Raw genomic sequence first — 57,671 nt, 5'->3', positions numbered from 1 at the left:
GGCGAGCCGACCGTCTCCGTCGCCGGCTGACCGCCCCGCCCGCACCGCCCGCGCAAGAAGCCCCTCCGCCACGGAGGGGCTTTTTTCGTACCCCTCGGCAGCGGGAAACGGGGGTACAGTGCCAGGACCAGCAGAACCGTACGGTGAGGCCCCACGTGTTGACGCAATCATCGACGCGGGTCCTCGAACCCGCCGACCTCGGCGCCGCGCTCGCCGTGCTCGACAGCGCGCCCGTCGAGAACGCCTTCGTCACCGCCCGCGTCCAGATGGCCGGGCTCGACCCCTGGCGGCTCGGCGGCGAGATGTGGGGCTGGTACCGCGACGGGATGCTCACCTCGCTCTGCTACTCCGGCGCCAACCTCGTCCCCATCTGCGCCACCCCCGAGGCCGTCCGCGCCTTCGCCGACCGGGCCCGCCGGATCGGCCGCCGCTGCTCCTCCATCGTCGGCCCCGCCGGACCCACCGCCCAGCTCTGGCGGCTCCTCGAACCCGGCTGGGGCCCCGCCCGCGACGTCCGCGCCCACCAGCCGCTCATGACCGCCGAGGCGCCCTCCGCGACCGTGAAGCCCGACCCGCTGGTCCGCCGGGTCCGCAAGGACGAGATGGAGGTGATCATGCCCGCGTGCGTGGCCATGTTCACCGAGGAGGTCGGCATCTCCCCGATGTCCGGCGACGGCGGACTGCTCTACCAGGCCCGCGTCGCCGAACTCGTCGGCTCCGGCCGCTCCTTCGCCCGCATCGAGGACCGCAAGGTCGTCTTCAAGGCCGAGATCGGCGCCGCCACCCGCCAGGCGTGCCAGATCCAGGGCGTCTGGGTGGCCCCCGAACACCGCGGCAAGGGCCTCTCCGAGACCGGCATGGCCGCCGTCCTCCAGTACGCCCTCGCCGACGTCGCGCCCGTCGTCAGCCTGTACGTCAACGACTACAACGCCCCCGCCCGGGCCGCGTACCAGCGCGTCGGCTTCCAGGAGGTCGGCGCCTTCATGAGCGTGCTGTTCTGAACGACCAGGGGTGCTTGTAGGGTGCGGCGCATGGATGAGCGCATGGATGACTCGAAGGTCGTGATCGCTCCCGTCGACCTCGCCGCCCGGGTCGACGAAGCCCTCGCCGTACAGGCCCTCGCCTTCGGTCTCGACGCCGCGGAGATCGCCGTACGCCGCCACATCGTCGTGCGCCACCTGCTCAACCCCGGCGCCCGCGCCTACGGGGCCACCACCCCCGACGGACGGCTCGTCGGCTTCGTCTACGGGATGCCCAACGACCGCACCCACTGGTGGTCCACGGTCGTCGAACCGTATCTGCGCGCCGGCGGGCACGAGGGCTGGCTCGACGACTCCTTCGTCATCACCGAACTCCACGTCCACCCCGGCTACCAGGGCCGGGGCCTCGGCCGCGGACTGATCACCACCATCACCGACCAGTCCGCGCTGCCGCGCTCCATCCTCTCCGCCATCGACACCGAGAGCCCGGCCCGCGGCCTCTACCGCTCCCTCGGCTACACCGACCTCGCCCGCCGCGTCCTGTTCCCCAGTGCGCCGCGCCCGTACGCGGTCATGGGCGCCCCGCTGCCGCTCAAGCGCCGGAACTGATTTCTCCGAGCCGGGGGCGCCCGGCTAACCTCGGGGCCATCACCCTTACCCGGCAGGAGTACGAGAACCATGGCCAACGCACCGGTCCAGCGCATGTCCCAGTTGATGGCGAAGACGCTGCGCGACGACCCGGCGGACGCCGAGGTCCTCAGCCACAAGCTCCTCGTCCGCGCGGGCTACGTCCGCCGCACCGCCGCCGGCATCTGGAGCTGGCTGCCCCTCGGCAAGAAGGTGCTCTCCAACGTCGAGCGCATCGTCCGCGAGGAGATGGACGCCATCGGCGCCCAGGAGGTCTCCCTGCCCGCCCTGCTGCCCCGCGAGCCCTACGAGGCGACCGGCCGCTGGGACGAGTACGGCGCCGAGCTGTTCCGCCTCCAGGACCGCAAGGGCGGCGACTACCTCCTCGGCCCCACCCACGAGGAGATCTTCACCCTCCTGGTGAAGGACCAGGCGTCCTCCTACAAGGACCTGCCGGTCACCCTCTACCAGATCCAGACGAAGTTCCGCGACGAGGCCCGGCCCCGCGCCGGCATCCTGCGCGGCCGCGAGTTCCTCATGAAGGACTCCTACTCCTTCGACCTCGACGACGAGGGCCTCACCACCTCCTACGGCCTGCACCGCCAGGCGTACCAGCGGATCTTCGAGCGCCTCGGCCTCGACTACCGCATCTGCGCCGCCACCGCCGGCGCCATGGGCGGCTCCAAGTCCGAGGAGTTCCTCGCCCCCGCCGAGGCCGGCGAGGACACCTTCGCCGACTGCCCCAACTGCGACTTCGCGGCCAACACCGAGGCGGTGTACTACGAGCTCAAGACGGTCGACGGCTCCGCCGTCCCGGCCGCCGAGGAGATCCCCACCCCCGACACGCCGACCATCGAGACGCTCGCCGCCTCGCTCGGCGTCCCGGCCTCGGCCACGCTCAAGAACCTCCTGGTGAAGGTCGACGGCGAGATCGTCGCCGTCGGCGTCCCCGGCGACCGCGAGGTCGACATGGACAAGGTCGAGGCGCACTTCGCCCCGGCCACCGTCGAGATGGTCACCGAGACCGACTTCACCGAGCGCGCCGACCTGGTCCGCGGCTACGTCGGCCCGCAGGGCCTGGAGAAGGTCACGTACATCGCCGACCCGCGCGTCGCCCCCGGCACCGCGTGGATCACCGGCGCCAACAAGGACGGCATGCACGCCAAGAACGTGGTGGCGGGCCGTGACTTCGAGGTCTCCGAGTACGTCGACGTGGTCGTCGTCCAGGACGGCGACCCGTGCCCCAAGTGCGGCACCGGCCTGAAGCTGGACCGCGCGATCGAGATCGGCCACATCTTCCAGCTCGGCCGCAAGTACGCCGACGCGCTCAAGCTCGACGTGCTCGGCCAGAACGGCAAGCCCGTCCGCGTCACCATGGGCTCGTACGGCGTCGGCGTCTCCCGCGCGGTCGCGGCGCTCGCCGAGCAGACCGCCGACGACAAGGGTCTGTGCTGGCCCGCCGAGGTCGCCCCCGCCGACGTCCACGTCGTCGCCGCCGGCAAGGCCCTGCAGACCGAGCTCGCCCTGGAGGTCTCCGACAAGCTGGCGGCCGCCGGCCTCCGGGTCCTCGTCGACGACCGCGCGGGCGTCTCCCCGGGCGTCAAGTTCACCGACTCCGAGCTCATCGGCGTGCCCAAGATCCTCGTCGCCGGACGCCGCGCGGCCGAGGGCGTCGTGGAGCTCAAGGACCGCCGCACGGGCGAGCGCGAGGAACTCCCGGTGGCCGAGGCCATCGCCCGCCTCTCCGCCTGATTTGGTGACCCCCGAGGGGGCGCGAGTCCCAAGGACCCGCGCCCCCTCGGCGCATTCGTGCCGCGGGACGGAACCCGCCGCCGGGCCGGCGCGGGGTCAGGACTCCCCGTCCGTCGGTGCCGACGGCTCCACCGACGCCCCCGTCAGGTCCTCCACCGCCTCCACCGCCTCCATCGCGTCCGCCCGCCCCGCCAGGTACGCGGGGGTCGGGAGCCCCGGAATGGGCTCCTGGGACGGCGGCAGAGGCGGGATCGAGCCCGACGCCGACGCCGACGTCGAGGCCGACGTCGACGAGCTCGACGTCGTGGGCGCGCCACGCTCCAGGAAGCGGAGGAGCTCGACCGGGATCGGCAGCACCAGCGTCGAGTTCTTCTCGGCCGACACGGCCATCACCGTCTGCAGCAGCCGCAGCTGCAGCGCCGACGGCGTGCTCTCCATCTGCCGCGCCGCCTCCGCCAGCTTCTTCGACGCCTGCAGCTCCGCGTCCGCGTTGATGACCCGCGCCCGCCGCTCGCGGTCGGCCTCCGCCTGCCGGGCCATGGAACGCTTCATGGTCTCGGGCAGCGAGACGTCCTTGATCTCGACGCGGTCGATCTGCACGCCCCAGCCGATCGCGGGCGAGTCCAGCATGAGTTCGAGCCCCTGGTTGAGCTTCTCCCGGTTGGACAGCAGGTCGTCGAGGTCGCTCTTGCCGATGATCGACCGCAGCGAGGTCTGCGCCATCTGCGAGACGGCGAACTTGTAGTCCTCGACCCGCACCAGCGCCTCGGCCGCGTCGACCACCTTGAAGTAGACGACCGCGTCCACCCGCACCGTCACGTTGTCCCGGGTGATGCCCTCCTGGGCCGGCACCGGCATCGTGACGATCTGCATGTTCACCTTGTGCAGCCGGTCCACCAGGGGCACGATCATCGTGAACCCGGGCGGGCGCACCTCGCCGACGAGCCTTCCGAAGCGGAACACCACTCCGCGCTCGTACTGCTTCACCACGCGCGCCGCCGCGCCCGCGTACACCGCGATCGCCACGCCGCCCGCGATGACGGCCGTCAACACTTCCTGGATCATCACGGCCCCCTGCTGTCGAGCCGATCCGGAGGGCTAAAGCGCCCTAAGGTTACAAAAAGGGTATTCCCCTACAGCCAGCCCGCGAACTCGAGCAGCAGCTCCGCGTCCGTCCGCCGCCCCGCCGTCAGCGCGCGGGTCGCGGACTCGACGGCGCGGAACAGGGTCCAGCCGCGCAGCCGCTCCCGGTCCAGCTCCAGGGAGTCGGCGAGCTTGTTGACCCGGCGGCGGGCGGACGAGGCGCCGGCCGAGGCGGCGACCAGGTCCTCGACCCGGTCCCGTACCAGCCGCGCCAGGTCGTAGGCGCGCTCGCCTACCAGCGGCTCCGGGCCGACCGCGAGCCAGGGGGCCCGGTCGGCGGCCAGGACCTTGCCCTGGCGGAAGTTGCCGTGCAGCAGGAAGTGCTCGGCGGCGGAGCCGGTCACGGAGAGCAGCTCCTCACGCGCTGCCAGGGCCTCGGTGACGAGGGCGCCGGTCTCGGCCCCGTCCTCGTACCGCCGCATGCCCTCCGCCTGCCGCTCCGTGCGCTCCGCCACCGACTCGAAGCCGTGCCCGGCCGCCGGCTCCACCCACAGCTTGCGCACGGTGCCCGCGGCCTCCAGGAGCGCCTTCGCCTCCGGCAGGGAGCGCAGGGACACCTCGGGCTGCAGCCGCTCCAGGAGCAGCCCGCCGTGCTCGGTCTCGCCGAGCAGCCGCGCCGCGCCCCAGCCGTTCCAGTGGGCGAGGGCGTCCCGCTCCAGGTCGGGGCGGGCGAACGGCGGCGCGAGCTTCAGGACGGCGCCCGGGACGAGGACGACGAGGCTGCTGCGCCCGCCGGGGGCCACCACGCGCTCGGCGACCAGACCGGCGTGCTCAAGCGTGTCCCGGGCGAGCTCCGGCAGCGTGCCGAGCCAGGCGGCCGCGGCGGCGTCCCCGTACGTCTCGCCGAGCACGCGCACCAGTCGCTGCGGCGGTTCGAAACCCATGCGTGCGTTGTCCCTTAAGTTCGGCTCAGGCCCTGCCCGTGGCCCGTTCGGCGAGCCCAGGAAAGGTTACGTCCCTGCCGCGCCAGCGGACGGCGCGGACCGCCGCCTCGCGCAGCGCCGCCGCCGCGTCCCGGCGCAGCGGGCCGTCGGCGGAACGCACCAGGTCGGAGTAGACGCCGGCCACCCGGTCCTCCAGGACGGCGGCGAGGCGGCCCGCGGCGGCCTGGTCCGGGACCGGGAAGGGCAGCTCGTACGCGGCGGCCGCGGCGACCGGCTCGCCGCCCAGGTCCCGCACGGTACGGCGCAGCGCGTCCCGGCGTGCCCGGTGGGCCTCGTACGCGTCGGCGGCCTCGGCGCGCCGGGCCCGGCCGATGCGGCCGCCGACGACCCCGTACCCGTACACGGCGGCGTGCTCGGCGGCGAGCGCGGCCTGCGCCGCGTCGAGCGCGGTCATCCCCGTCCTCCCTCGGTCGGCTCGGTCAGCAGGAAGGCGTGCGCCGCGCCGGCCGCCGCGACGGACGCGAGCAGCCGGGCGTACTCGGGCGGCGCGGTGAGCAGTGCGGCCGAATGGGTGTCGGCGGTCGCCCGTTCGGCCGCGGCCAGGTCCGTGAGCGCGGCGGCCGGGGTGGCCGGGACGCGGATCATCGTCAAAGACCGGGAAGGAGAGGGGGAGGGGGAGACCGGGCCCGTCGGGCCCGGCGCCGGAGCCGTACCGCCCTCCGCGAGCGCCTGCACGTGCGCCGCCACTGCCGCCCGCAGCGGCGCGAGCCGGGCCGTGAGCGCCGGGAACGCGCCGGTGACCGCGTCGTACCGCAGCAGCAGGTCGCGGCTGGTGGTCGCCGAGCGCCGGCGCAGCGCCGCCTCGGCCGCCGCCGCCCGCTCGGCCGCAGTCGGCTTCCCCGGTCCGGTGTCACGGGAGGCCGTACACCCGGTCAGGGCCATCGCCGTGCCCGCCGCGCCCACGGTGAGAAGCGCGCGTCTGTTCACCGTTGTCAACGCCACTCCCTTGCGTTCACGTTTTCGAAGATCACCGCAGGCGAGCGTACCCGCGTGCCCCGGCCGGTGGACGGCAACACCCTCCGGGACCGGATACCCTTTGATCTGACACGCGACGAACCCACAACAGCACACGCGGCCGAGGAGTCACCCGGATGAGCACCACCCAGAGCGAACGGCTGCGCGGTCTTCTGGAACCGCTCGTTTCCGCGAAGGATCTCGACCTCGAGGAGATCGAGGTGTCCCGGGCCGGCCGCCGCGGACTGCTGAGGGTCATCGTCGACTCGGACGAGGGCGTCGAGCTCGACGCCTGCGCCGAGCTGAGCCGCGTCATCTCCGAGAAGCTCGACGAGACGGACGTCATGGGCGAGGGCGAGTACGTCCTCGAAGTCAGCTCGCCCGGCGCCGACCGCCCCCTCACCCAGCACCGCCACTACGAGCGTGCCGTCGGCCGCCTGGTGAAGCTGCAGCTGACCGAGGGCGGCGAGCTGGTCACCCGGATCATCGCCGTGGACGAGGACGGCCTCGACACCGAGGTGCCGGGCGTGAAGGGCCGCAAGGCCACCGCCCGCCGGGTCGAGTTCGCGGAGATCGCGAAGGCGCGTGTCGAGATCGAGTTCAACCGCAAGGACAAGAAGGAAGAGGAGGCGTAGCCGTGGACATCGACGTGAAGCTCCTGAAGGGCTTGGCACAGGAGAAGGAAATCTCCTTCGAGATGCTGGTCGAGGCGATCGAGTCGGCCCTCCTCATCGCCTACCACCGTGTCCCCGGCGCCCGCCGCCACGCGCGCGTCGAGCTGGACCGGCACACCGGTCACGTGACCGTGTGGGCGAAGGAAGACCCCGCCGACCTGGAGGAGGGGCAGCAGCCGAAGGAGTTCGACGACACGCCGTCGGACTTCGGCCGGATCGCGGCGAGCACCGCCCGCCAGGTCATCCAGCAGCGGCTGCGCGACGCCGAGAACGACGTCACCTTCGGCGAGTACGCGCGCCGCGAGGGCGACATCGTGGCCGGCCAGGTGCAGCAGGGCAAGGACCCGAAGAACGTCCTGGTCAAGCTGGACGACAAGCTCGAGGCCATCCTGCCGGTGCAGGAGCAGGTGCCGGGCGAGGACTACACGCACGGTCTGCGGCTGCGCACGTACGTCGTTCGGGTGGCCAAGGGTGTCCGCGGTCCGTCCGTCACCCTGTCGCGCACCCACCCCAATCTGGTGAAGAAGCTCTTCGCCCTCGAGGTGCCGGAGATCGCCGACGGCTCGGTGGAGATCTCCGCCATCGCCCGTGAGGCCGGCCACCGCACCAAGATCGCCGTCCGTTCCACCCGTTCGGGCCTGAACGCCAAGGGCGCCTGCATCGGCCCGATGGGCAGCCGGGTGCGCAACGTGATGGCGGAGCTGATGGGCGAGAAGATCGACATCGTGGACTGGTCGGACGATCCGGCCGAGATGGTGGCGAACGCGCTCTCCCCGGCGCGCGTGTCCAAGGTCGAGGTCGTGGACCTGGCCGCCCGCTCCGCCCGGGTGACGGTGCCGGACTACCAGCTGTCGCTCGCGATCGGCAAGGAGGGCCAGAACGCCCGCCTCGCCGCGCGGCTCACCGGCTGGCGGATCGACATCCGGCCCGACACCGAGCCGGCCGAGTCCGCCGGTAGCGGCCGGGAGGGCTGAGGGCCCGGGAGACCGAGGTCCTGAGGATCCCCGCCGCAAGGCGGAGATCGTTTTTGGCCAACAACTGTTCGATTTTTGCCTCAAACGGGTGAGGTCGGAACGGGGAGGTAGACTTAATCGTGTCTGGCCGGACGCATGCCCGCGTGTGCCCTGAGCGAACCTGTGTGGGATGCCGGGAGCGAGCGGCCAAGAGCGACCTGCTGCGGGTCGTGGTGAATAAGGACGAGTGCGTTCCCGATCATCGCGGTACGCTGCCCGGCCGGGGTGCGTATGTGCACCCCGCCTTGCACTGTCTCGACCTGGCGGTCCGCCGCCGGGCGTTCCCGAGGTCCTTCCGGACCGCGGGACCGCTCGACACGGCGGCGTTGCGCCGCCACGTCGAGGAAGCGACACCGCAGTGAACAAGAAGTACGGCACGGAACCCCGTGCGGTCAGGTACCTCGCGAGTTGGAAGTAGGTCGAGATTGCGATGAGCACTCGATGAGTACGCGATGAGTACGCCCATGAAGTAGCAACGGTCCGGCGGTAACCGGACCTAAAAGGAGCGAAGTGGCTAAGGTCCGGGTATACGAACTCGCCAAGGAGTTCGGTGTGGAGAGCAAGGTCGTCATGGCCAAGCTCCAAGAACTCGGTGAATTCGTCCGTTCGGCGTCCTCGACGATCGAGGCGCCGGTCGTGCGCAAGTTGACTGATGCTTTGCAGGGTCCCGGCGGTTCCGCCGGCAAGACCGCTGCCAAGCCCGGCGCGCCCCGCAAGGCGGCGCCCGCCCCCAAGCCCGCGGCACCGGCTCCGGCCGCCGCGGCACGTCCCGCTGCCCCCAAGCCCGGCGCCCCGGCCCCCAAGCCGGCCCCCGCCGCGCCCGCGGCCCCGGTCACCCCGGCCGCGCCCGCGAGCAGCACCCCGTCCCCGGCTCCGGCCGCGTCCGGTCCCCGTCCGGGTCCGAAGCCCGCGCCCAAGCCGGCGCCGGCCGCCCCGGCTCCGACCACGCCGGAGTTCACCGCGCCTCCGTCGGCCCCGGCCGCCGGTCCGCGCCCCGGTGGCGCCACCCCCGGCCCGCGTCCGGCCGCTGCCCGTCCGGGCCAGCAGGCGCCGCGTCCGGGTCAGCAGGCCCCCCGTCCCGGCCAGCAGGCCCCGCGTCCGGGCGCTCGTCCGGCCGGTCCGCGTCCGGGCAACAACCCCTTCACGTCCGGTGGCTCCACCGGCATGGCGCGCCCGCAGGCGCCCCGCCCGCAGGGTGGCGCGCCGCGTCCCGGCGGCCCCGGTGCCCCCGGTGCCCCGCGTCCGCAGGGTCCGGGCAGCGTTCCCGGCGCCCCGCGTCCGCAGGGTCAGGGCCCGCGTCCGACCCCCGGTGGCATGCCCCGTCCGCAGGCTCCGCGTCCGGGTGGCCCCGGCGCGCCCGGCGGTAACCGTCCGAACCCGGGCATGATGCCGCAGCGTCCCGCTGCCGGCCCGCGTCCCGGCCCCGGCGGTCGTGGCCCCGGTGGCCCCGGCGGTCGTCCGGGCGGTCCCGGCGGCGGCGGCGGTCGTCCCGGCTTCGCCGGTCGTCCGGCCGGTCCCGGCGGGGGCGGCGGCGGCTTCGCCGGCCGTCCCGGCGGTCCCGGTGGCGGCGGCGGTCGTCCGGGTGGTCCCGGCGGCGGTGGCGGCGGCTTCGGCGGTCGTCCCGGCGGCTTCGGCGGCCGTCCCGGCGGTCCGGGTGGCCGTGGTGGCACGCAGGGCGCCTTCGGTCGTCCCGGCGGTCCCGCGCGTCGCGGTCGCAAGTCGAAGCGGCAGAGGCGCCAGGAGTACGAGGCCATGCAGGCCCCGTCCGTGGGCGGCGTGATGCTGCCTCGCGGCAACGGCGACACCATTCGCCTGTCGCGCGGTGCGTCCCTCACCGACTTCGCGGAGAAGATCGGCGCCAACCCGGCGTCGCTCGTCGCGGTCATGATGAACCTCGGCGAGATGGTCACGGCCACGCAGTCCGTCTCCGACGAGACGCTGCAGCTCCTCGGCGACGAGATGAACTACCAGGTTCAGATCGTCTCCCCCGAGGAGGAGGACCGTGAGCTGCTGGAGTCCTTCGACCTCGAGTTCGGCGAGAATGAGGGCGGCGAAGAGGCCCTGGTCTCCCGTCCGCCGGTCGTGACCGTCATGGGTCACGTCGACCACGGTAAGACCCGACTCCTCGACGCGATCCGCAAGACGAACGTGATCGCGGGCGAGGCCGGTGGCATCACCCAGCACATCGGTGCCTACCAGGTCGCGACCCAGGTCAACGACGAAGAGCGTCGCATCACCTTCATCGACACCCCGGGTCACGAGGCGTTCACCGCCATGCGTGCCCGTGGTGCGAAGTCGACCGACATCGCGATCCTCGTGGTCGCGGCCAACGACGGCGTCATGCCGCAGACGATCGAGGCGCTCAACCACGCCAAGGCCGCCGGCGTCCCGATCGTCGTCGCGGTCAACAAGATCGACGTCGAGGGTGCCGACCCGGTCAAGGTGCGCGGTCAGCTCACCGAGTTCGGTCTGGTGGCCGAGGAGTACGGCGGCGACACGATGTTCGTCGACATCTCCGCCAAGCAGGGTCTGCACATCGACTCCCTGCTGGAGGCCGTCGTCCTCACCGCCGACGCCTCGCTCGACCTCCGGGCCAACCCGAACCAGGACGCGCAGGGCATCGCGATCGAGTCCCACCTCGACCGCGGCCGCGGTGCGGTCTCGACCGTCCTCGTCCAGCGAGGCACGCTGCGCATCGGCGACACGATGGTCGTCGGCGACGCGTACGGCCGTGTCCGCGCGATGCTCGACGACAAGGGCAACAACGTCGAGGAGGCGACCCCGTCGACTCCGGTCCTGGTCCTGGGTCTCACCAACGTCCCGGGTGCGGGCGACAACTTCCTCGTCGTCGACGAGGACCGCACCGCCCGCCAGATCGCCGAGAAGCGCGCCGCGCGTGAGCGCAACGCCGCCTTCGCCAAGCGCGTCCGCCGGGTGTCCCTCGAGGACCTCGACAAGGTGCTCAAGGCCGGTCAGGTCCAGGAACTCAACCTCATCATCAAGGGCGACGCGTCCGGTGCGGTCGAGGCTCTCGAGTCCTCGCTGCTCCAGCTCGACGTCGGTGAAGAGGTCGACATCCGCGTCCTGCACCGTGGTGTGGGTGCGGTCACCGAGTCCGACATCGACCTGGCCATGGGCTCCGACGCCATCGTCATCGGCTACAACGTCCGTGCGGCCGGCCGTGCCGCGCAGATGGCGGAGCGCGAGGGCGTCGACGTCCGGTACTACTCGGTCATCTACCAGGCGATCGAGGAGATCGAGGCGGCGCTCAAGGGCCTCCTCAAGCCGGAGTACGAAGAGGTCGAGCTCGGTACGGCGGAGATCCGCGAGGTCTTCCGCTCGTCCAAGCTGGGCAACATCGCCGGTGTCCTCATCCGCTCGGGCGAGGTCAAGCGCAACACCAAGGCGCGCCTCATCCGCGACGGCAAGGTCATCGCGGAGAACCTCAACATCGAGGGTCTGCGCCGCTTCAAGGACGACGTCACCGAGATCCGCGAGGGCTTCGAGGGTGGTATCAACCTCGGAAACTTCAACGACATCAAGATCGACGACGTCATCGCGACGTACGAGATGCGCGAGAAGCCGCGCGTGTAACACGCGGCGCTGAGGTCGGGGCCGGTCGGCGGAAAGTATTCCGTCGATCGGCCCCGGCCGTTGCGTGTACGGTTTTGATGTTCCCCCGCCGGGCGTCGGTCCGGCGGGACGTCGAACCCGAACCGGCGGGACATCCGGCACCGCATGTACGTGGGGACTCTGTCCTTCGATCTGCTCCTCGGCGACGTTCATTCGTTGAAGGAGAAACGCTCCGTCGTCCGGCCCATCGTCGCCGAGCTCCAGCGCAAGTTCTCCGTGAGCGCGGCCGAGGTGGGCGACCAGGACCTCCATCGCAGGGCCCAGCTCGGGGTCGCGCTGGTGGCCGGGGACGCGGGGTTCGTGTCGGACGTGCTGGACCGCTGCGAGCGGCTGGTCGCGGCCCGGCCCGAGGTGGAGCTGCTCTCGGTGCGACGCAGGCTCCACACTGATGAAGACTGAATGAGCAAGGCAAAGAAGGAGACGGACCAGTGGCCGACAACGCGCGGGCGAAGAAGCTGGCGGACCTCATCCGGGAGGTGGTCGCCGAGAAGCTGCAGCGCGGCATCAAGGACCCGCGCCTGGGTACGCACGTGACCATCACGGACACCCGCGTCACCGGTGACCTGCGGGAGGCCACGGTCTTCTACACGGTCTACGGCGACGAGGAGGAGCGCGCGAGCGCCGCCGCCGGCCTGGAGAGCGCCAAGGGCATCCTGCGCTCGGCCGTGGGCAAGGCCGCGGGCACCAAGTTCACCCCGACGCTGACCTTCGTGGCGGACGCCCTCCCGGAGACCGCCAAGAACATCGAGGACCTCCTCGACCGGGCGCGCGCCTCGGACGCCGCGGTGCGCGAGGCGTCGTCGGGCGCCCGGTTCGCCGGCGAGGCCGACCCGTACAAGAAGCCGGGCGAGGACGAAGCCGCCGAATGAGCACCTCGGGAAAGACGCCCGACGGGCTTGTCATCGTCGACAAGCCGTCGGGCTTCACTTCGCACGACGTCGTGGCCAAGATGCGCGGGATCGCCAAGACCCGCCGCGTCGGCCACGCCGGCACGCTCGACCCCATGGCCACGGGCGTTCTCGTCCTCGGCGTGGAGCGGGCGACCAAGCTGCTCGGTCACCTCGCGCTGACCGAGAAGGAGTACCTGGGCACGATCCGCCTCGGGCAGACCACCATCACCGACGACGCCGAGGGCGAGATCACGGCGTCGGTCGACGCGTCGAAGGTCACCCGCGAGCAGATCGACGCGGGCGTGGCCGAGCTCACCGGCGAGATCATGCAGGTGCCGTCGAAGGTCTCCGCGATCAAGATCGACGGCAAGCGCTCGTACGCACGCGTGCGCGGCGGCGAGGAGTTCGAGATCCCGGCCCGGCCGGTCACCGTCTCCTCGTTCCGCGTGTACGACGTGCGCGAGGCGACGGCGGAGGACGGCACCGCCGTCGTGGACCTCGTGGTCTCCGTCGTCTGCTCCTCCGGGACGTACATCCGGGCGCTCGCCCGGGACCTGGGCGCCGGACTCGGCGTGGGCGGCCATCTGACCGCGCTGCGCCGCACCCGGGTCGGCCCGTACAAGCTGGACAGCGCCCGGACCCTGGACCAGCTCCAGGAGGACCTCACGGTCATGCCGGTCGCCGAGGCCGCCGAGGCGGCGTTCCCGCGCTGGGACGTCGACGCCAGGCGGGCCCGGCTGCTGCTCAACGGCGTACGCCTGGAGATGCCGGAGTACCCGAAGGGACCGGTCGCGGTCTTCGGGCCGGAGGGCAAGCTGCTCGCGCTGGTCGAGGACCAGCGGGGGAAGGCGAAGAGCCTGGCCGTCTTCGGCTGAGCCCGGTCGACTCGACGAGGGGGGGGCCCCGCGCCGGCGTGCCCGCCCCTTCGCGTTTTTTCACCCTCCCGTGTAGGCGCTCGAAGCGAATGGGGGAGTGAGAGGGGGCGCGTTCGGTTCGCGCGCTTCACTCGGCGATCATCGCCGCCCTACCGTTTCGAACCATGCGGAGCGGGGACCGGGCGGCACTGGTGCGGATCGAGGATCCGACCGGGCGACCGGTCGGCACCGGCTTCCCCGTCGACCTCCACGGCACCCTCCTCACCGGCCACGAGGTCGTCGAAGGCCACGACACCCTGCTCCTGCGCGCCCCCGACGGCCGCGCCTGGCGCACCGGCCCCGGCGACATCACCCCGCTGCCCGGCACCGGCCTCGCGCTCGTCTGCAGCCAGGGCCTCGGCTGCCGCCCGCTGCCGCTCGCCCGGCGCCGGGACCTCGAACCCGGCGCGTACGTACGGATCTCCGCGCACGGCTGGCGCGAGGCCCGGGTGCTCGGCGCGACCGCCGGGCCCGCGCTCGAACTGGCCATCGGCACCGAGGGCGCCGAAGCCCTCCGGGACGGCGGCCCGGCCGCCGGCGGCCCCGTCCTCGACCCCACCACCGGCGCGGTCCTCGCCGTCCTCGGCACCGCCCGCCACGGCAACCACCGCGCCGCCGGCCACGCCCTCCCCATCCCCCCGCACGGCCCCCTGGCCCCCCTGCTCCACCACAACGCCTCGGCCGCGCCCTGCTACGGCCAGGACCTGAACCTGGCGGGAGTGCTCGAACTCACGGCGACCACTCTCGGACAGACCGAGGACCACCCGGACGGCCGGCTGGGGGAGTTGGGCGAGGAGCTGGCAAGAGGCTGGCCGACGGGCCCCGGAACGGCCTCTCCCGGCGGGAAGGGCGGGGACGCGGGCGGGAGCACCGGGCCCGGCGCGGCCGCGGACGGGGACGGGGACACGGACCGGGCCTCCGGCGAGGGGCGGATCGGGAGCTCCCCTGGCACGTGGCCGGGGGACCCGGGCCTGGCTTCGGGCGGCGGCGGCGCGCCGGGACCGGCCGGGGCATCGCCCGGCGACCTCGGCGAGGCGCCGGTCGGGGCCCGGCCGACCACGCTCGGTCCGGTCCAGGACTTCCGGGACGGGCGGCCCGGCGGCGCGTGGCCGGGGGACCCGGGCCTGGCTTCGGGCGGCGGCGGCGCGCCCGGTCCGGCCGGGGCTTCGCCCGGTTCGGCCCAGGACTCCCGGGACGGGCGGTTGTCGGACCCGGGGGAGGCGCTCGGCGGCGGTCGGCCTGTCGCGCCGGGGCCAGACCCTGCCGGGGGTGCCCGGTCGGGTGGCCGGGCTCCCGTCGTGGCCGTCGTCGGGGTGCCCGGCAGTGGGCGGACCACCGCGCTCGCGGGGCTCGCCGCGCGCCGTGTCCGTGGCCCGGCGCCCGCGCCCGCGCTGTGGTTGCGCGGGGCCGATCTGCGGGCCGGTGACCGGTGCGTCGCCGATGCGGTGGGGCGGGCGCTGCGGCGGGCCGGGCGGATCGCCGCCGCGTCCGGGACACCGGGTGACCCGGCCGGCGTCACGGCCGAGGAGGCCGCCGCGGTCGGGCCGCTGCTCGTGCTCCTCGACGCGCCCGAGGAGATGCCGCCGTTGCTCGCCCATCGCCTCGCGGGCTGGACCAGCGCGACCGAGGAGTGGCTCACCGCCAACGGCGCGCGCATGGTCGTCGCCTGCCGGCCCGAGCACTGGGAGCAGGCGAGCCCGCTGTACGGGACCGAGCCGGCCACCGTCCTCCTCGGCGACCTCAGCGAGGCGGAGGCCGCCGAGGCCCGGCGTCGGCACGGCGTCCCCGACGACGGCATCGCCGAGGCGGACGCCCGGCACCCGCTCGCCCTCAGGCTTCTCGGCGAGCTGCGCGCCGCCACCCGCGGCGACCTGCCGGGCCGGCCGGGCCGCGACGAGATCTTCGCCGCCCACCTCGACCTGATGTGCCTGCGCGTCGCCGTCCGGATCGCCGCCGCCCGCCGCCCCGTGCTGCGCGGCACCGCCGTCCGCCGGCTCGCCGCCCGCGTCTGCGGCCAGGTCCACGAGGCCGCCCGCCGCTGCCTCGGCCCCGGCCAGGGCGAACTCGACCGGCAGTCCTTCGAGGAGCTCTTCCCCTGGTCCACCGGCTGGGCCCCGGCCGTGCTCACCGAGTCGCTCCTCGTCCCGGCCGGTCCCGGCTACCGCTTCGCCCACGAGGAGTTCGCCGACTGGCTCCAGGCCACCCACCTCGACCTCGACCGCGCCCTTCCCACCCTCGTCCACCCCCCGACCCCGCTCCCCGTTCCCCGCCACCGCATCGGCCCGGTCCTCCAGGCCCTCCACCACCTGCACCGCGACCACGGTCCGGAGGGCCTGACGCCCCGCCTCCTGTGGCTGGCGGACGCGCTCGCGGCGACCAGGGGAGGGGCCGCGCCGGGCGGCGGCCCGGAATCCGGCGGCCCGGGAACCCCCGCAGCCGACGGCGCGGAAGGGCAACCGCCCGCGGGCCGGGCCGGCGCGGTCGCCGAAGGGGCCTGGTGGGCCTCGCGGCTGTTCGTCGGGTTCCTCGACGGGACCCCGGATCCGCGGCCGTATCTGCCGGTGCTGCGACGGGTCGCCGACCACATCGGGACGGTGGGCGCGCTGCCCGGACTCGGCGTCGGGTTCTGGCGGGGACTGACCGTCGCCGAGGACGAGCGGCTCGACCTGCTGCGGCGGCTCGTCGGGGCCGACCCCCTGCCCGAGGGGCGCTTTCTCGACCTGGTCGCGGAGCGGCTCGTGGCCGACCCGCGCGGGGTGCAGCCGCTGCTCTGCCGCTGGTTCGGCGACGAGCGGACACTGGCCGGGGCGCCCGGGGCCACCGTCGGGGCCGCCGCGCAGGCGCTGCTGCACACCCACCGGTCGGCGGCCGTGGACGATCTGTGCGAGGCGCTGGTCGCGACCGCGCACCCGCTCGCCGAAGGGCTGCTCAGCGCCCTCGCCGCGGACGAGCCGGCGGCGCTGTGCCGGGCCGTGGATCGGTGGGCGCACGACGACGGGCGGCCGGAGCGGCGGGCGGCGGCAGCGGCGTACGGCGAGCTGGTCGCCCCGTACGCCACCGCCGCCGACCGGAGCACCCTGCGCTACGCGGCCCTCGCGCTGCTCGCCCGGCCCGCCGACCGGGCCCTGCACGGGACCGCGCTCGGCCTGCTCGTACGGGACCCGGACTGCCGGGGGCGGTTCCTGCCGCGCGCGGCCGCCGACCCGGCCGTGCCCGTGGCCGCCCTCGCCGCCGCGCTCCCGACCCACCCCGAGCCCGTACTCGACGCGCTGCGCCGCCGGCTCCTCGGCGACGAGCCCGCCGCCGTCCTGCACGTCCTCGCCGAGGTCGACACCCCGCGCCTCGCCCGCCGCGCCGCCGCCCTCGTCGCCGAGTACGCCGAGGCGCGCCCCGAAGGCGCCCCGCTCGTCGCCGCCTTCGTCGACCGGCGGCTGGAGGAGGGGCCGGAGGTGCGCTGCGTCCTGCACCCCCTCGTCACCGGCCTGCTGCGCCTCCCCGCGCCCCGCGCCGCCCTCGCGCCCGTGCTCGCCGCCCCCGGAACCGGCGCCTCCCGCTTTATTCGCGGGGAGCTGAGAGACATGGCCAACACCATGCCGATGCCGACGAAGCCGCATGCTCATGGCAGTCTTAGACCAGCGCCGACAGGCGCGGGCGTACACGTGGACATGGGTACAGGCGGACGAGGAGCGGTCACAGTGCAGCGCTGGCGTGGCTTGGAGGACATCCCCGAGGACTGGGGGCGCAGCGTCGTCACCATCGGCTCCTACGACGGGGTGCACCGCGGGCACCAGCTGATCGTCGGCCGGGCCGTGGAGCGCGCCCGCGAGCTGGGCGTCCCCTCCGTCGTCGTCACCTTCGACCCGCACCCCTCCGAGGTCGTCCGCCCCGGCAGCCACCCGCCGCTGCTCGCCCCGCACCACCGGCGCGCCGAGCTGATGGCCGAGCTCGGCGTGGACGCGGTCCTGGTCCTGCCGTTCACGGCCGAGTTCTCGCAGCTGTCCCCGGCCGACTTCATCGTGAAGGTCCTCGTCGACAAGCTGCACGCCAAGCGCGTGATCGAGGGCCCCAACTTCCGCTTCGGCCACCGCGCCGCGGGCAACGTCGCGTACCTCGCCGAGCTCGGCGCCACCTACGACTACGACGTCGAGGTCATCGACCTGCGAGTGACCGGCGCCGCCGGCGGCGGCGAGCCGTTCTCCTCCACCCTCACCCGCCGCCTCGTCGCCGAGGGCGACATGGCGGGCGCGGCCGAGATCCTCGGCCGCCCGCACCGCGTCGAGGGCGTCGTCGTGCGCGGCGCCCAGCGCGGCCGCGAGCTGGGCTTCCCGACCGCCAACGTCGAGACCCTGCCGCACACCGCGATCCCCGCCGACGGCGTCTACGCGGGCTGGCTGACCGCCGCCGGCGAGCGGATGCCCGCCGCGATCTCGGTGGGCACCAACCCGCAGTTCGACGGCACCGAGCGGACCGTGGAGGCGTACGCGATCGACCGCGAGGGCCTGGACCTGTACGGCCTCCACGTCACCGTCGACTTCCTCGCCTACGTGCGCGGGATGCTCAAGTTCGACACCCTCGACGACCTGCTCGTGGCGATGGCCGACGACGTCAAGAAGTGCCGGGAGCTGACCGCCGCGTACGACGCCGCGCACCCCTCCGCGTAACGCTCACCAGGTCACGTACAGCTCGCGCGGCCCCCGGATCAGGCCCTTGGACTGGAACGGCACGTCCTCGGGCCGGCCCACGAGTCGCAGCTCCGGGTAGCGGGCGAGCAGCGTCGACAGCATCACCTCGGACTCCATCCGGGTCAGCATCGCGCCCATGCAGTGGTGCGGCCCGTGGCCGAAGGAGAGGTGGCCGACGCCCGTACGGTCGAAGTCGACGGCGTGCGGGTCGTCGAAGACCTCCGGGTCGCGGTTGGCGGCCAGGTACGACGCGTACACCGCCTCGCCGGCCCGGATCACCACCCCGCCGACCTCGACGTCCTCCAGGGCGATCCGCGGCAGGCCCACGCCGTTGCGGTGCGGGATCCAGCGCAGCAGTTCGTCCACGGCCTGCGGGAGCAACTCGGGTTCGGCGCGCAGCCGGGCCGTCAGGTCCGGCCGGCTGAGCAGCAGGAACACCATGTTGGCGCTGTTGTTGCGGACCGCGTGCGCGCCGCTGATCAGGATCGCCATGGCCAGCGACACGGCCTCGTCGGCGTCGATGTGCCCCTCGGCCAGGGACTCGGCGAGCACCCCGCCCAGGTCGTCGGCGGGCTCGGCCCGACGCTGTTCGAGCAGCCGGGTGATGTAGCCGTGGATCTGGGCCTTCGCGGCCCGGCTGCTCTCCGGACCCGGCCCGGAGGAGAGGATGAGGTCCGGCCAGGAGGCCAGCTCCGCGCGGTCCGCGTCCGGGATGCCGAGGAGATCGCACACCACGGACAGCGGCAGCGGCCCGTGCAGGTGCGTCATCAGGTCCGCCGGCCGCCCGGCCGCCTCCATCGCGTCGAGGAGCCGGTCCGTGGTGGCCTGGGCGAGCGGGCGCAGCCGTTTGGTGGACTGCCCGGTGAAAGCTTTCGTCACCGCCTTGCGCAGCTGTGTGTGGTACGGCGGATCGGCGTAGTTCAGGGCCGCCTTGGAGGCCACCATGTGGCCGGTCATCCCGGTGACCTGGCGATCGAGCAGGGCCGTCCGGCTGAACCGGGGATCCGACGTCACCGCGCGGACGTCCTCGTAGCGGGTGACCAGCCACGCCTCGTGGTCCGCGCCGAACGGCAGCCGGATCCGGGCGACGGGCTCGTCATGGAGCAGTTCGGTCAGCAGCGGGTCGAAGTCGAGGGCCGGCAGGTCCTCGACCGCCCAGGTGCGGACGGGCCGTGGCACGGCCGTGGGTTCGGAGGTCATGTGGACGGTGTTCCCAGCCGCCCGGGCCCGCGACACGCCGAGCGCCGACAGCCCCCCGTACGGACGAATTCCCCTTTCCCGGGGCGCGGCTCGCCCGGCCCGGGGCACTTGAGCCGCCGTGGGGGCACCCTCTCCGACGATGTCCGGGGGAGGCCGACCGTCCGCTCGTTCTTCACGCCCCCCGCGCGCGCTCCCTTTCGACACCGTCGCGCCCCCTCGGCTCGCTCGCCTGGCGGCAACCCTCCGCTTTCGACCGCTCGCGCTCGCGGTTGCGGGCTCGCGACGGCGGGGTGAGTGTGGGGCCCAGTTCACGGCGAAACGAGACGAAGGAGCGCGTGTCGTGGTGACTCTGTGCAAGCCCGCGGTGTCCGTCCCCGAGCATGTGATCACGATGGAGGAGACCCTCGACCTCGCCCGGTCACGCCATGCCGACCACCCCCAACTGCCCCTCGCCCTGCGGCTGATCGGGAACACCGGGGTCACCCGTCGGCACATCGTGCAGCCCATCGAGGAGACCCTGAAACACCCCGGATTCGAGGAGCGCAACGCGCTGTACGAGGCCGAGGCCAAGGCCCGCGTCCCGGCCGTGGTCAAGGAGGCCCTGACCAACGCGGAGCTGCGCCCCGCCGACATCGACATGATCATCTACGTGTCGTGCACGGGCTTCATGATGCCCTCGCTCACCGCCTGGCTGATCAACTCCATGGGCTTCCCCGGTCACACCCGTCAGATGCCCATCGCCCAGCTCGGCTGCGCGGCGGGCGGCGCGGCCGTCAACCGCGCGCACGACTTCTGCACCGCCTACCCGGACGCCAACGTCCTCATCGTCGCCTGCGAGTTCTGCTCGCTGTGCTACCAGCCCACCGACCTCGGCGTCGGCTCGCTGCTCTCCAACGGCCTGTTCGGCGACGCCGTCGCCTCGGCCGTCGTCCGCGGCCGCGGCGGCACCGGCATCGCCCTGGAGCGCAACAACTCCTACCTGGTGCCCGACACCGAGGACTGGATCGCCTACAGCGTGCGCGCCACCGGCTTCCACTTCCTGCTCGACAAGCGCGTGCCCGGCACCATGGAGCCGCTCGCGCCCGCGCTGCGCGAACTCGCCGGCGACCACGGCTGGGACGCGGGCAACCTGGACTTCTACATCATCCACGCGGGCGGCCCGCGCATCCTCGACGACCTCAGCCGCTTCCTCGAAGTCCCGCCCGAATCCTTCCGGTTCAGCCGGGCGACCCTCACGGAATACGGCAACATCGCCAGCGCCGTCGTCCTCGACGCCGTGCGCCGGCTCTTCGAGGAGGGCGGCCTCCCGGAGGGCGCCCGCGGCATGATCGCCGGCTTCGGGCCGGGCATCACCGCCGAGATGTGCCTCGGCCGCTGGACCAACGGGGACGCGGAGCCCGCCCGCGACCTGCGCGCCCGCCGGATCGTCGGCTACGCGCCCCGGCACACCACCCCGGTCCGTACCGGCGCGGCCTGAGCCGGTACGGGCAGGCCCCGGCGCCCCATCGCCCCGCAGCCGGGTCGGCTCCGGCGCCGGAGCGCCCCGCAGCCGGGTCGGCTCCGGCGCCCGAGCCCCACCGCGGCCGGGCGTGCGCCGAGCCCCCGCATCCGGGCCGCCACCCGATCCGAACCCGCGGCGCGGTCGGCGCCGGCCGCGCCGCGGGAGCGGATCGACCACTCCACCCACCCCGTACCCCCCGTACCCGTCCGTGCTCTCGCACCCGTACGCGGACCCCACCACGATTCAGCACCGATCACCGAGGAGTTCCGCATGTCCGTCGCGCCCCGCTCCGTCAGCCGCGCCGCGCGCGGTCCCGCCGCGCTGGCCGTCCTGATCGCCGCGGCCTCGCTCGCGGGCACGCCCGCGCACGCCTCGGCGCGGGTGCCGATGCACCAGTGCTGGGTCAACGACGTCGCGGCCCCACCCGGTGACCAGGTCAACGGCACCTCGGGGGACGACAACATCCTGTGCGACAGCGACCTGGTGAACGTCACCGTCTCCGGCCTCGGGGGCAACGACCACATCGAGGTCAAGGGCCTGGTCATCGACTCCCTCGTGCAGGGCGGCGAGGGCGACGACGTCATCCGCGCCAAGCACCTCGTGGCGCAGGACAGCTTCAGCATGGTCCGCGGCAACCGGGGCAACGACACCATCACGGTGGCCACCGTGCACGGCAGAGGCGCCGCGCACGGCGCGACCGTGCGCGGCGACGACGGCGACGACAAGATCACCACGGGCTCGGTCTGGGGAGCGCCCGGCGAGTTCAGCCGCGGCGGCGGACTCGTCGACGGCAACGACGGCGCCGACACCATCGTCACCGGCACCGTCGACTTCCAGGGCCGCGTCATCGGCGGCAGCGAGAACGACCGGATCGAGGTCGAGGCCCTGGGCCCGGAGTCCGGCGGACTCATCCAGTCCGGCCCCGGCGACGACACGATCACCGGCCCCGGCGGCGCGCTCCTGACCGTCGGCGAGCACTGGGGCACGGTGGACGCCGGCGTCGGCAACGACACCTGCGCGGTGCAGTCCGTCTCCACGCGGACGAACATCTCCTCCTGCGAGGTGTTCGCGAAGGGCTCGATCCCGCAGCGGCCCGCCGGGAAGCCGCAGAACCCGAGCGCGCCGGGCACCGCGACCAAGCCCGCCGCCCCGGCCGCTCCCGCTCAGCCCGCCGCCCAGCCGGCCCCTCAGGCCCAGCCGGCCACCCAGCTGGTCACCAAGCCCGCCCAGCAGCCGGCCGCCCAGCCGGTCACCAAGCCCGCGACGCAGCCCGCGCAGCAGCCCGCGGGCAAGCCGGCCACCCACTGACCGGCCGCACACACCGCCCCGGCGGCGGTACGGGCGTCAGCCCCGTACCGCCGCCCCGTGCGCCCAGTGACAGGCCACCTCCCGCTCGCCGCCGCCCCCGCCGAGCACCGGCAGGTCCTCCGTGCGGCAGCGGTCCGCGACCTCCGCCGCCGTGCCCGAGGCGAGAACCTGGCAGCGGGCGTGGAAGCGGCAGCCGGACGGGACGCGCGCCGGATCCGGGGGCTCGCCGGTCAGCACCACCGGCTCGCCCCCGGACTCCGGAAGCACCGACAACAGCGCCTGCGTGTACGGATGCCGGGGATTCGTCAGCACGTCCTCCACCGGGCCGGTCTCCACGATCCGGCCCAGGTACATGACCGCCACCCGGTCCGCGATGTTCCACGCGAGGCCCAGGTCGTGCGTCACCACCAGCGCCGAGAGGCCCAGTTCGTCGCGCAGCCGCAGCAGCAGCGCCAGGATCTCGCCGCGCACCGACGCGTCGAGCGAGGCCACCGGCTCGTCCGCGACGATCAGTTCGGGCTCCAGGACCAGCGCGCCCGCGATCACCACGCGCTGCCGCTGCCCGCCGGACAGCTCGTGCGGATAGCGCAGGAAGAACCGCTCCGGCGGCCGCAGCCCGGCCCGCGAGAGCGCCTCCGCGACCGCCGCCCGCTCGTCGCCCGCGTACCCGTGGATCCGCAGCCCCTCCGCCACCGCGTCGTACACCGTGTGCCGCGGGTTCAGCGAACCGCTCGGGTCCTGGAGCACCAGCTGGGCCCGCTTCCGGTACGCCTTGAGCGCCCTGCCCGTGTACGACAGGGGCGCGCCCGCGAACCGCACCGAGCCCGAACCGGGGCGGACCAGGCCGAGCAGCGAGCGGGCCAGCGTCGTCTTGCCGCAGCCGGACTCGCCGACCAGCGTCACGATCTCACCCGCGCCGATGTCCAGGTCCACCCCGTCCACCGCCCGGGCGACCGGAGCGCCCCGCCGCCCCGGGAACTCCACCCGCAGGTCCCGGGCCGAGAGAAGTGGTGCCGCGCTCATGCCGTGCTCCCCACGTGTACGCAGGCCGCCCGGCGCCCCGCGCCCGCGTCCCCTGAGGCCTGTCTGGAGTTCCCCCGCGGCGTCGCGGCGTCTGGCACCGCCGCCTCCGGCGTTGTCGCCGGTCGCCGACGCACCGCGTCGACTCCCTCCTCCGCCTTGGATTCGTCGGCACCAGACGCCGCTCCTTCTCCCGCGCTGGAACTCCAGACAGGCCTCAGCTCCTGGTCCTCCGACGCGCACCGCTCCTCCGCCACCGGACAGCGGGGATGGAAGGCGCACCCGCCCGGCAGGGCCGCCGGGTCCGGCGGGTCGCCCGGCAGGCCGCGCGGGGCGCGCCGGGACGCCGGGTCGCCGATGCGCGGGAACGCCGAGGACAGCGCCCGCCCGTAGGGGTGCGCGGCCGCCTCGTACACCGCCTTCGCCGGGCCCTCCTCGACCACCCGCCCCGCGTACATCACGGCCAGCCGGTCGCAGGTGTCGGCGAGCACCGCCAGATCGTGGCTGATCATCAGCAGGCCGATGTCCTCCTGCGCGACCAGCTGCTCGATGAGCCGCAGGATCTGCGCCTGGATCATCACGTCGAGCGCGGTCGTCGGCTCGTCCGCGACGATGAGCCGCGGATCGCAGGCGAGCGCCATCGCGATCATCACGCGCTGCCGCTGCCCGCCGGACAGCTCGTGCGGATACGCCGCCGCCCGCGCGGCCGGCAGCCCCACCTGCTCCAGGAGCTCGCCGACCCGCTTCCGGGCCGCCGCCGGGGTGGCGATCCCGTGCACGAGCAGCGGCTCGGCGATCTGGTCACCGATCCGGCGCACGGCGTTGAGCGAGTGCATCGCGCCCTGGAAGACGATCGACGCCCCCGCCCAGCGCACCGCCCGCAGCCGGCCCCACTTCATGGCGAGGACGTCCTCGCCGTCGAGCAGGATCTCGCCGCCGACGCGGGCCGAGGCGGGCAGCAGCCGCAGCAGCGCGAGCGCCATCGTCGACTTTCCGCAGCCCGACTCGCCCGCCACGCCGAGCTTCCGCCCGGCGGGAAGGGTGAGGTCGACGCCGCGTACGGCCGGGACGGCGGCCGGCCCGGACCCGTACGTCACGCTGAGGTTCCGTACCTCCAACAGCGGCGGCGTGCTCAACGCCCCACCCCCAGCTTCGGGTTGAGGACGGACTCGACGGCCCGACCGCACAGCGTGAACGCGAGCGCCACCAGCGCGATGGCGATCCCGGGCGGGGCCAGGTACCACCAGTGCCCCGACGAGACCGCGCCCGCCTCGCGCGCGTCCTGGAGCATCCCGCCCCAGGAGACCACGGTCGGGTCGCCGAGTCCCAGGAAGGCGAGGGTCGCCTCGGTGAGGATGGCCGTCGAGATGCCGAGCGTGGTCTGCGCGAGCACCAGCGGCATCACGTTCGGCAGCACGTGCCGGGCCATGACGTGCCCGTGCCCGCCGCCGAGGGCGGTGGCCCGCTCGATGTACGGGCGGGACTCGACCGCGATCGTCTGCGCGCGCACCAGGCGGGCGGTCGTCGGCCAGCTGGTCACCCCGATCGCCAGGATCACCGTCCACATCGAGCGGGACATCACGGTCGCGAGCACGATCGCCAGGACCAGCGTCGGCATCACCAGGAACCAGTCGGTGATCCGCATGACGACGGTGGCGAACCAGCCGCCGTAGTGCCCGGCGAGGATCCCGACGAGCGTGCCGATGGCGACCGAGAGCGCCGCCGCCAGGAGCCCCACGAGCAGCGAGATGCGCGCGCCCCAGACGAGCAGCCCGAGCAGCGAGCGCCCGAACTGGTCGGTGCCCAGCGGGAATTCGGCGCTCGGTGACTCCAGGGCGGTGCCGGGCGCGTGTGTCACCGACTGCACGTCGGCGCCGACGAGCAGCGGCGCGGCCAGCGCGATCAGGCCGATGACGGCGAGCCCGGCCAGGCCCCAGAGCCCGGCGCGGTGGGTGCGGTACTGCTTCCAGAAGCGGGCGACGCTGCCGCGCCGGCGTTGCCAGGTCAGAGAGGTCGTCGGAGAGGTCATCGGCCCACCCGGGGGTCGAGCAGCGGATAGAGGAGGTCGGCGACCAGGTTCATCACGATCATCGCGCCGGCGAACACCACGAACAGGCCCTGCACGAGCGGCAGATCGGGCACGCTCAGCGCCTGGTAGAACAGCCCGCCGAGGCCCGGCCAGGAGAACACCGTCTCCACCAGGATCGAACCGGCCGCCACATGGCCGAGGTTGATGAAGACCATGGTGACGGTGGGCAGCAGCGCGTTCGGCACGGCGTGCCGGCGCCGCACGGCGTCGTCGCGCAGCCCCTTCGCCCGGGCGGTGGTCAGATAGTCGCCGCCCATCTCGTCGAGCAGCGAGGAGCGCATGACGAGCAGCGTCTGCGCGTACCCGACCGCGACCAGCGTGAGCACCGGCAGCACCATGTGGTGGGCCACGTCGAGCACGTAACCGAAACCGGTCTCGCCGGTGCCGGACTCCATGCCGCCGGTCGGGAACAGCCCCGGGACCGGCCCCAGGCCGACCGAGAACACGATGATCAGCAGCAGTCCGAGCCAGAACGAGGGCACCGACCACAGGGTCAGCGCCACTCCCGTGCTGACCCGGTCGCCGAGGCTGCCGTGCCGCCAGGCGGAGCGGGTGCCCAGCCACAGGCCGAGCGCCGAGTAGAGGACGACGGCCGTGCCGGTGAGCAGCAGCGTCGCCGGCAGCTTCTGCGCGATGAGGTCGCCGACCGGCGCACGGAACTGGAAGGAGGTGCCGAGGTCGCCGGTGAGCGCCTTGCCGCAGTAGTCGGTGAACTGCTGCCACAGCGGCAGATCGAGTCCGAACTGGTGGCGCAGGGTCGCCAGTTGCTCCGCCGTCGTGGGCATGCCGTGGGTCATCGTCTTCACCGGGTCGCCCGGGATGATCCGGAACAGGAAGAAGCTGGTGACCAGGACGGCGAGCAGCGAGACGGCCGCGCCGGCGGCCTTCGTCGCCGCGTGACGGAGATACGGCAGGGCGGCGGCGGTACGGGTGCGGGGGGCGCCGCCCTCGGCGGTCCGGGCCGTGTCGGCCGGGACCACCGAGGAGGCGGGCGTGCTTGCGCTGGTCACGGCTACTCGCGGTCGTCGGCGGTGGAGCGGCGGCGCATCATCAGGAAGATCCCGGCGCCGACGACGACCGCGACCGCCGCGCCGATCCCGATGACCACACCGGTGGACGAGCCGCCGGACGCCGAGTCGCCGGACGCCTGCGCGGCGGGCACGGCCGACCACCAGCTCCAGTAGCCGTCCTGGCCGTAGAGGTTGCCGCCGGCCTCGGGCATGGTGGTGATGGAGCGGATCTGGTCGGTGCGGTACGCCTCCAGGGCGTTCGGGTACGCCATGACGTTCATGTACCCCGTGTCGTAGAGCCGCGACTGCATCTGCTTGACCAGGTCGGTGCGCTTGGCGGCGTCGTACTCGACGGCCTGCCGGGCGTACAGCGAGTCGAAGCCCGGGTCGCAGATGAAGTTGTCGGTGGCGCCGGTGTCCTTGGGCGTCGCGGGCAGCGTGCCGCAGGTGTGGATGGACAGCACGTAGTCCGGGTCGGGGTTGACCGACCAGCCGTCGAAGGCGAGGTCGTAGTCGCCCTTCACCCACGGGTCGGAGACGCTGTCCAGGCACTCGACCTTCAGCCCGATGCCGATCCTGCCCCACCACTCCTGCAGGTACTTGCCGACCGCCTTGTCGTTCGGGTCGGTGGCGTGACACAGGATGCGGAACTCCAGCGGCCTGCCGTCCTTGCCGACCCGCTTGCCGTCGCCGTTCTTCCGGTATCCGGCCGCGTCCAGGACCTGCTCGGCCTTCGCCGGGTCGTACGAGCGCTTCTGTCCGTCGGCCGGCTGCCAGAAGTACGAGGCGAAGCGCGGCGGGATGTAGCCGGCGCCCTCGACGGCGTGGCCCTGGAACACCTTGTCGACCAGTGTCGCCCGGTCCACGGCCAGGAACAGCGCCTTGCGCACCTCGGGGTCGAGCAGTGCCTTGTTGCCGTTGCCGAAGGTCTTCCCGTCCTTGGCACGGGCGCCCGGGTTGGTGGCGAGCGCGTAGAAGCGACGGCCGGGGGCGTCGTTGACCCTGATGTTCCGCTGCGTCTTCAGGGCGGCGGCCTGGGCGGGCGTCAGGTTCGGTACGAAGGACACCTCGCCCTTCTGCAGCGCGGCGACGGCGGCGTCCCCGTCCTTGTAGTACTTGAAGACCAGCTCGTCGAACTTCGGCGCCCCGCGCCAGAAGCGCTTGTTCGGCTTCAGCTTGATGTACTGGTCGACCTTGAAGTCCGTGATGACGAACGGGCCGTTGCCGACGATCGGGAACTGCTGGTCGTTGTTGAACTTGGAGAAGTCGGAGACCTTCTCCCAGACGTGCTTCGGCACGATCGGCACGTCGAGCGCCGTCATCGTCGCCTGCGGCTGCTTCAGCTCGATGACCAGGGTCTGCGGGTCGGGCGCGGAGACCTTCTTGAAGTTGGCCGTGAAGCTGCCGTTCGCGGTGGCCGCGTTCGGGTCGGTCATCATCTTGTTGAAGGTCCAGGCCGCGTCCTCGGCGGTGGCCTGCTGCCCGTCGGACCAGTACGAGTCCTTGCGGATCGTGTACGTCCAGGTCAGCTTGTCCGGCGAGGCCTTCCAGGCGGTGGCGAGACCCGGGACCGGGTGCGCGTCCTTCGCGTCGTAGTTCGTCAGGTACTCGTAGGCCAGCCGGTGGATGCTGGTGGAGACGAGCTTCTGGGCCAGGAACGGCGAGAGCGAGTCGACGCTCTGCGAGACGGCGACGGTGAGGGTGGAGCCGGAGTCCGCCTTGTCGTCCTCGGCCTGCGCCGGCCCCGGGACGGCGGCCAGGGAGGCGGCGGTGAGCCCGGCCGCGACGAGGAGGCGGAGGAGACGGAGGGGGCGCGGGGGGCGGGGGTGGACGGCTCTGGGGCGGGGTGGAACCTTCGTGACCATGACCATGGGACGTGACCTCGCGTAGGGGTTGTGCCGTGGATCTTGGGCTGACGATGGACGAAGCGAAGGTGTATCAGCGGTGATCTGCCGTCGTCAACGATGCATCAAACCCCTTGTGGACTGCGTGAATGCCACGAGACCCCGTACCGGAACACCGGCACGGGGTCTCATTGGTCTATTCCTGTGACGCCCTACTGCTGAGGGGCTGGCGGCGCCTGAGGAGGCTGCGCCGTGGCCGGGGGCTGCTGCCATCCCTGCGGCACGGGCGGCTGGCCCGGCTGCGCCCCGTACATCTGCCCGGGCGCGGGCGGCGCTCCGTACGGCTGCCCCGGCTGTCCCGGCTGCCCCGGGATCGGCTGACCGGACATCGGCTGCGGCGGGTACGGCTGGCCGGGCGCCGGCTGGCCGGGTACGGGCTGCGGCGGGTACGGCTGACCCGGCGCCGGCGGGTAGGGCCGGCCGGGCGCGGGCTGCGCTCCGTAGGGCTGCTGCTGGTCCGGATACGGCTGACCCGGCTGCGGCTGGCCCGGCATCGGCGGCGCCATGTGCGGCGGCATTCCGCCCTGCCCGTCCGCGGCGGTCCACAGGCCCTGCGCTTGCTGCGCCCGTACGAAGTCCTCGGCCACCATCGCCGAGAGGTTGAAGTACGCCTCCCGGGTCTTCGGCCGCATCATGTCGAGGTCCACCTCGGCGCCCGCCGCGAGGTGCTCGTCGAACGGCACCACGACCACGCCGCGGCAGCGCGTCTGGAAGTGCTGCACGATGTCGTCGACCTTGATCATCTTGCCGGTCTCGCGGACCCCCGAGATGACCGTGATCGACCGCTGCACCAGCTCCGCGTACCCGTGCGCCGACAGCCAGTCCAGCGTCGTCGACGCGCTGGACGCGCCGTCCACGGACGGCGTCGAGATGATGATCAGCTGATCGGCCAGGTCGAGCACCCCGCGCATCGCGCTGTAGAGCAGACCCGTGCCGGAGTCCGTCAGGATGATCGGGTACTGCTTGCCCAGGACGTCGATCGCCCGCCGGTAGTCCTCGTCGTTGAACGTCGTCGACACGGCCGGGTCCACGTCGTTGGCGATGATCTCCAGACCGGAGGGCGCCTGCGAGGTGAACCGGCGGATGTCCATGTACGAGTTCAGGTACGGGATCGCCTGCACGAGGTCGCGGATCGTCGCCCCGGTCTCGCGCCGCACCCGGCGGCCCAGCGTGCCGGCGTCCGGGTTCGCGTCGATCGCCAGGATCTTGTCCTGCCGCTCGGTCGCGAGGGTCGAGCCCAGGGCGGTCGTGGTCGTCGTCTTGCCGACGCCGCCCTTGAGCGAGATCACCGCGATCCGGTAGCAGGAGAGCACCGGCGTCCGGATCAGCTCCAGCTTCCGCTGCCGCTCCGCCTCCTCCCGCTTCCCGCCGAGCTTGAAGCGCGAGGCGGAGCCGGGGTTGCGGGACGACTTCGCCTTCTGCTTGGTGTTGCGGAGCAGCCGGTCCGACGACAGCTCGACCGCCGCGTTGTACCCGAGCGGCGCGCCGGGCACGGACCGCTCGCGCTGATCGTGCGTCACGGCGGTGGGCCAGGCGGCACCGGTACGGGGGTCGACGGGGGAGGGGGCCGGAGGCTGGGGCTGCTGGCCGGGCTGTCCCGGGTGCGGGAACCCGTAGCCGGCTTCGGGGGCCGGGGCCTGGGCGGGCTGGCCGTAGCCGGCCTGGGGGGCCTGCGGCGGCTGGGGCTGCTGAGGCGGCTGGCCGGGCTGGGCGGACGGGGCCGGCTGTCCCGGGTGCGGGAAGCCGTAACCGCCCTGCGGGGCGGGGGGCTGAGCCTGCTGCGGGAAGCCGTAGCCCTGGGGCTGTTGGGGCTGCTGCTGCGGCTGCTGGGTCTCCTGGGGCGGGAGCGGCGGCTGACCGGGGTGCGGGAAGCCGTAACCGCCCTGGGGGGCCGGGGCCTGGGTGGGCTGGCCGTAGCCGGCCTGGGGGGCCTGCGGCGGCTGGGGCTGCTGGCCGGGCTGGACAGGCTGAGCGGGCTGGGCGGGCTGTCCCGGGTGCGGGAAGCCGTAGCCGCCCTGCGGTGCCTGCGGCGGTACGGGCCCGGGCGGCGCCGGCCACGACGCGGCGGCGGGCATCGGCCCGGCCGCAGGCGGCACCGGCTGCTCACCCGGCCCGCCCTGCGCCGGCCACTGCGGCGCGCCCGCGGGCGTCGCCGGCTGGAACGACGGCGGCAGCGGCGGCAGCGCACCACCCTGCACGGGCATCGGCCCGGGCGCGGCGGGCGGCAGGCCGCCGGGGACGGCGTCCTGCGGGGCGGGAGCGGCGGCGGGAGCGGGGATGCTCGCGGGCGCCGGGAAGCCGGGGGTGGCGTCCGCGGCGACGGGGGCGGCCGGGTCCGACCCCGCCGTGGCGTCGGAGCCGACGAGAGGCGCGTTGTTGTCGCCGTCGCCGTCGCCGTCGCCGTCGCCGTTCTCGGGCGAGTCGCTCTCCTGGGCGGCCTGCGCAGCCGCGTCGTCGGAGGCGGCGGTGTCCACGCCGCCGGTGTCGAGCGGGGCCGGGGTGCTGTCCCCGGTCGTCGCGCTCGCCGCCTCGTCTTCGGCACCTGCCGCCGGGGAAGCGGTGTCAACGGCAGCGTCGCCCGCCTCGCTGGAGGCTTCGAAGGGCGCCTTCACCTCGGAGGCGGGGTCCTCGTCGGCGTCCGGTGCGGTACCGCCGACGCCGGGGACCGCCGAGCCGGCCGGGGCCTCGGCAGCCGGTGCCTCGGGCGCCGAAGTCGTGTCGGCGTGCGCCTCGGAGGCGAGAGAAGCCGCATCGGCCTCCGGCGCGGCGGCGTCACCCACGGACGGCTCAGCCGGAACCTCCGCGTCGACGGAGCCCTCGGGCGCGGAGGCAGCCTCCCGCACGTCACCGTCGTTCGCCGGAGGTGCGGCCGGCCCCGTCGTGCCGACGAAGCCGTCCGGGAGCGCACCCGGCAGCGGGCCCGCCGTGCCGACGGGCGCCCCGGCGGTGGCGGACCACCCGTCGGTCTCCTGCGCGGAGGCCGAGCCACCGGCCTCGGACGTCGAAGCCGCAGCCGCGCCCGGACCCGTAGCCGCAGACGCTTCCGCGGCCGCACTCGCATCCGCGCCCGGTACCGGGGCCGCAGGGCCCGTTGCCGGAGCGCCGGCCGCTGCCGCCGCGTCCCGCTCCGCGAACTCCCGCTTCAGCGCCGCCGGAGAGAACCGCATCGTCGCGCCGCTCTCCACGTCCCCGCCGCCGAACGGCTCGGCCGCGGGCGCCACCGGCGCGGAAGGCGCGGCCGCCTGAGCAGGAGCCGGCGGAGCAGGGGCAGGCGGAACAGGGGCCGGCGGAGCAGGGGCCGGCGGAGCAGCGGGCGGTGACGCCCAGGCGCCGGGGACGGCGAGGGGTGCGCCGGTGGGCGGGGGAGGCGTGGGCGCGGAGCCCGTACCGCCACCGCCGGCCGCGTTCTGCGTGTACCAGGCCGGAGGGGTGTAGTCGATGGTGAACTCACCCGTCATCTCGGCGGGATCTGCGTCGGACTGATCGTCGACGGGAGGGTTCCAACCCCCCTGGACCTCGTCCCGATCGCGGTTCACTTTGCCTCCTGGTGTGGTCGCGCACCCGTGTGCAGTCGTGGGCGGGCACATCCCACCCTAAACGCCAACCGCGCCCCCCGGGCAGGGCCGACAGCCCACCGCAGCGTCACATCCGGTCCTCAAGTGACCTGCGGGTACCGGACAGTGAACCACCCGGCGATACAAATGCGCCCAACCTGTCCAAAAATGGACAGATTTGGCAATCGATTCTCGCCCTCAGTCCATCCGGCGGGCGCCGCCCAGCAGTCCCGTCTCGGCGTCCGTCGCCTGGGTCATCACGAACTGACGGTCGCCGGGCGTGCACCACAGCGTCACGCCGTCCGCCAACGTGGACAGCGCCTCCCACTCCGCGCGCTGCAGACCCATGATGCGGCCGATCTGGGCGGCCTCGTCGGGGGAGACCCGCTGGACGCCGACGAGCGAGGACTTCTCGAGCAGTCGCGGAGCGACCGGGCTCAGGTAGGGGAGGAGCGTCACGACCGACTGCCACGGCCCGGACACCACGCGTCCGCGCGGCGGCCGCATGCCGCAGTCGCGGATGACGACCACGGGACTGCCCGCGGACGCGCCCTGCGGCGGCACCCGGCCCACGTCGTGCAGGGTGACGCAGGGCTGGCCGCCGCCGGCCGCCTGGGCGAGCGCCGTCCAGGCGGGGGCGCGGCCGGTCTCGACGGCGACGCGGGCACCGGTGGCCGCCGCGCGCAGCGCGAGGACCTGCGCGGTCCAGAGGCCGCCGATGAGCGTGACGTCGTACGGGCTCGGCTGGTTGATGCCGAGCACGGCCGGCCGGCCCTCGGCGTCGACGCCGATGACCATGCCGTCGTCGCCCACCGGAAGGGCCAGCGCGTCGAGTTGGTCGACCGGCACGGAGTGGCGGTCCCGGCGCGGGCCGATGAGCCCGAAGCCGAACCGGGCCTTCGTGCCCCGTCCCGTACGAACTGCTGCTGTTCCACCCTGCCCGGAGGGGCGACCGCCGGCCCGCCGCCCGCCGCCCCGCCGGACGTGCGTGCCGCCCGAAAGTCCGTTTCCGGCCATGCCGGCAGACGGCCCCGCCACGGGCACCCCACCGGCCACGGGCGCACCGCCCTGCATGGCCGCACCGCCGGCCGTGGGCACTCCGCCGTGCATGGCCGCACCGCCGGCGGGCACCCCGCCCGCCATGTGCGCTCCACCAGCCATCGGCGCTCCGCCAGCCACCGGCACTCCGCCCTGCATCGGCGCCCCGCCGGCCACCGGCATCCCGGCCTGCGGCGCACCCGCCATCCCGGCCGCCGGCGCACCCGCCATCCCGCCCGGCATCGGCCCCTGTGCCCCGCCGGGCACTGCGCTTCCCGCCCCTGGCATCGTCATCAGCGCGCACCCCCCAGCGGCAGCGTCGCCAGCATGCCCGGCACCTGTTCGCGGTCGAGCCGCACCAGACCCGTCTTCACGCCGCGCGCCACCCGCTCCAGTTCGTGCCGGGCGGTCACGAGCTCCTCGTCGCTGCGCCCGGTGATCCGTACGTGTCCGGTGACCGTCACCTCCTGGCGGTCACCCCCGCTCAGCGTCAGGCTGAACGTCGTCGCGAGCGCCGGCAGCGACGTCAGCAGCGCCACCAGCTGCGGCATCGACGCGCCCGCGCCGCCCGCGGCGCCCAACTGGGGCCAGCGGCCCACCCAGTACGTCGTGTGGCGCCGGTCGTCGACCCGCCACGTGCGCGCGGTCTCCTGGGTGCGCCGGCCCGGCGCGTGGCCGCGGCCCGCCTGCGCTATCGCCATCGGGCTGGCGCAGGTCGAGGTGGCGAGGGCCGCGGTCAGCTCCTGCTCGCTCAGCACGACGGCCCGGAAACCGGCCCCGGCGAGCCGGCTCGTCAACTGGTCCGCCGCTCGTACGAGGCACTTCTGCGCACCCTCCATACCGCCGCCGCGCGCCTCGACCGCCTCCCGGCACAGCTCCGGGTCCAGCTTGAGCGCGACCCAGGTGACGCGGAGCGCGGGTGAGCCCGTCTGTGCCTGCAGCGGCCCGTAGTTGCGCGCGGCCATCGACTGCGCGGGCAGGTGCGGCGCGGGCGCGGGCTGGGTGTGCTGCACGATCTGCGCGGACTCCAGGCGGATGCCGTCGACTTCGAGCACGTCCCGGACGAGCCCGACCGGCAGCGGTCGCGCCCCGCGGTCGGGGCGCAGCGCCGAACCCTGCGACTCGACGCGTACCACCGCCGTCAGGAACGTGCCGTCGCCGATCATCCCGATCGGCCGTCGCTCACGGTCGCTGTACGTGTACGTGCGCAGCGCCGGATCGCACTCCACGACCGGGGCGAGCCCCGGCTCCGTGCCCTCCGGCACGGTGAAGGAGGCGGCCCGGCGGGTGCGGGCGCGCAGCGCGAGGAAGGTGGAGAGCCACTCGGGCAGCGAACGCCGGTGCCGGCGCACCACCGCGAGCAGGACGAGCACCGCCGCGACCACGCCGGCGGGCACCAGGAGCAGCTTGTCGACGACCGCGGCGACGAACAGCAGCGCGGCCGCCACCTCGATCAGTACGAGCTGTTGCAATCGGAACGCACCGAAGTGTCCGGGGCGGGCCTGGAGCCTCGGTGAGACCGAGGACGGAACCGAGGACGGGACCGAGGAGGGAGCGGTCGAACCGGGCCCCGAGGGCGGGTTCGCGGAGGGCGCGGAAGGGGGCGCGGCCGCTGTGGGCCGCGTCCGCGTAGCGGAAGCCATGATGGAGAATCCCCCTCAATTCGTCCCGATCACCGTGCCCCACCGGCCCTTTGGCAGGCCCCTGGCGGCCGGATCACCCTACCCGCCCCACGAGCGCGGGCGGACAGCAGGCATAGTAGGGGGCCGGTCCGACAGCCGGGGCCCGGGCGCCATGCTCCCCGGGCTGCCGTGGACTGCCGCGCGAAGACCGCGCCTGACGAAAATGGGGACTCATGGCATCACGGCGGGACGAGCTCAACGCGTACACCTTTGCGAAGAAGCGCACGGTGGCGGCATTCCTCCAACCCTCGCCCACGGGCACGGAGGAGGGCGCGCCCAAGCCGCTGCGCGCGGTCGTCCCGGGCCTCGTCATCGGCGCGCTCGTGATCGCCGGGTTCGGCGCCTGGGGCATGTTCCGGCCCACCGCGCCCAAGGGCTGGGACAAGCCCGGCACCAACGTGATCATCGGCAAGCAGTCCACCACCCGCTACGTCGTCCTCACCACCGGCAAGGGCAAGGACAAGAAGACCCTGCTCCACCCGGTCCTCAACCTGGCCTCCGCCCGGCTCCTGCTGAACCCGGACGACTTCCACGTCGTCCAGGTCGACGACGCCGAACTCGACAAGGGCAAGCCGCCGCGCGGCCCCATCCTCGGCATCCCGTACGCCCCCGACCGCCTCCCGGGCGAGACCGACGCCGGCACCGCGAAGCGCTGGGCCGTGTGCGAGCAGCCGGGCGGCGGCAACGGCGGCAGCGTGCAGAAGGCCACCTTCCTCTTCGCCCAGCGCGACACCGACCGCATCGAGAACAAGAGCAAGCTGAAGCCCGGTCAGATCCTGTATGTGCAGGGGCAGACGGGGAAGACGCAGTACCTGGTCGACGACACCGGCACCAAGTACCGCGTCAACGAACAGGCCAAGAACCTCACCACCGCGCTGTTCGGCGTCAACCGCGAGCCCCAGCAGGTCACCGACGACTGGCTGGCGACCCTCAAGACCGGTGACCCCGTCGACTACCCCACGATTCCCGGTCAGGTGGGCGCCGACGCGGGCGTCAACGGCGGCCTGACCGAGAAGGAGGACCGGATCGGCATGGTGCTGCGCGTCAAGACCGGCTCCGGGTCCCAGCAGTACGTGGTCCTCCAGGGCAAGGTGCAGCCGGTCTCCGACTTCACCGCCTGGCTGATCATCAACTCCCCGCAGACCGACGGCCTCGACATGGCCGGTGAGGCGCCCGCCGTCGACCTGCAGTCGCTCACCCCCGACTCGCAGGAGTTCGGCGGCGGCCTGAAGTGGCCGAAGGCGAAGTCCACCCAGATCAACTCCGTCGGCGACGCCGGCTCCCGGGACACCATCTGCTCCGTCCTGGAGAGCGTGGACTCCAAGGGCCGTACGACGCTGTCCACCTGGGCCGGTGCCAAGTACCCCGCGGAGATCACCGCCGGCGGCACCAGCACGTACGTCACCCCCGGCACCGGCCTGCTCTACACCCAGTTCCAGGGCGGCAAGCAGGCCCGCCCCGACGGCTCGCTCTTCCTCGTCACCGACACCGGACTGCGCTACGCCGTCCAGGCCAACGGTGACAGTGACAAGGGCCGCTCCGAGATCGGTGCCCCCGACCAGCAGCAGAACGACGGGCGCCCGGAACCCAGCGACGCCCAGAAGCGCCTCGGATACGAGCGGGTCACCCCCGTGCTCGTACCACTCGAATGGTCGGAGTTCCTGTCCAAGGGCCCGCGCCTGGACACCAACAGCGCGCGCCAGCCGCAGGGTTCGTGAGGGGGTGACGATGGTGAGGACGTATCGAAGGTCCCAAGGGCCCCAAGGGGCCCGGGGGTCCCGGGGGCGCCGGGGGATCTCCCTGCTCGCGGCGATGACCGTGGCGGGCGTGCTGTGCGCATCCCCGGCGGCGTACGCCGACGCGGACCCGGAGCAGCCGGTGGACATCAACGGCAGCGGCGAGTGCACCTTCCCGATGAAGAAGCAGATCGAGGGCACGCCCTGGGCGCTCCAGCGGGTGCTCCTCGACGAGCTGTGGCAGGACACCAAGGGCAAGGGCGTCCGGGTCGCCGTCATCGACACCGGCGTCGACGACGTCAACCCGCAGCTCAAGACCGCCGTCGACGCCAAGGCCGGCAAGGACTACCTCCAGCCCGACAAGAAGAACCCCGGCCCCGGCGACGACAAGCGCGGCAAGACCGACGGGACGGTCGACGAGGTCGGCCACGGCACCAAGGTCGCCGGCATCATCGCCGCCCGCCCCCGCAAGGGCACCGGATTCGTCGGCCTCGCGCCCGAGGCGACCATCATCCCGATCCGGCAGAACGACGAGAAGAACAGCGGCAAGTCCGACAGCATGGCGCTGGCCATCGACTACGCGGTGAGCAAGGGCGCCCAGGTCATCAACATCTCCCAGGACACGACCCAGCCGCTGAGCCCCGAGTCGAAGTTGGGACAGGCGGTGGCCAGGGCAATCCGCGCCGACGTCGTGGTGGTCGCCTCCGCGGGCAACGACGGCATGGACGGCAAACTCAAGAACACCTACCCCGCGGCCTTCCCGGGAGTCCTCGCCGTCGCCTCCTCCGATCGCAACAACGAACGCGCCGCCTTCTCCCAGTCCGGCACCTTCGTCGGCGTCGCCGCACCCGGCGTCGACATGGTCTCCACCGTGCCGGGCGGCGGCCAGTGCGTCGACAACGGTACGAGCTTCTCCGCCCCGTACGTGTCCGGCGTGGCGGCCCTGCTGCGCGCCAAGTACCCGAAGTGGAAGCCCGCGCAGATCGTCACCCGGATCGAGCAGACCGCCATCCGCTCCGTCAACGGCCATGACAACCACGTGGGTTGGGGCGTCGTCGACCCCGTCCGCGCCCTCGCCGACGGCCCGGAGCCCCCACTCACCGGCCCCACCCCGGACCCGGGCCCCTCAAAGGCCCCGGCCCCCGAACCGGCCCACATCTCCCTGGCGGAGACCCCGCAGGAGCGCACGGAGCGCCTTGCCACGTACGCCCTGGGCATCGGCGCCGTACTGGTCGCCGTGGTGGCAGGAGCGGCCACGGTGATTCGCGACAGCAGGCGGCGGCGCGGGGCGGTGCGACGAGCCGGCGAATGAGTACGAGTACCTAGGTGACTTTGCAGTTGGAACTGTCGTACCAGGTGGTTAGAGTAGGCGAGTTCGTACGCGTGACGAGCGGGACGAGGGGGAACTGAAGTGGCAGGGCCGAACGGGGACGGCGGCAAGCAGAACGGCCTGGAAGTCGGAGACGTGACGCTCCTGACCTTCCAGTCGCGCATGCAGAAGCTGCTAGAGGAGCTGAAGGGCTCACCCGCCGAACACACGAAGATCGCCGAGCAGAAGGTCACGCCGGCCTCGTACGGCACGGGCTTCAGCGCGGCGACCGAGCTGCACGGGGCGTACGACAAGGTGCGCACGCGGCTCGAGGAGCTGACGAAGATCTTCGGCGAGACGATCGAGGCGATGGGGATCCGGGCGCAGATCGCCGACAAGGGTTACACGGGCGTGGACGAAGAAGAGCGCCATCGCTTCGCGGAGATCCAGAAGCGCACCGAGGACGACTACAAGAAGCACAACGGCGACGCCGGACAGGGCGGCGCGGCCAAGCCCGGCGAGCCGGCGCCCAAGCCGACGACCGACACCGGTGACTCCGGCGGATTCAGCTAAGCGGGGGAGTGCAGCACGATGTCTGGAGAGTTCGAGGGCAAGTCCCTGGACGCCCTCTACGCGATGATCGCGTCCGCCAAGCCCGAGGACGTCACGGGCGCGGGCGAAGCGCTCGCGGCCGCGGTGCCGAAGATCCTCGGTATCGCCGCGGACCTTCGCCACTACATCTCCCGAGTGAAGTGGGAGGGCGAGGGCGCCGAGGCGTTCCGCACCTGGGGCGCCGGCATGGTGTCCGAGACGCTGGTCCTCGGCGACTTCACCAAGGTCGTCTCCGAGGAGATGAAGCGCGCGGGCAGCGCCCTGACCGAGGCGAAGGCGGCGCTGCCGAAGCCGGCGGGCATGTGCTACGCCGACCCGGAGAAGGAGAAGGCCCGGATCGAGGCGGAGACGGGCCCGAAGCTCCAGGAGGCGGTGAGCGCGATGGAGCGGCTGTCGTCGTATTACGACGCGACGAGTACGCGGATCGCGTCGGAGCGGCAGCCGGAGTTCAAGCCGATGATCAATGACGGTATCGGCGAAAAAGAGCGAGAGTACGGCACGGGGAGTGGCACTGGTACCGGCTCCGCGACGTATGCGAGTACGGGCACGGGGGCTACCGCGACGAGCCACACGTCTCTTCAGCGCGCTGAGGTATCGACTCCGAGCGGTACGGTCCGGGACATTCAGGAGCCGATCTCCATGCCGCCGACCGCGCCGACGAGGCCGCCGCTGCCCGACGTCAACACGAACCTCGACTCCACGACCCTTATCCCGGACGCACCGACGCGCCCGCCGGTGCAGCCGCCCACTGTGCAGCCGCCGACGGCGCCGCCGGTCACCACAGTCGGCCCGACGCCCGTTCCGCTGCCGCCGATGGCCCCGCCGGTCGGCCCCGTCGTCGACCGCCGTCTGCCCCGCACGGGCATCCCGGGTCTGCCGGGCCCTGCGACGCGTTCCGGCCTGCAGGGTCCCAGTCCGCTGACCGGTCCCCGTCCCGCCGAGGGCATCGTCGGAGGCCGCCAGGTGCCGTCGACCCGGCCGCCGGGGCTCGGCGGCCCGCGACCGCCTCGGATGCCCATGGGCACCGTCATCGGCGAGGAGCAGCGGTCCTCCACTCCGTACGGTCGTGGCGCCGGCGGCGTGCACGGTCCGGGTGGCGGTATGCACGGACCTTCCGGCGTCTCCGGTGGGTCCTCCGGTCGCCGTCTCGCGATGGAGCACGGTGGAACCGTAGGAACGCCTTCCGCGTCCCGAGCTGTTGGACGGTCGGCGTTCACTCCGGGTGGCTCGGGTCTCGTTCGCCCGTCCGCCTCGACCGGACAGGAGCACGAGGCCGAACGCACGGTCGGTCACCGTCCCGACTACCTGTCCGAGGACGAGGAGACCTGGACCTCGGGCCAGCGCCGGATCGTCCCACCCGTGATCGACTAGGAGTCGCCCCCCTTATGTCCCCCCTCACCCGGGTCGTTCGCAGCCGAGCAGCAGGGTTGCTCGGCGCACTCACGGCCGTCGTCGCGACGTGGACCGTCGCGGCGCCGCCGGCGCAGGCTGACGACATGCGGTCGCGTCAGTGGTACCTGGACGCGATGAAGGCCGACCAAATGTGGAAGGTGGCTACGGGCAAGGGGATCACCGTTGCCGTGGTCGACTCCGGAGTCGACTCGACACTGCCGGAGCTTCACGGAAACGTACTGCCCGGACGGGACTTCGACTTGGGGGGGCCGGGGCGGGTGGACGACAAGGACACCGACCGCCACGGCACGAACATGGCCCTTGCCATCGCTGGTAGCGGGGCTGACGGCGGGGTCAAGGGCATTGCTCCAGGCGCGATGATTCTTCCCGTAAGGACGGGCGCAAACTTTGGCGTTGACTGGCAGACGACGTACAAGGCCGTTCGTTACGCGGTGGACAACGGCGCTCGCGTCATCAACATCTCTCGAGCTGGTCCCGCCATGGAGTCGGATACAGCTGACTGGCGGGCAACCGTGGACTACGCCCGCAAGAAGGGTGCTCTGATCTTCGCCGGTTCCGGAAACGATGGCGAAGGAAGTCCGGTCTACCCGGCAGCCATCCCCGGAGTCGTCGCCGTCGGCGCCCTCGACACCAAGGGCAAGGTCGCCAAGTTCTCCAACTACGGTTCCCACCTCGCCCTCGCCGCCCCCGGCGTCGAGATCCCCGGACGCTGCACCAACGACAAGCGCAAGTTCTGCGCCGGCCAGGGCACCAGCCAGGCAACCGCCATCGCCTCCGGCACAGCCGCCCTCATCTGGTCCGCCCATCCCGACTGGACCGGCAACCAGGTCCTCCGCGTGATGCTCGAGACCGCCGGACACAACGGCCCCGTGCCCAGCAAGTACATCGGCTACGGCTCCGTCCGCCCCGCCCAGGTCCTGCTCGAAGGCAAGGGCGACCCGGGCGACCCGAACGTCGACCCGCTGCTCGCCGCGCAGGCGAGTGCGGCACCGAGCCAGGCACCGAGCAAGTCCCCGGCATCGCAGTCACCTCAGACCTCCCCCTCTCCTGAGAACACGGGGGCAGCGGCAGCAAAGCCCGAATCGAGCGGCTTCCCGCTCTGGGCCATCGCCGCGAGTGCCATCGCCGTCGTTGCCCTCGTCGGCATCGTCGTCGCGGTGGTCGTACGCAGGAGAGCGTCGACAGACGCATGAGCAACGCCATCGACAACAAGAGGAGCATCACATGACCACTCCCGCAGGTGGGTTCGGACTCGCAGACGATCCGATCGTCAAGGCGAAGAACAAGATCATGGAGACCGGCGAGGCGGTCACCAAGCAGGCGCGTGAGCTCGCCGACATCCTGGAGACCTGCAGCGCCGGCTGGACCGGTGTCGGTGCCGCCGGCTTCAAGCAGGCCCAGACCCTCGTCAACGAGGACCACGACACCATCCGTCGCCTGCTGAACGTGCTGCTCCACGCCGTCGGCGAGACGAAGAACCTCAGCAACGCGAACGACGACGACGTGCGTGCCACCTTCGCCGCCGTCAACAACTCCGCGCTCAACAACATCTGACGAAAAGGGGGAGCACCATGTCTGTCGACAACGCCGGCACCAAGGTTCGGTACGAGAGCGTCCAGGAGATGGCGAACCGTATCCGGACGGTCTCGCAGCACATCATCAAGGACCTTGAGGAGATGGACACCGCGCTGCGGGTCGTCACCGACACGTGGGACGGTGACGCGCACCGTGAGTACGAGACCCTCCAGGGCAAGTACAAGAAGCGCGCCACGGACATGAAGGACCGCCTGGAGAAGGTGGCCCAGATCGTCGAGCAGGGCAAGGACAACTACCGCGCCACGGACGTCAAGGCGTCGCGCCTGTTCACCGAGTCCTTCTGACCGGTAGCCACATGAGCTGAGGCCCGCCCCTTCCGGGGCGGGCCTCAGCTCATGTGCTCGCGTCCTCACATCAGGTCGAACTCGCCGTCCTTCGCGCCCAGCACGAACGCGTCCCACTCCGCCTTCGTGTAGCGCAGCACCGTGTCGTGGTCGAGCGACGAACGCATCGCGATGCCACCGCCCGGCAGGTGCGCGATCTCCACCCGCTCCTCGTCGGGGCTCGTGCCGGGGGCGCCCTGCCACTCGACACCGCTGATGTCGAGCGCGTACAGCTCGTCCTTCTCCTGCTGAGTGCCCATCTGGCTCTGCTCCTTCGTGCGTCGACGGCGGCGCAACCACGTTGCAGGTCAATGATGGGCGGCCGGGCCTGCGCCTGTCATCCGGATCCTCCGGAATCACCGCCACCTACGCGCTCGGCGAACCGGCCCCGAGACCGCCTCGCACGCTTTCGCGGCCGGCGGCCCCTTCGCGCCGTTGCAAGTGGTGATCCGCACCCCCTCCCAGGGGCGCCAGGGCGCAGCTGTCACAGGTCGAACGCCTCGATCCAGATGCGTGACTCGCTTCCCGAGATCTGCGCGGTCCAGATGTTCAGGTCCTCCGCCCCAGGCGTCCCCTGGGAGAAACGATGCGCGTCCGCGGACGGCGTGCAGGCCACGCCAAGTGGCAGCAGCAGGAGAGCAGCCGCCAGCAGCCATGGCCTCGCCGCGGGTCCTTCGCGCGGCTCCGTGTCCCTCACGCCGGTCAGAGCCTGACCAGGATTCCCCGCCAGGTCCATCCCGCGCCGAGGACCGCCTCGCGCAGGGGATCCTTCAACTGCCGTGTGTCGAAAGCGAAGTCCTCGACGAGGTGCCGGCGGCCGTCGGCGCCCCGTTCGATCGTCCATCGCTTGGACGTCGTGGTCACCTGCCCGCGGGTGTACTCGGCCGAGGTGGCCAGCCTGGGCGTGCCGCCGACCCAGTTGATCTCCAGCTGCTCGTCGAGCGCCCGCACCTCGTGCTTGTCGGCGACCAGGCGCATTTTGATCTTGAGGCTCTGCTCCGGCTGAGACTCCAGGAAGAAGGTCCGCCAGGCAGGCTCCAGGATCCGCCACTCCGCCACCAGGTCGGCCTTCTCCGCCGGGCGGGCGTTACGCACGACGTACGGCTTGTCCGCGCTGTTGACCGCGAGCAGCGCCTCCCGGACCTCCGCGGCGGAACGGGGCCCTACGCCCAGGCTCGGGCGCTTGGTTCCGGTCAGTTTGTCAAAGAGGCCCATGGGGTCAACCTTCAGGTGGGGGTGACGACTCGAACGGTGGCGACGTTGAGGCGATCTTGTGCCACACGGCTCATGATGTGCCATTCCCGAATGGCTTCACGACGGGCTCCTTCTCCAGCGGCTTGTTCTCGCAGCCCAGGACCTCCGTGGCTCTGCGCGTCATGCGGTAGACGAAGTCCATCTGCTGGTCCTGGGTGTGGTGATCGTGGACGGGACCCAGATTTACCGTGAACACGGCCTCTGCGTGAAGGACGACCTTCCGTGACTGTTCCTTCAGTTCATTTGGCATCAGGCACTGGACGTACAGGTTGGTCATGACGTCATTGGAATTTCCGGTTGCGCCGTTCAGCCGGTATTCGCGGGTTTCCTTTTCGATCCGGCGCTTCTGTGCGTCGTCAAGGGATACCCAATCGAAGTCGAGCGTGGCGCGGCCTATGCCCGCTTGCCCCTTCGGTACGTAGGAGCATCCCGAGACGGTGTATGTCGCGGCTGGGTCCGCGATGTTGTGGAGGTTCTCCTCCATCCTCTCTACAAAGCGCTGGTCGCGAGGTTGGGATGAGTCAGTTCTGAAGTTTTTCGTCCGGATGACGGTGTGCAGCAACTGTTCCTCGACAGAACCCGGCGCGATAGAGCAGAGCCTGTCCTCCGGAGGGCTCGCCGACCCGGAGGTGCAGGAGGTCATGGCGACCGCGGAAACGGCTGCGAGCGCGAGCCATGGGTGGAGCTTCAACGTCTTCCTCATCCCAGATGCTTCCTGGCTTCGTTGATGCCGGCGTCGTGACCGTCGTAGGCGGAATCCCGTGCGGAATTGAAGGGACCGGGGGCCAAGTTCCCCTGGTTCTGCCATTCGTTGAAGATCTTGGTCATGCCCTGCTTGCCCGAGGCGAAGTTGCTGCTGATCTTCTTGTCTCGTTCTTCCTCCGCGAGGTCGGTGACGTCCTTCACCCATTCGTATTTGACGGAGTCGATGATCGAGCCTCCCACGGTCCCGACGACGGGGATCTCTCCGATCATTCCGTTGACCGCGGCGGCCGTGTGCTCCGAGGTGCCTTCGGCCCACTTCACCCTGTCGTCCGCCTTGTCCACGTACACATCAGCGCCGATCTCGTTGAGGGCGCCCATTGCCATGCCGATGTTCCGCGACCGGTGGTCCCATTCCGCGCTCTGCGAGTGCTGAGGATCGCCGTGGAAGGGCGGAGCCTCGCCGAGCAGATGGGCGGAGTAGGAGCGCTCCGCCTCATAGAGGAGGGCGTAGGACGGACCGTCGTCAGCGATGCCACGCATGACGCGAACGAGGCTGCCCTGCCCTACGGCAATGCTCGACGTGTCGCCCGATCCCGGACGGGTGGTGATGGAATCCTTGCCGTCGACCTCCCCGTACTCCGCCTCCTGCCCGGTGAGCGTGAGGTGCGTATCGGCGACATAGTCCGCAAGGGCCCTTGCCATCGGTTGACGGAGGTTCGCCAAGTCCTCGGGGAACTCGGCACCGCCCTGGTCGTCGTCGAGGAACTTGATCGCGTTGTGCATAACCCGCGCCTGGCCTTCGCTGTGCAGCCCCACCTCCCCCAGCTTCTCGCCCGGCGCGTGCCCCGTGGCCGCCGCCTGGATCGCGTTGCCCAGGCCCGTCGCCTTGGAGGGGTCGTCCATCTCCATCGGCGCCGAGTAGAGCGTGTTCATCAGCGGGTCCGGCCACTTGCGGTCGGTGAGGAGGAACTTCAGGTGTTCGTTCGCGTTGCCCGGGGCCTTGGGGTCGAGGAAGTACTCGGCGTCCGCGGGGTCCTTGCTCATGATGTCGAGCAGGCCGTCGAGGGGATCGTGGACGATGTTCGGGCGCTGGCCGTCGAAGAAGTGCAGCCAGACCTCGGGCTTCTTCTTCTCGATCGAGATCATGTCGTCGCCGATCTCGTTCAGGAATTCCTTGCCGAAGCCCTTCGGCTCGCCCGCGTTCATCAGTGTCACGAGCATCTGGTAGCCGAGCGTCGGCTGGGTGTTGCTGGCCAGGTTCTGGCCGCCGAGCGCCTTCAGGCCGTCCACGAACGGCCGGTACGCGTAGCTGTTCGGGTCCTTCGTGCCCGAGGCGATCGTGTCCGCGAGGCCCGCGTTGATCGACTCGTAGAGCTTCTTCTGGTCGGCGGGTATGCCGCGCTCGTTCGCCGCCAGGTTCATCCGGTCCGCGATCTTCAGGGTGTCCTTCGCGCCGAGGCCGTCCAGGTACGCCTCGCTGAAGTGCGGGTCCTTGGAGTTCTGGGCCAGGATGTCGCGGTAGTGCTCAAGCTCCTCCTTCGACGCCTTGCCCTCGCGGACCTTCTCCGAGAGCTTGAGCGCCTCGACGGCCTCGACGTCGTTGACGGGCTTGGAGTTGAAGCCGAGCGCCGCGCTGCCGTCCGCGCCGGAGGCGTTGAGCAGGGCCACCTTCACGTCCGCGTCGAAGTCGGTGACCGCCTTGACCGCGTCGCTGATCTTGCGCGTGTACGACAGTTCCGTCTCGTGGAGATCGGGGTCGTGCCGGATGGCGTTGGCCTCCTGGGCGTCGACCTTGCTGAAGTCGTAGCTCGCGTTGCCGTACTCGGAGACCTTCATGCCGGCGGCTATCGCCTCGTCGACCGCCGCCTTCACGCGCCCCTTGAGCTCGGTGAAGGTGCCGTGGGCGTCGCGGAGCAGCGACTCCATGGCGAGCGCCTCCTTCTGCGCCGAGTCGAGCTCTTTCCGGGTGATCGCGAAGTTCGTGGCGCTGACCTGCTGGGCCTGGCCGGTCCACAGCGGGTTGTCGGTGGCGACGCCCTGGACCTCCTTCTCGTACAGGTCCTCGACCTTCTTGAACTTCTCGGCCATGCTCTTCCAGCCGTCGGCGGCCGTGCTCAGCTTGCCGAGGTCGGTCTGCATGATCTCCTGGTACGTCGGCATCGCGATGCCCCCCTTTCCCGTCCTACAGTCCCGAGACCTTCGACTGCGTCGGGGCGAAGCTGAAGCCCGTCTCGAAGTCGTTGTTCTTGAACAGCGTCGACGCGCCGCGCAGCGCCTTCTTCTCCGAGTCGAGCCGGGCCATCAGCCGCTTGACCTGGCTGTCCCAGTGCTCGTGGGCCTGCTTCAGGCCCGCCGCGGTGTCCCAGCCCTTGAACTCGGCGACGGCACCGCTGGTGCCCTCGTCCGCGGCGTCCGCAGCCGACGTCACGCCGGGCTGTATGTCGGTCTCGATGATGCCCGCGGCCTTCTTCTTCCTCGCCGGCGTCGTCGCCAGGTCAGGGGCCCCGCCACCGCCTCCGCCGGGGTCGGAGGGAAGCTGGTTGAGCCGCGTGCTCGCGACGCTCTTGTGCCGGTTCCATTCGTCGTCGAATCCCATGGTGATCTCAGCCTCCCGTGACCTGGCTACGGAACTCCTCCAGCGGCATCGTCCGTTCCGCCGCCGGCAACGTGATCGTGAACTTTCCCCCGAACGAGTCGTACGTCGTCGTGCTGGACCGCCCGTTCCGCGTCGACTCCAGCAGGACGAGGCGCGAGGTGTCGCTCTCCACGTAGTACGTGTCGGAGGACGCGTCCGAGGCGCCGGCCGCCGCCTCGACCGTGAAGGCCTCGGTGCTCCTGCCGCGGAGGGTGCGGTCGCGGTCGGAGGCGCGCTCGGCCCGGTCGGGGATCGTGAAGTAGGTGTCGCAGCCGGCGTCGTCGGGCAGCTCGGAGGTCACGTACGTCCCTGCCAGCCGGTCCGGCACGGTGACCGGCTCGCCCTTCTGGCGCAGACCCTGGGCGAGGAGCGCGGCACCGGTGTACGTCGTGCCGTCCTTGCAGTACATCTCGCCCGAGCCGCCGACCCAGGTGGCCTTGAGGCGCAGACCCTGGTCGGGGTTCCACCACATCTCCTGCCACCCGCCGGCGAACGCCGTCGTGCCGCCGGAGGAGTGGAACGACGAGGAACGCATCTCGTCGTTCGCGTTCCCGACCGCGCCGCATCCGGTCAGCGCCGTCGCGAGCACCGCCACCGCGGCGCACACGCCCCAGGCGCGCAAACGGACCGTCATGGCCTGCCGGACCTCCACTTGGTCTCCTCTCGACTGTCGTCCGTACGGTGGCGGGCGGCGCCGTTCCCCTGCGCCGCTCACCGCCCGTTTCCCCGGTGCCGCTCACGGGCGCCGTTCCCCGGTGCCGCTCGCGGGCGCGGTTTCCCGGTGTCGCTCACCGGCCCGGTTCCCCGGTGTCGCACACCGGCCCGTTTCCCGGTGTCGCTCACGGGCGCGGTTTCCCGGTCGCACACCGGCCCGTTCCCCGGTGCCGCTCACGGGCGCCGTTCCCCGGTGTCGCCCACCGGCCCGTTTCCCCGGTGCCGCCCACGGGCCCCGTTCCGCGGCGCCGCCACGGGCGCGGTTCCCGTGGCCCCGCTCTCCGGCCCCGTTCCCCGCCCGCCCGCCACCGCCTCGCCTCGCTCCCTACTCCCTCGGCATCTGCCCCGTCTGCACCAGCGACGCCTGACCCCGTCGCGACACGAACAGACCGCGCCCCGCCGGCATCGGCCGCGGCCGTGCGTTGCCGAGCAGGTCGCCCTCCGACGGGTCGCCGGACAGGACGACGCCCTGCGCGCCCAGTTCCTTGATGCGCTGCATGAACGCCTCGTACATCGAGCGCGAGGCGCCCGCGCTGTTGCGGGCGATGATGAAGCGGACGCCCGTGTCACGTGCGAACGGGAGGAACTCGGCGAGCGGGGCCAGCGGGTTGCCGGCGCTCGTCGCGACCAGGTCGTAGTCGTCGACGATGATGAAGACCTGCGGGCCCGACCACCAGCTGCGGTCGCGCAGCTGCTGCGGCGTCACGTCCTGCGGCGGCTGGCGGCGCGCGAACACGCCCGACAGGGCCTCCATGTGCATCTGCATGGCGCCCGCCATCGGCGCGTACTCCAGGAGGTGCTCCTCCGGCAGGCTGCCGAGCAGCGACCGCCGGTAGTCGCCGACGACGAGTTTGGCCTCGTCGGGGGAGTAGCGCTCGCCGATCTGCTTGGCGATGAGCCGCAGCAGGTTGGTCTTGCCGGACTCGCTCTCGCCGAAGATCAGGAAGAACGGGTCGGTGTCGAAGTTGACGAACACCGGCTCCAGGCGCGTCTCGTCGATGCCGATCGCGATGCCGTGCTGCGGGAACTCGAAGCCCTTCGGCAGCCGGTCCGCCGACAGCTTGTGCGGCAGGAGCCGTACGGGCGGGGTCGACGGCCCGTGCCAGGCGCCGCGCACGGCCTCGACGAAGGCCGCCGTGCCGTCCGCGAGGTCGCTCGCCGAGCTGGAGCCGTCGATGCGCGGCAGCGCGCCCATGAAGTGCAGCTTCTCCGGGACCTGGCCGCGTCCGGGCACGCCCTGCGGCACGTTCGCCGCGACCTTGCGGTCGAACTCGGAGTCCATGACGTCACCGAGCCGCAGCTCCAGACGCCCCAGCATCTGGTCCTTGAGGGCGGCGCGCACCTCCATGTAGCGGGCGGCGGTGATGACCACGTGGATGCCGTAGCCGAGGCCGCGGGAGGCGATGTCCGCGACGGACGCCTCCAGGCCCTCGTACTCGTTCTTGAAGCCGCCCCAGCCGTCGATGACCAGGAAGACGTCGCCCCACGCCTCCGAGGGCAGTTCGCCGGCCGCCCGCTTGCGCCGGTAGGTGGCGATGGAGTCGATGTTCTGCGAACGGAAGAACTCCTCGCGCCGGTTGAGCACGCCGAGCACCTCGGCGACCGTGCGCCGCACCCGCTCCGGGTCGAGCCGGGACGCCACACCGCCGACGTGCGGCAGCTCCGCGATCGCCGACAGGCCGCCGCCGCCGAAGTCCAGGCAGTAGAACTGCACCTCGGCCGGGGTGTGGGTGAGCGCGAACGACGAGATCAGCGCCCGCATCAGGGTCGACTTGCCGGACTGCGGACCGCCGACCACCATCATGTGGCCCGCCGCACCGGAGAAGTCCCGGTACAGCACCTCGCGCCGCTGCTCGAAGGGCTTGTCGATGAGGCCGAGCGGCACGGTGAGCCCACCCGGCCGGGTGTACTCGGTCGCGGTGAGCCCGCGGTCCGCCGTCTGCGCGAGCCCGGGAAGCAGCTGGTCGAGCGACGGCGCCTGGTCGAGCGGCGGCAGCCACACCTGGTGGGCCGGCACGCCCTGCCCCTCCAGGCGGCGCACGATCACGTCGAGGACGGTGTCCGCGAGCGCGTCGTCCTCCTCGGACCGCTGCGCCGTCAGGTACGCCGGGTCCGGCGCCGCGTACACCACCGGCACCGGCGACGCCGTGAACAGCGCGGGCCGCCGCTCGATCGGCATGTTCCCGGCCTCCAGACGCGGCCCCCCGGTGCGGTACGTGCCGGAGACGTACGCCGCCTTGAAGCGGGTCATCTCGTCCGTACCGAACTTCAGATAGCCCGAACCCGGCACCGACGGCAGGTGGTACGCGTCCGGCACACCGATCGCCGTGCGCGACTCCGCCGCCGAGAAGGTCCGCAGACCGATCCGGTACGACAGGTACGTGTCGAGGCCGCGCAGCTTGCCCTCCTCCAGGCGCTGCGAGGCGAGCAGCAGATGCACACCCAGGGAGCGGCCGATGCGGCCGATCTGGATGAACATGTCGATGAAGTCAGGCTTGGCGGTGAGCAGCTCGGAGAACTCGTCGATGACCAGGACGAGAGAGGCCAGCGGCTCCAGCGGAGCGCCGGCCGCCCGCGCCTTCTCGTAGTCGTGGATGTTGGCGTAGTTGCCCGCGGAGCGCAGCAGCTCCTGGCGCCGCTGCAGCTCGCCGCGGATCGCGTCACCCATGCGGTCGACCAGCGTCAGGTCGTCGGCCAGGTTGGTGATGACCGCCGCCACGTGCGGCATCTGCGACATGCCGGCGAAGGTCGCGCCACCCTTGAAGTCCGCGAGGACGAAGTTCAGCGTCTCCGAGGAGTGCGTCACCGCGAGGCCGAGGACCAGCGTGCGCAGCAGCTCCGACTTGCCGGAACCGGTCGCGCCCACGCACAGGCCGTGCGGGCCCATGCCCTCCTGCGCGGCCTCCTTCAGGTCCAGCATGACCGGCCCGCCGTCCTCGCCGACGCCGATCGGCACCCGCAGCCGCTCCGCGACCGACCTCGGCCGCCAGGTGCGCGCCACGTCCACCGACGCCGCGTCGCCCAGGTTCAGCAGATCGGTGAAGTCCAGGTTGGCGAGCAGCGGTTCGTCGTCGTCCCCGCCGCCCATCCGCAGCGGCGCCAGCTGCCGGGCCAGCGCCTCGGCGGCCTGGAGCGACATGACGTCCGGCACGCCCTCGTACGCGAAACCGCCGCCCGACTCCAGGCGCAGCCGCCCGGGCCGCACGACCACCGACAGACCGCCGCGCGGCTCGTCGAGCTCGCCGGACACCACCTCGACGATGGTCACGCCCTGCAGCCCCTCGGCCGCCGCGAACAGCGAGTCCGGCGGCACCATCCCGCCGTCGAGGACGACCACGACGTGCGGCTGGTCCAGGACCGGCTGGCTGTCCCGGCTGAACCGCGGCCGCCCGTCGAGCCGCGACCGGAGCAGCTGCTCCAGCTCGCCCAGGTCGTCGCCGAACAGGCGCTTCGTGCCGGCCCCGTCGACCGCGCCCGGCACCTGCGTGTGCGGCAGCCACTTCGTCCAGTCCCAGCGCTCCTGCGCGCCCCGCGCCGCCACCACGGCCACCATCAGGTCGTCGGGGGAGTGCAGCGTGACCAGTTGGGCGACGAGACCGCGCGCCGCGGACTGCGCCGCCTCCGGGTCGCCGGACACCGTCACGTGGTAGAAGGCCCGCAGCGACACCGCCATCGGCAGCCCGTCCAGCGTGCCGTGCACCGCCAGGAACTGCTGCATCGCGCCCGCGCACAGCGGTTCGAGCTCGTCCACCGGCGCCGTGTCGGGCGCCACCAGCGGCGTCGCCAACTGCTGGGCGCCGAGCCCGATCCGCGCCTGCGCGAAGTCGTTGTCGCCGACCCGCCGCTCCCAGACCCGCGAGCCCTCCGCGACCACCGACCACAACTGCTCGGGCGCCGGGTGCAGATACAGCTGCGCGTCGCGCTGCCTGCGCGCGGTGCGCCGCACCGCACGCCGCGTCTGGGCGAGGTATTTGAGGTAGTCCCGCCGGACATCGGCCATTTGCCCCTGCGCACCCCGGCGGAATCTGACGAACTGGGCGATCGCCATGCCGACCGTCGACGCCAGCATCAGCGTGCCCATGATCTTCATGATCGGGGACGGCGTCATGAAGAAGAACACCACCGACGAGCCCATGCCGAGCATCGGCAGGAGCTGCATCAGCGCGGACTCCTGCTGCCCCCGCGGCAGTTCCGGCGGGGACTCCAGGACCAGTTCCTCACTGGGGACTTCCGGAGGAAGGGACCTCGGCGGGCGTTTGACGACGATCTGGCTCACCGGCGCATCAATCCCTCGTTACGGGCGGGCTCGTGAGGGAGCTTCCGCACCGGCGCCCCGTTCGCGACGGTCTCCCCCCGAGAGCAAAGGATCCTACTTGCAGCCACTGACACAGGACCCCGGTAGGGTGACCCGCACCGTGCGCAACCGCGAATCAGGGGGTCCAGAAACGTGAGTACGACCGCAGCGACCGGCTTCTGCCGCGTCACCGTCGTGGCGCCGGACAGCCGCATCGACGTGGCACTCCCGGAGGACATCGCCGTCGCCGACGTCTACCCGGAGATCCTGCGGCTCACCGGACAGACCCAGCCGGCCGGCGCCCCCACCGGCTACCACCTCGTCCGCCGCGACGGCACCGTCCTCGACGGCGCCCGCACGCTCGCCGCCCAGCAGGTCCTCGACGGCGAGGTGCTCAGCCTGCGCCCGTTCGCCGAGTCCCTGCCGCCCGCCGTCTTCGACGACGTGTCCGACGCCGTCGCCTCCGCCGTCACCCGCGACCGGCACCTGTGGAGCGACGAGCTGCTGCGCGGCGCCGGACTCGTCGGCGCGGTGCTGCTGCTCGTCCTCATGGGCTTCGTGCTCTGGTTCGCCGACCCGGTCCGCCACGACATGCACAGCCTGCCCGGCATCATCGCGGGCGCCGCCGGCGTGCTCCTCACCGCCTTCGCCGGCGTCCGCGCCCGGGTGTACGGAGACCGGGCCACCGCCGTCGCCCTCGGCCTCGGCGCGCTGCCGCTGCTGCTCATCGCCGGCTCCGGGATCATCGCCCCCGACGCCGGCCACGGCCCCGGCCGGCTCCAGTTCCTGCTCGGCTGCGTCACCGTCCTGGTCGCCGCCGTCACCCTCGTCGCGCTCACCCCGAGCGGCGACGCCCCCTTCGTCGCCGCGACCTTCCTGGCCACCGTCGGCACCCTCGCCACCTTCGCCGCGATCCTCACCGAGGCGTCCGCCACCGAGACCGCCGCCGTGTGCGTGCCCGCCGCCATCGGCCTGGTCGCCTTCCTGCCCGGCCTCTCGGCCCGCTTCGCCCGCCTGCCCATCGGCTACGCCTCCCCGCGCAGCGCCACCGACGACGACTTCGCCGCCGACCCGCACCAGCCCGTGCTCGCCGAGGCCCAGCCCGTCGACGCCGAGCGGATCGCGCTGCAGGCCCGCCGCGGCCACGAGATGCTGCTCGGCCTGGTCGGCGGCTGCGCGGCCGTCGTCGTCGGCTCCTGCGCGGTGCTCGGCTTCGCCGGGAACAGGTGGGGCCAGCTGCTCGCCCTCGCCGCCGGCCTCGCGATGCTGCTGCGCGCCCGCCTCTTCCGCTACACCTCGCAGGTCGCCTGCGTCCTGGTGGCCGGCCTCGCCGCGATCGCCCTGCTGATCCTGGGCCTCTCCCTGAACCCGCCGACCGACCTGGTCGCGGACCTCGTGATGTACGGGGACCGCGGCGGCCTCGACATCCGTACGATCTGGCTCACCGCGGCCGTCGCCGCCGGCGCCGCCCTGGTCACCGCGATCGGCCTGATCATCCCGAGGAAGGGCCTGTCACCCTTCTGGGGGAGGCTGCTCGACCTCACCGAGGGCTTCGTCCTGCTGGCGCTGGTCCCGCTGTGCCTCGCCGTCCTCGACGTCTTCATGCGGGCCCGCTCGCTCACCGGCTGAAGCCCGGGCCCGCCCCGGGGCGCCCTCCGGCACCCCGAGGCGAGCTGGTACGCTGTGTGACGGCCGTTTGTGTACGCGCTCCCGGAAGCCCTGCTTCATCGCAACCTCGGGGAGCAGCGCTCATCGGACCTTCGCTCCCGAGTCACGGAAGTTTCCCCTGAGACCTAGACCAGGGGCACTCGTGGGCGCACGAACCAAGAGGAGATCCGCGTGGCTCTCGACGCCGCCGTCAAGAAGCAGATCATGGCCGAGTTCGGCACCAAGGAGGGCGACACCGGCTCCCCCGAGGTCCAGGTCGCGATGCTGTCCCGCCGCATCTCGGACCTGACCGAGCACCTCAAGGCCCACAAGCACGACCACCACTCCCGTCGTGGTCTGCTGATCCTGGTCGGCCAGCGCCGCCGTCTGCTGCAGTACCTGGCCAAGAAGGACATCCAGCGCTTCCGTACGCTGGTCGACCGCCTCGGCATCCGCCGCGGTGCGGCCGGCGGCGCCAAGTAAGGACGCCGTGAAGGGAGCGGTTCCCACTTTCAGGGGGCCGCTCCCTTTGCTGTACGTGCGCGAAGGTGCCACCGGACCTTAGTCTGGTCGCACAACGCCACATCAACGCGCGAGAAGCAGCCGGCCCGCCGCCGGTCCTCGGTAGTGGTCCCCGGGCAGTGCTCCCGGAGGCTTCGATCGAAGACCGGCCCGCCATCACAGTGCTTCTCCCGCACCGTTCCGGACCACACGGGTCCGCGGACGCAAAGACGAACACGTAGGAGAAACCGCTAGTGGAGAACGAGACCCACTACGCCGAGGCCGTCATCGACAACGGCGCCTTCGGCACCCGCACCATCCGCTTCGAGACGGGCCGCCTGGCCCGCCAGGCCGCCGGCTCCGCCGTCGCGTACCTGGACGACGACACGATGGTCCTCTCCGCGACCACCGCGTCGAAGAAGCCCAAGGACCAGCTCGACTTCTTCCCCCTCACGGTGGACGTCGAGGAGCGGATGTACGCCGCCGGCAAGATCCCCGGCTCCTTCTTCCGCCGTGAGGGCCGCCCCTCCGAGGACGCGATCCTCACCTGCCGCCTGATCGACCGCCCGCTGCGCCCGTCCTTCAAGAAGGGCCTGCGCAACGAGATCCAGGTCGTCGCCACGATCATGGCGCTCAACCCCGACCACCTGTACGACGTCGTCGCGATCAACGCCGCGTCCGCGTCCACCCAGCTGGCCGGCCTGCCCTTCTCCGGCCCGATCGGCGGCGTCCGCGTCGCCCTGATCAAGGGCCAGTGGGTCGCGTTCCCGACGCACACCGAGCTCGAGGACGCCGTCTTCGACATGGTCGTCGCGGGCCGCACCCTGGAGGACGGCGACGTCGCGATCATGATGGTCGAGGCCGAGGCCACCGAGAAGACCATCCAGCTCGTCAAGGGCGGCGCCGAGGCGCCGACCGAGGAGATCGTCGCCGCCGGCCTCGAGGCCGCGAAGCCGTTCATCAAGGTCCTCTGCAAGGCCCAGGCCGACCTCGCCGCCAAGGCCGCCAAGGCCGAGGCCGAGTTCCCGATCTTCCTGGACTACCAGGACGACGTGTACGCGGCCCTGTCCGACGCGGTCCGCGCCGAGCTCGCCCAGGCGCTCACCATCGCCGGCAAGCAGGAGCGCGAGGCCGAGCTCGACCGCGTCAAGGAGCTCGCCGCCGAGAAGCTCCTCCCGGCCTTCGAGGGCCGCGAGAAGGAGATCTCCGCCGCCTACCGCTCCCTGACCAAGGCCCTGGTGCGCGAGCGCGTCATCAAGGACAAGGTCCGCATCGACGGCCGTGGCGTCACGGACATCCGTACGCTCGCCGCCGAGGTCGAGGCGATCCCGCGCGTGCACGGCTCCGCCCTGTTCGAGCGTGGCGAGACCCAGATCCTGGGCGTCACCACCCTCAACATGCTCCGCATGGAGCAGCAGCTGGACACCCTCTCCCCGGTGACCCGCAAGCGCTACATGCACAACTACAACTTCCCGCCGTACTCCACCGGCGAGACCGGCCGCGTCGGCTCCCCGAAGCGCCGCGAGATCGGCCACGGCGCCCTCGCCGAGCGCGCCCTCGTCCCGGTCCTGCCGACCCGCGAGGAGTTCCCCTACGCGATCCGCCAGGTGTCCGAGGCCCTCGGCTCCAACGGCTCGACGTCCATGGGCTCGGTCTGCGCCTCCACCATGTCGCTGCTGAACGCCGGTGTGCCGCTGAAGGCCCCGGTCGCCGGTATCGCCATGGGTCTGATCTCCCAGGAGATCGACGGCGAGACGCACTACGTCACCCTCACCGACATCCTCGGTGCGGAAGACGCCTTCGGCGACATGGACTTCAAGGTCGCCGGTACGAAGGAGTTCGTCACCGCCCTCCAGCTCGACACCAAGCTGGACGGCATCCCGGCCTCCGTCCTGGCCGCGGCCCTCAAGCAGGCCCGCGACGCCCGCCTCCACATCCTCGACGTGATGATGGAAGCGATCGACACGCCGGACGAGATGTCCCCGAACGCCCCGCGGATCATCACCGTCAAGATCCCCGTGGACAAGATCGGTGAGGTCATCGGCCCCAAGGGCAAGATGATCAACCAGATCCAGGAGGACACCGGCGCCGAGATCACGATCGAGGACGACGGCACCATCTACATCGGTGCCGCCGACGGCCCGGCCGCCGAGGCCGCCCGCGCCACGATCAACGGCATCGCCAACCCGACCATGCCGGAGGTCGGCGAGCGCTACCTGGGTACGGTCGTCAAGACCACCACCTTCGGTGCCTTCGTCTCCCTCATGCCCGGCAAGGACGGCCTGCTGCACATCTCGCAGATCCGCAAGCTCGCCGGTGGCAAGCGCGTGGAGAACGTCGAGGACGTGCTCGCGGTCGGCGCCAAGGTCCAGGTCGAGATCGCCGAGATCGACCAGCGCGGCAAGCTCTCCCTCATCCCCGTGATCGAGGGCGAGGAGACTGAGAAGGACGCCTCCGACCAGTGACGTCCCGCAGTTCCGCGACGACGGCCCGCCCCTCCTCCGAGGGGCGGGCCGTCGCCCGTACCCAAACGCTTCTCCCGGGCAAGGACGGCATCGGCACGGTCCGCCGCACGACCCTCCCCGGCGGCCTCCGCATCGTCACCGAGACCCTGCCCTCGGTGCGCTCCGCCACCTTCGGCATCTGGGCGCACGTCGGCTCCCGGGACGAGACCCCGGCGCTCAACGGCGCCACCCACTACCTGGAGCACCTCCTCTTCAAGGGCACCGCGAAGCGGTCCGCCCTCGACATCTCCGCCGCGATCGACGCGGTCGGCGGCGAGATGAACGCCTTCACGGCGAAGGAGTACACCTGCTACTACGCCCGGGTCCTCGACACCGACCTGCCGCTGGCGATCGACGTCGTCTGCGACATGCTCACCGGCTCGCTCATCCTCGAAGAGGACGTCAACATCGAGCGCGGGGCGATCCTCGAAGAGATCGCGATGACCGAGGACGACCCCGGCGACGTGGTCCACGACCTGTTCGCCAAGACGATGTTCGGCGACACCCCGCTGGGCCGCCCGGTCCTCGGCACCGTCGAGACCGTCAGCGCCCTCGACCGCGGCCGGATCGCCCGCTTCTACAAGAAGCACTACGACCCGACCCACCTGGTCGTCGCCGCCGCCGGCAACGTCGACCACGCCACGGTGGTACGCCAGGTCCGCCGCGCCTTCGAGAAGGCCGGCGCCCTCACCCGTACCGCCGCCGTCCCCGTCGCCCCGCGCGACGGACACCGCACCATCAGGACGGCGGGCCGGGTCGAGGTGCTCGGCCGCAAGACCGAGCAGGCGCACGTGGTCCTCGGCATGCCGGGCCTGGCCCGCACCGACGAGCGCCGCTGGGCGCTCGGCGTGCTGAACACCGCCCTCGGCGGCGGCATGTCCTCCCGCCTCTTCCAGGAGGTACGGGAGAAGCGCGGCCTGGCCTACAGCGTGTACTCGTACACCTCCGGCTTCGCCGACTGCGGCCTCTTCGGCGTGTACGCGGGCTGCCGGCCCAGCCAGGTCCACGACGTGCTGAAGATCTGCCGGGACGAGCTCGAGAAGGTGGCCTCGGACGGGCTCACCGACGAGGAGATCGCCCGCGCCGTCGGCCAGCTCTCCGGCTCCACGGTGCTCGGCCTGGAGGACACCGGCGCGCTGATGAACCGCATCGGCAAGAGCGAGCTGTGCTGGGGCACCCAGATGTCGGTCGACGACATGCTGGCCACCATCGCCGCCGTCACCCCCGAAGAAGTGCGCGCGGTGGCCCGCGATGTACTGGAGCAGCGGCCCTCGCTCTCGGTGATAGGACCGCTGAAGGACAAGCAGGCCGACCGCCTCCACACCGTGGTCGCCTGAGCACCCCGTTCCCGCACCCAAGTCCCGCACCTAAGGAATCAGATGAGCAAGCTGCGCGTGGCGGTCCTCGGAGCCCAGGGCCGCATCGGCTCCGAGGCGGTCAGGGCCGTCGAGGCCGCCGAGGACATGGAACTGGTCGCCGCCCTCGGCCGCGGCGACAAGCTGGAGTCCCTCGTCGAGGCGGACGCCCAGGTCGCCGTCGAGCTGACCACCCCCGGCTCCGTCATGGGGAACCTCGACTTCTGCGTGCGCCACGGCATCCACGCGGTCGTCGGGACCACCGGCTGGACCGAGGAGCGCCTCGCGCAGCTCGGGGGCTGGCTCGACCAGTCCCCGCAGACCGGTGTGCTGATCGCGCCGAACTTCTCCATCGGCGCGGTCCTCACCATGAGGTTCGCGCAGCTCGCGGCCCCGTACTTCGAGTCCGTCGAGGTCGTCGAGCTGCACCACCCGCACAAGGTGGACGCCCCCTCCGGCACCGCCACCCGGTCCCGTCTTCGATGCGTACGACGTAGCAGATCCCGCCGCCGTTGGCGAAGAAGCCGTAGACGGAGCGGGCCAGGTACGTTCCTTCGACGA

Annotated in this window: 47 protein-coding genes (1 of these 47 running past the window's edge); 26 read left to right on the top strand and 21 right to left on the bottom strand. The window is 72.2% G+C overall.

Features of this window, described 5'->3' with window-relative positions:
• From ispG to ACWEV0_RS16640, 4 genes are all read left to right on the top strand, one after another.
• A protein-coding gene (ispG, locus tag ACWEV0_RS16655) for a flavodoxin-dependent (E)-4-hydroxy-3-methylbut-2-enyl-diphosphate synthase (protein ID WP_453150009.1) crosses the window boundary here: on the top strand, positions 1-30 show its 3' end. The gene continues 1,128 nt to the left of window position 1, outside the view; only the last 30 of its 1,158 coding nucleotides appear in the window; its start codon lies beyond the left edge, outside the window; the stop codon is at positions 28-30.
• A gap of 125 nt (positions 31-155) precedes the next feature.
• Positions 156-1,001, top strand: coding sequence for a GNAT family N-acetyltransferase (locus ACWEV0_RS16650; protein WP_453150008.1), 846 nt, complete (start codon positions 156-158; stop codon positions 999-1,001).
• Between the two features lie 42 nt (positions 1,002-1,043).
• The gene (locus ACWEV0_RS16645) at positions 1,044-1,589 is read left to right on the top strand and encodes a GNAT family N-acetyltransferase (RefSeq protein ID WP_453150007.1); all 546 of its coding nucleotides are present in this window, start codon (positions 1,044-1,046) and stop codon (positions 1,587-1,589) included.
• 69 nt (positions 1,590-1,658) lie between these two features.
• Complete coding sequence (locus tag ACWEV0_RS16640) at positions 1,659-3,359, top strand: proline--tRNA ligase (RefSeq protein ID WP_453150006.1); 1,701 nt, start codon at positions 1,659-1,661, stop codon at positions 3,357-3,359.
• A 96-nt stretch (positions 3,360-3,455) separates the two neighbouring features.
• On the opposite strand, the gene ACWEV0_RS16635 is transcribed toward ACWEV0_RS16640, so the two are convergent.
• From ACWEV0_RS16635 to ACWEV0_RS16620, 4 genes are all read right to left on the bottom strand, one after another.
• Positions 3,456-4,424 carry a slipin family protein gene (locus ACWEV0_RS16635; protein ID WP_453150005.1) on the bottom strand — a complete coding sequence of 323 codons (969 nt, stop codon included), beginning with the start codon at positions 4,422-4,424 and terminating at the stop codon, positions 3,456-3,458.
• 68 nt (positions 4,425-4,492) lie between these two features.
• Positions 4,493-5,386: an aminoglycoside phosphotransferase family protein gene (locus ACWEV0_RS16630; protein ID WP_453150004.1), complete on the bottom strand. Its 894-nt coding sequence runs from the start codon at positions 5,384-5,386 to the stop codon at positions 4,493-4,495.
• Between the two features lie 25 nt (positions 5,387-5,411).
• Positions 5,412-5,840: a ferritin-like domain-containing protein gene (locus tag ACWEV0_RS16625; RefSeq protein WP_453150003.1), complete on the bottom strand. Its 429-nt coding sequence runs from the start codon at positions 5,838-5,840 to the stop codon at positions 5,412-5,414.
• The gene (locus ACWEV0_RS16620) at positions 5,837-6,382 is read right to left on the bottom strand and encodes a hypothetical protein (protein WP_453150002.1); all 546 of its coding nucleotides are present in this window, start codon (positions 6,380-6,382) and stop codon (positions 5,837-5,839) included. The genes ACWEV0_RS16625 and ACWEV0_RS16620 overlap by 4 nt, the downstream gene beginning before the upstream one ends.
• Before the next feature lie 155 nt (positions 6,383-6,537).
• Here ACWEV0_RS16620 and rimP point away from each other — a divergent pair, with 155 nt between their 5' ends.
• The 8 genes from rimP to ACWEV0_RS16580 all read left to right on the top strand — a co-directional run bounded on the left by rimP (position 6,538) and on the right by ACWEV0_RS16580 (position 18,185).
• Positions 6,538-7,035: a ribosome maturation factor RimP gene (gene rimP / locus ACWEV0_RS16615; protein WP_453150001.1), complete on the top strand. Its 498-nt coding sequence runs from the start codon at positions 6,538-6,540 to the stop codon at positions 7,033-7,035.
• Between the two features lie 2 nt (positions 7,036-7,037).
• The gene (gene nusA, locus ACWEV0_RS16610) at positions 7,038-8,048 is read left to right on the top strand and encodes a transcription termination factor NusA (RefSeq protein ID WP_453150000.1); all 1,011 of its coding nucleotides are present in this window, start codon (positions 7,038-7,040) and stop codon (positions 8,046-8,048) included.
• 119 nt (positions 8,049-8,167) lie between these two features.
• A complete protein-coding gene (locus ACWEV0_RS16605) occupies positions 8,168-8,449 on the top strand; it encodes a YlxR family protein (protein WP_453149999.1) in 282 nt (93 codons plus the stop codon).
• 148 nt (positions 8,450-8,597) lie between these two features.
• On the top strand, positions 8,598-11,681 hold the full coding sequence (gene infB / locus ACWEV0_RS16600; protein WP_453149998.1) for a translation initiation factor IF-2: 3,084 nt from the start codon (positions 8,598-8,600) through the stop codon (positions 11,679-11,681).
• 144 nt (positions 11,682-11,825) lie between these two features.
• Positions 11,826-12,119 carry a DUF503 domain-containing protein gene (locus ACWEV0_RS16595; protein ID WP_453149997.1) on the top strand — a complete coding sequence of 98 codons (294 nt, stop codon included), beginning with the start codon at positions 11,826-11,828 and terminating at the stop codon, positions 12,117-12,119.
• A gap of 29 nt (positions 12,120-12,148) precedes the next feature.
• The gene (gene rbfA / locus ACWEV0_RS16590; RefSeq protein ID WP_403791570.1) at positions 12,149-12,589 is read left to right on the top strand and encodes a 30S ribosome-binding factor RbfA; all 441 of its coding nucleotides are present in this window, start codon (positions 12,149-12,151) and stop codon (positions 12,587-12,589) included.
• Positions 12,586-13,485: a tRNA pseudouridine(55) synthase TruB gene (gene truB, locus ACWEV0_RS16585; protein WP_453149996.1), complete on the top strand. Its 900-nt coding sequence runs from the start codon at positions 12,586-12,588 to the stop codon at positions 13,483-13,485. Before rbfA ends, truB begins: the two co-directional genes overlap by 4 nt.
• A 3,734-nt stretch (positions 13,486-17,219) precedes the next feature.
• On the top strand, positions 17,220-18,185 hold the full coding sequence (locus tag ACWEV0_RS16580) for a bifunctional riboflavin kinase/FAD synthetase (protein WP_453150018.1): 966 nt from the start codon (positions 17,220-17,222) through the stop codon (positions 18,183-18,185).
• A 3-nt stretch (positions 18,186-18,188) separates the two neighbouring features.
• Here the strand turns inward: ACWEV0_RS16580 and ACWEV0_RS16575 are convergent, their stop codons facing one another.
• Positions 18,189-19,406 (bottom strand): cytochrome P450, encoded by a 1,218-nt coding sequence (locus tag ACWEV0_RS16575; protein WP_453149995.1) that lies wholly within the window; start codon positions 19,404-19,406, stop codon positions 18,189-18,191.
• A gap of 340 nt (positions 19,407-19,746) precedes the next feature.
• On the opposite strand from ACWEV0_RS16575, the gene ACWEV0_RS16570 reads away from it, so the two are divergent.
• Together ACWEV0_RS16570 and ACWEV0_RS16565 are read left to right on the top strand one after the other, a co-directional pair.
• Positions 19,747-20,883: a type III polyketide synthase gene (locus tag ACWEV0_RS16570; protein ID WP_453149994.1), complete on the top strand. Its 1,137-nt coding sequence runs from the start codon at positions 19,747-19,749 to the stop codon at positions 20,881-20,883.
• A gap of 294 nt (positions 20,884-21,177) precedes the next feature.
• Positions 21,178-22,215, top strand: coding sequence for a hypothetical protein (locus tag ACWEV0_RS16565; RefSeq protein ID WP_453149993.1), 1,038 nt, complete (start codon positions 21,178-21,180; stop codon positions 22,213-22,215).
• A gap of 36 nt (positions 22,216-22,251) precedes the next feature.
• On the opposite strand, the gene ACWEV0_RS16560 is transcribed toward ACWEV0_RS16565, so the two are convergent.
• From ACWEV0_RS16560 to eccE, 8 genes are all read right to left on the bottom strand, one after another.
• Positions 22,252-23,238, bottom strand: coding sequence for an oligopeptide/dipeptide ABC transporter ATP-binding protein (locus ACWEV0_RS16560; RefSeq protein ID WP_453149992.1), 987 nt, complete (start codon positions 23,236-23,238; stop codon positions 22,252-22,254).
• A complete protein-coding gene (locus tag ACWEV0_RS16555; protein WP_453149991.1) occupies positions 23,235-24,371 on the bottom strand; it encodes an ABC transporter ATP-binding protein in 1,137 nt (378 codons plus the stop codon). Before ACWEV0_RS16555 ends, ACWEV0_RS16560 begins: the two co-directional genes overlap by 4 nt.
• Entirely contained in the window at positions 24,368-25,264 is an 897-nt protein-coding gene (locus ACWEV0_RS16550; protein WP_453149990.1) for an ABC transporter permease, read from the bottom strand. The genes ACWEV0_RS16555 and ACWEV0_RS16550 overlap by 4 nt, the downstream gene beginning before the upstream one ends.
• Complete coding sequence (locus ACWEV0_RS16545; protein WP_453149989.1) at positions 25,261-26,334, bottom strand: ABC transporter permease; 1,074 nt, start codon at positions 26,332-26,334, stop codon at positions 25,261-25,263. Before ACWEV0_RS16545 ends, ACWEV0_RS16550 begins: the two co-directional genes overlap by 4 nt.
• Positions 26,335-26,336: 2 nt before the next feature.
• Complete coding sequence (locus ACWEV0_RS16540; RefSeq protein ID WP_453150017.1) at positions 26,337-28,199, bottom strand: ABC transporter substrate-binding protein; 1,863 nt, start codon at positions 28,197-28,199, stop codon at positions 26,337-26,339.
• Positions 28,200-28,390: 191 nt separating this feature from the next.
• A complete protein-coding gene (locus tag ACWEV0_RS16535; RefSeq protein ID WP_453149988.1) occupies positions 28,391-31,774 on the bottom strand; it encodes an SCO5717 family growth-regulating ATPase in 3,384 nt (1,127 codons plus the stop codon).
• Between the two features lie 216 nt (positions 31,775-31,990).
• Positions 31,991-32,809: a hypothetical protein gene (locus ACWEV0_RS16530; RefSeq protein WP_453150016.1), complete on the bottom strand. Its 819-nt coding sequence runs from the start codon at positions 32,807-32,809 to the stop codon at positions 31,991-31,993.
• A 314-nt stretch (positions 32,810-33,123) separates the two neighbouring features.
• Positions 33,124-34,473 carry a type VII secretion protein EccE gene (eccE, locus tag ACWEV0_RS16525; RefSeq protein ID WP_453149987.1) on the bottom strand — a complete coding sequence of 450 codons (1,350 nt, stop codon included), beginning with the start codon at positions 34,471-34,473 and terminating at the stop codon, positions 33,124-33,126.
• Positions 34,474-34,685: 212 nt separating this feature from the next.
• Here eccE and eccB point away from each other — a divergent pair, with 212 nt between their 5' ends.
• The 7 genes from eccB (at position 34,686) to ACWEV0_RS16490 (ending at position 41,462) form a co-directional block, all read left to right on the top strand.
• A complete protein-coding gene (gene eccB / locus ACWEV0_RS16520) occupies positions 34,686-36,230 on the top strand; it encodes a type VII secretion protein EccB (RefSeq protein ID WP_453149986.1) in 1,545 nt (514 codons plus the stop codon).
• 94 nt (positions 36,231-36,324) lie between these two features.
• Positions 36,325-37,560: a type VII secretion-associated serine protease mycosin gene (gene mycP, locus ACWEV0_RS16515; RefSeq protein WP_453149985.1), complete on the top strand. Its 1,236-nt coding sequence runs from the start codon at positions 36,325-36,327 to the stop codon at positions 37,558-37,560.
• A gap of 99 nt (positions 37,561-37,659) precedes the next feature.
• Positions 37,660-38,130, top strand: a complete 471-nt coding sequence (locus ACWEV0_RS16510; protein ID WP_453149984.1) for a hypothetical protein — start codon at positions 37,660-37,662, stop codon at positions 38,128-38,130.
• 18 nt (positions 38,131-38,148) lie between these two features.
• Positions 38,149-39,540, top strand: a complete 1,392-nt coding sequence (locus ACWEV0_RS16505; RefSeq protein ID WP_453149983.1) for a hypothetical protein — start codon at positions 38,149-38,151, stop codon at positions 39,538-39,540.
• A 14-nt stretch (positions 39,541-39,554) separates the two neighbouring features.
• Positions 39,555-40,775: a S8 family serine peptidase gene (locus ACWEV0_RS16500; RefSeq protein ID WP_453149982.1), complete on the top strand. Its 1,221-nt coding sequence runs from the start codon at positions 39,555-39,557 to the stop codon at positions 40,773-40,775.
• Positions 40,776-40,806: 31 nt separating this feature from the next.
• Entirely contained in the window at positions 40,807-41,136 is a 330-nt protein-coding gene (locus tag ACWEV0_RS16495) for a hypothetical protein (protein WP_451610317.1), read from the top strand.
• A gap of 17 nt (positions 41,137-41,153) precedes the next feature.
• Entirely contained in the window at positions 41,154-41,462 is a 309-nt protein-coding gene (locus ACWEV0_RS16490) for a WXG100 family type VII secretion target (protein WP_451610316.1), read from the top strand.
• Between the two features lie 65 nt (positions 41,463-41,527).
• Here ACWEV0_RS16490 and ACWEV0_RS16485 read toward each other — a convergent pair whose 3' ends face one another.
• The 8 genes from ACWEV0_RS16485 to eccCa form a co-directional block, all read right to left on the bottom strand.
• Positions 41,528-41,761, bottom strand: a complete 234-nt coding sequence (locus tag ACWEV0_RS16485) for a DUF397 domain-containing protein (protein WP_389209133.1) — start codon at positions 41,759-41,761, stop codon at positions 41,528-41,530.
• Positions 41,762-41,985: 224 nt separating this feature from the next.
• Entirely contained in the window at positions 41,986-42,198 is a 213-nt protein-coding gene (locus ACWEV0_RS16480) for a hypothetical protein (RefSeq protein ID WP_453149981.1), read from the bottom strand.
• A gap of 5 nt (positions 42,199-42,203) precedes the next feature.
• Entirely contained in the window at positions 42,204-42,716 is a 513-nt protein-coding gene (locus ACWEV0_RS16475) for a hypothetical protein (protein WP_453149980.1), read from the bottom strand.
• A 70-nt stretch (positions 42,717-42,786) separates the two neighbouring features.
• Complete coding sequence (locus ACWEV0_RS16470) at positions 42,787-43,458, bottom strand: hypothetical protein (protein ID WP_453149979.1); 672 nt, start codon at positions 43,456-43,458, stop codon at positions 42,787-42,789.
• A complete protein-coding gene (locus ACWEV0_RS16465) occupies positions 43,455-45,620 on the bottom strand; it encodes a hypothetical protein (RefSeq protein WP_453149978.1) in 2,166 nt (721 codons plus the stop codon). The genes ACWEV0_RS16470 and ACWEV0_RS16465 overlap by 4 nt, the downstream gene beginning before the upstream one ends.
• A gap of 22 nt (positions 45,621-45,642) precedes the next feature.
• Positions 45,643-46,056: a hypothetical protein gene (locus ACWEV0_RS16460; RefSeq protein ID WP_453149977.1), complete on the bottom strand. Its 414-nt coding sequence runs from the start codon at positions 46,054-46,056 to the stop codon at positions 45,643-45,645.
• A gap of 7 nt (positions 46,057-46,063) precedes the next feature.
• On the bottom strand, positions 46,064-46,729 hold the full coding sequence (locus ACWEV0_RS16455; RefSeq protein ID WP_453149976.1) for a hypothetical protein: 666 nt from the start codon (positions 46,727-46,729) through the stop codon (positions 46,064-46,066).
• A gap of 405 nt (positions 46,730-47,134) precedes the next feature.
• Complete coding sequence (gene eccCa, locus ACWEV0_RS16450; RefSeq protein WP_453149975.1) at positions 47,135-51,085, bottom strand: type VII secretion protein EccCa; 3,951 nt, start codon at positions 51,083-51,085, stop codon at positions 47,135-47,137.
• A 171-nt stretch (positions 51,086-51,256) separates the two neighbouring features.
• On the opposite strand from eccCa, the gene eccD reads away from it, so the two are divergent.
• The 5 genes from eccD to ACWEV0_RS16425 form a co-directional block, all read left to right on the top strand.
• Positions 51,257-52,732 carry a type VII secretion integral membrane protein EccD gene (gene eccD / locus ACWEV0_RS16445; protein ID WP_453149974.1) on the top strand — a complete coding sequence of 492 codons (1,476 nt, stop codon included), beginning with the start codon at positions 51,257-51,259 and terminating at the stop codon, positions 52,730-52,732.
• 210 nt (positions 52,733-52,942) lie between these two features.
• Positions 52,943-53,233, top strand: coding sequence for a 30S ribosomal protein S15 (gene rpsO / locus ACWEV0_RS16440; protein WP_453149973.1), 291 nt, complete (start codon positions 52,943-52,945; stop codon positions 53,231-53,233).
• 272 nt (positions 53,234-53,505) lie between these two features.
• Entirely contained in the window at positions 53,506-55,716 is a 2,211-nt protein-coding gene (locus tag ACWEV0_RS16435; RefSeq protein WP_453149972.1) for a polyribonucleotide nucleotidyltransferase, read from the top strand.
• Positions 55,713-57,092, top strand: coding sequence for a M16 family metallopeptidase (locus ACWEV0_RS16430; RefSeq protein WP_453149971.1), 1,380 nt, complete (start codon positions 55,713-55,715; stop codon positions 57,090-57,092). The genes ACWEV0_RS16435 and ACWEV0_RS16430 overlap by 4 nt, the downstream gene beginning before the upstream one ends.
• Before the next feature lie 42 nt (positions 57,093-57,134).
• Positions 57,135-57,671 (top strand): 4-hydroxy-tetrahydrodipicolinate reductase (locus tag ACWEV0_RS16425; protein ID WP_453149970.1); only part of this gene is annotated, 537 nt, incomplete at its 3' end.

Source organism: Streptomyces sp. NPDC003943, from assembly GCF_053605265.1.
This window is presented reverse-complemented; position numbering and strand designations above follow the sequence as displayed.

What these genes read in the sequence shown, in the direction of transcription:
- ACWEV0_RS16485 (WP_389209133.1), bottom strand. Translation starts at nt 41,761, where the DNA reads ATGGGCACTCAGCAGGAGAAGGACGAGCTGTACGCGCTCGACATCAGC.
- ACWEV0_RS16495 (WP_451610317.1), top strand. Translation starts at nt 40,807, where the DNA reads ATGACCACTCCCGCAGGTGGGTTCGGACTCGCAGACGATCCGATCGTC.
- ACWEV0_RS16565 (WP_453149993.1), top strand. Translation starts at nt 21,178, where the DNA reads ATGTCCGTCGCGCCCCGCTCCGTCAGCCGCGCCGCGCGCGGTCCCGCC.
- ACWEV0_RS16595 (WP_453149997.1), top strand. Translation starts at nt 11,826, where the DNA reads ATGTACGTGGGGACTCTGTCCTTCGATCTGCTCCTCGGCGACGTTCAT.
- ACWEV0_RS16470 (WP_453149979.1), bottom strand. Translation starts at nt 43,458, where the DNA reads ATGAGGAAGACGTTGAAGCTCCACCCATGGCTCGCGCTCGCAGCCGTT.
- ACWEV0_RS16460 (WP_453149977.1), bottom strand. Translation starts at nt 46,056, where the DNA reads ATGGGATTCGACGACGAATGGAACCGGCACAAGAGCGTCGCGAGCACG.
- eccE (WP_453149987.1), bottom strand. Translation starts at nt 34,473, where the DNA reads ATGGCTTCCGCTACGCGGACGCGGCCCACAGCGGCCGCGCCCCCTTCC.
- mycP (WP_453149985.1), top strand. Translation starts at nt 36,325, where the DNA reads ATGACCGTGGCGGGCGTGCTGTGCGCATCCCCGGCGGCGTACGCCGAC.
- ACWEV0_RS16500 (WP_453149982.1), top strand. Translation starts at nt 39,555, where the DNA reads ATGTCCCCCCTCACCCGGGTCGTTCGCAGCCGAGCAGCAGGGTTGCTC.
- ACWEV0_RS16530 (WP_453150016.1), bottom strand. Translation starts at nt 32,809, where the DNA reads ATGGCCGGAAACGGACTTTCGGGCGGCACGCACGTCCGGCGGGGCGGC.
- ACWEV0_RS16635 (WP_453150005.1), bottom strand. Translation starts at nt 4,424, where the DNA reads ATGATCCAGGAAGTGTTGACGGCCGTCATCGCGGGCGGCGTGGCGATC.
- ACWEV0_RS16630 (WP_453150004.1), bottom strand. Translation starts at nt 5,386, where the DNA reads ATGGGTTTCGAACCGCCGCAGCGACTGGTGCGCGTGCTCGGCGAGACG.
- ACWEV0_RS16490 (WP_451610316.1), top strand. Translation starts at nt 41,154, where the DNA reads ATGTCTGTCGACAACGCCGGCACCAAGGTTCGGTACGAGAGCGTCCAG.
- ACWEV0_RS16455 (WP_453149976.1), bottom strand. Translation starts at nt 46,729, where the DNA reads ATGACGGTCCGTTTGCGCGCCTGGGGCGTGTGCGCCGCGGTGGCGGTG.
- rimP (WP_453150001.1), top strand. Translation starts at nt 6,538, where the DNA reads ATGAGCACCACCCAGAGCGAACGGCTGCGCGGTCTTCTGGAACCGCTC.
- ACWEV0_RS16640 (WP_453150006.1), top strand. Translation starts at nt 1,659, where the DNA reads ATGGCCAACGCACCGGTCCAGCGCATGTCCCAGTTGATGGCGAAGACG.
- truB (WP_453149996.1), top strand. Translation starts at nt 12,586, where the DNA reads ATGAGCACCTCGGGAAAGACGCCCGACGGGCTTGTCATCGTCGACAAG.
- ACWEV0_RS16540 (WP_453150017.1), bottom strand. Translation starts at nt 28,199, where the DNA reads ATGGTCACGAAGGTTCCACCCCGCCCCAGAGCCGTCCACCCCCGCCCC.
- ACWEV0_RS16550 (WP_453149990.1), bottom strand. Translation starts at nt 25,264, where the DNA reads ATGACCTCTCCGACGACCTCTCTGACCTGGCAACGCCGGCGCGGCAGC.
- ACWEV0_RS16575 (WP_453149995.1), bottom strand. Translation starts at nt 19,406, where the DNA reads ATGACCTCCGAACCCACGGCCGTGCCACGGCCCGTCCGCACCTGGGCG.
- ACWEV0_RS16625 (WP_453150003.1), bottom strand. Translation starts at nt 5,840, where the DNA reads ATGACCGCGCTCGACGCGGCGCAGGCCGCGCTCGCCGCCGAGCACGCC.
- ACWEV0_RS16645 (WP_453150007.1), top strand. Translation starts at nt 1,044, where the DNA reads ATGGATGACTCGAAGGTCGTGATCGCTCCCGTCGACCTCGCCGCCCGG.
- eccB (WP_453149986.1), top strand. Translation starts at nt 34,686, where the DNA reads ATGGCATCACGGCGGGACGAGCTCAACGCGTACACCTTTGCGAAGAAG.
- ACWEV0_RS16465 (WP_453149978.1), bottom strand. Translation starts at nt 45,620, where the DNA reads ATGCCGACGTACCAGGAGATCATGCAGACCGACCTCGGCAAGCTGAGC.
- ACWEV0_RS16560 (WP_453149992.1), bottom strand. Translation starts at nt 23,238, where the DNA reads ATGAGCGCGGCACCACTTCTCTCGGCCCGGGACCTGCGGGTGGAGTTC.
- ACWEV0_RS16505 (WP_453149983.1), top strand. Translation starts at nt 38,149, where the DNA reads ATGTCTGGAGAGTTCGAGGGCAAGTCCCTGGACGCCCTCTACGCGATG.
- ACWEV0_RS16475 (WP_453149980.1), bottom strand. Translation starts at nt 42,716, where the DNA reads ATGGGCCTCTTTGACAAACTGACCGGAACCAAGCGCCCGAGCCTGGGC.